The organism is Akkermansiaceae bacterium, assembly GCA_019634595.1.
Taxonomy (GTDB): Bacteria; Verrucomicrobiota; Verrucomicrobiia; order Verrucomicrobiales; family Akkermansiaceae; genus Luteolibacter.
The window spans coordinates 287,245-344,915 of sequence record JAHCBC010000001.1 but is presented as its reverse complement, the minus strand read 5'-3'; the positions used below and the strand labels follow the sequence as shown (position 1 = coordinate 344,915).

Below are 57,671 nucleotides of genomic sequence, written 5' to 3'. Positions count from 1 at the left end.
CATCTCATCTGAGTTCACCTGGACCAGCGGGTGCCGGGGATTCGACATCCTCCATGTCGCCACCGCCCTCCATCTGGGCAGCTCCGAGTTTCTGACGTTCGACAGGAACCAGAAGAAGCTCGCCTTGGCGAAAGGCCTCACCGTTCCCTTTTGAACCTCCGGATGCGCGTCCTCTCCATCGACCCTGCCGTCCGGAATACGGGATACGCCGTACTCGAGGGCGATCCGCGCAAGCCGGTGGTGCTCGCCTTCGATGTGATCTCGATCCCGAAAAGCCTCCCGCAATCCGCCGCGCTCGCCGCGGTGCGGACGCATCTGGTGAATGTCATCCGGAAGTTCCAGCCGGAGGAGGTGGCGGTGGAGGGCATCATCTACGTGCAGTCCCATCAGACGGCTATTTCGATGGGGGCGGCCCGCGCCTGCGCCATGATCGCCGCCGCGGACCACGGCCTGAAGATCTACGAATACTCGCCGAAGAAGGTGAAGATGGCCGTCGTGGGCAAGGGAACGGCGGACAAGCAGCAGGTCGCCTTCATGGTGCGCGCGCTGCTCGGTCTGGCGGAGAATCCCCCGTCGGACGCGGCGGACGCCCTTGCCATCGGCATGGCGCACCTGCAGGCTTCCGATCCGCTCAAGGCGAAGCTCCTCGACCGCAGGCAGATCTGACATGATGGACATCCGACATCTCTCCGGCCACATCCCCTATGAGGACGGTCTTCGCCTCCAGGAGGAAACCGTGACCGCGGTGCTGGCGAAGGAAGCACCGGACACGCTCTTTCTGCTGGAGCATGAGCCGGTCTATACCATCGGCCGGTTGAGGGACCAGTCGTCGCTGCGGGACGCCTCCATGCTCCCCCACCCGGTCCACGACACGAACCGCGGCGGCCAGGCGACCTACCATGGCCCCGGCCAGATCACCGGCTACCCCATCCTGGACCTGACCACCCGCGGCAAGGACCTGCACGAGCACCTGCGGAAGATCGAGGAGGCGCTCATCCTGGCCTGCGGCCGCTTCGGCGTGCAGGCCGGACGGCGGGATGGACTCACCGGCGTGTGGGTGGGGAACCGCAAGCTGGCGTCCATCGGTGTTGGCGTGCGTAAATGGATCTCCATGCACGGCTTCGCCATCAACATCACGAATGAAAGCCTGCCGCCGTTCTTCGCCATCACCCCGTGCGGGCTGGATGGCGTGAGCATGACCAGCCTGGAGATGGAAGCGGGGCGGCCTATCACTGTTGCTGAGGCGGCGGTGGTGATCGGTGAGGAGATGAGGCGCTTGCTGGAGTGAGCGGGCACTCTTTGTCCTCCGGTAAGGAGGGTGGACACTCTTGTCCTCCGGCGGTATTGGCGAATTATCTAAGATTCACCGCGAAGATCGCGACCCCATGGAGGGGCGCACGCCGTTGCACCCATGCGGAAAGGCAAGGCAACGGGCAAGACGCGAAGAAGTTACAACGGCGTGCGCCTCTCCTGGCATGCGAAGCAAAGCGGATGTGACCACCCTACTCCGAATGCTTTTGTTATGGGTTCCGGTTGCAGCCGGAGGACAGGAGTGTCCTCCCTCCTTACACCCCTTTACAGCGGCAAACTGTCGTAGCTGCGGCCGCCGACACCTTCGTACCAGCGCAGGTAGGCGGAGTTCACCATGGAGTAGCCGCCAGGGGTCGGGTAGTTGCCGGTGAAGTACCAGTCGCCGCACTCGCCTTTGATGGAGGCACGGAGGTTCTCGATGCTCTGGAAGATGACCTCGACCTCGCCCTGCCACTCGATCTCTTCCGGATAGACCATGCGGCTGATCTCGGCGGAAACTTCCTCGTCGGTGAAGGCGTCGTAGATTTGCTGGACGCGGTTGAGGCGTTCGCCGGCGGGCTTTTTCAGCTCCTCGCGGCACTCGTCATAGACGCGGTCGAGCAGGGACTGCCGTCCGGCTCGCCGGTGCAGCGCGATGGCCGCCTGGAAGGCGATGAACTTGCCCAGTTCCGACATATCGATGCCGTAGCAGTCCGGATAACGGATCTGCGGGGCGGTGGAGCAGATGACGATCTTAGACGGCTTCGTGCGGGCGAGGATCTTGAGGATGGATTTCTTCAGCGTGGTGCCGCGGACGATGGAGTCGTCCAGGGCGACGAGGTAGTCGCCTTCCTTCACCGCGCCGTAGGTGATGTCATAGACGTGGGAGACGAGCTGGTCGCGGCTTTTCTCCTGGGAAATGAAGGTCCGCATCTTGATGTCCTTGTGCGCGATCTTCTCCCCGCGCGGCCAGTTGCGGAGGATGAGGTCGTCGACGAGGTCGGCGGTCAGGTTGCCGCTTTCCGCGGCTTTCAGGATGGAGGAGCGGACTTCCTGGCGGCGGTAGAGCCGCAGGCCGTCCATCAGGCCGTGGTAGGCGGTTTCCGCCGTGTTCGGGATGAAGGAGAAGACGGTCTTTTCGAAGGCGCTGCCGATGGATTTCACCACCTGGTCCACCAGCGCGGCGCCCATGGCCTTCCGCTCGCGGTAGATCTGCGGATCATTGCCGCGGGAGAAGTAGATCTTCTCAAAGGAACACGGGGAGTATTTCTGCGGGGTGGCGAACTGCTGGTCGGTGATGGTGCCGTCCGACTTGATGGTGATGATGGAGCCCGGATCGACCGCCTTGACATCATCCACATCCGCCTCGAACACGGTCATGAGCGGCACGCGCTCCGATGCGAAGGCGATGACCTCATCCGTGATGAGCATGTGGCACGGGCGGATGCCGCGCGGGTCGCGCATGACGAACATGTCGCCGTTGCCGATGGCACCGCAGATGGCGTAGCCGCCGTCCCACTCGCGGGCGGAGTCGGAGACGAGCTGCGGCACATCCAGCGCGGAGGAAATCATGGCCGGCATCTCATTGCCCGGCACGCCCTTGTCGCGGAGGTCGCGGTAGAGGTCGGTGTGGTGCTCGTCCAGATGGTAGCCGATCTCTTCCAGCACGGTCTGCGTGTCCGTTCCGAAGACCGGGTGCTGGCCGCGCTCCAGGAGGACCTGGTTTAGCTCGGCCGCGTTGGTCATGTTGAAATTCCCCATCACCATGAGGGTGCGGGTCGGCCAGTTGCTGCGGCGCAGGTACGGATGGCAGCTTCCTTCGTCGAACTCGCCGGAGGTGCCGTAGCGGAGGTGGCCCACGAGGATCTCACCGCCGAAGTCGAAGTTGCGTTTCACGCTTTCCGGCTTCTTCGGGTCGAGCTGGCCCTTGCGCGCCATTTTCGAGAAATTCTTGATCTCCTTGCGGAATATCTGGGCGAGCGCGTCCTGCTCGATGCCCCGGCGGCGGAACACGTAGGGCTGGCCGATGGGCATGTTCAGCTTCACGCAGCCAATGCCGGTGCCGTCCTGCCCGCGGTTGTGCTGCTTCTCCATCAGGAGGAACAGCTTGTTCAGACCCCACAGGCAGGTGCCGTAACGGTCGTAGTAATACGCCAGAGGTTTGCGGAGCCGCACCGCAGCGATCCCGCATTCGTGTTTCAGGAAATCGCTCATCGTGGATGGATTCGAAGCATCATCACTCTCCGGAGACCCGCACTCGGACACCCTCCTGCGGAACCATGCGCCCGAGTATCACGCCGCCATTGCCCGCCGTCAAACTGGCTTCCACGTCTTTTTCATCGACGATGGCGACCCAGCCGATGCCCATGTTGAAGGTGTGGAAACGGTCTTCCGCGTCCACGTGGGCAAGCAGCTTGTCGATGCCCGGAAGCTCCCATTTCGGGATCTCCAGATCAGCGCCCATTCCGCGGAACAGACGCTCGAGATTTTCAGGAAGGCCACCACCGGTGATGTGGGACATGGCCTTCGGCTTCACGCCCTTCGCCTTCAGGTCGCGGGTGACGTCGTGGTAGAGGCGCGTCGGCTTCAGCCAGGCGGCCAGTTCCTCATCGGAAATCTCGCCCGGGTGCTCCTTCAGCACGCGGCGGACGAGCGACCAGCCGTTGGCGTGGATGCTGTCGGACGCGTAGCCCACCAGCACGTCGCCGACGGCGACGGTGGTCGGGTCGATGAGGTCGCCCTTTTCGGCGCAGCCAATGCAGAAGCCGGCCAGCTCGATGACATCCGTCGGGACGATGCCGGGCATCTCCGCGGTCTCACCGCCGGCCAAGATGCAGTCGCAGGCCTCCAGGTAGTCGGCCATGCCCTTGATCAGGCTGGTGATCTTTTCCTCATCCAGCGCGGCGATGCCGATGTAGTCCAGGAACAACAGAGCATCCCCGCCGGTGGTGAGGATGTCGTTCACGCTCATGGCGACCAGATCCTTGCCCGCTGTCTCCAGCAGGCCGTGTTCCAGCAGCAGCTCCAGCTTGGTGCCGACGCCGTCACAGCCGGTCACGATCACCGGCTCCTTATAGGAACTGAGGTCGTAGCAGGCGGCGAACAACCCGAAGGCTCCCCACAGTTTGCGCGTTTGCTGGGTCCGGCGCACATGCGCCCCGATGTCTCCTACCAGAGCGGCCGCCTTGCGCGTGTCCACCCCGGCCTGTTGGTAAGTTAGCTTGCCCGCCATTTCGGTGCGGTGGTTCTACCAATCCCCCCCCTCCCGTCACGCAGAAAAACGGATCAATTCCTCCGGCACCTTCCCGGCCATCCAAATGCCCCCGGAGCGAAACGGATTTTCAAACACCCGCAGATCCCGCAGCCACCGTCACCAGAGGATCCTTGCGGCCACTTTGCAAAAAAACTCCGCACGATTCAGACACCCTATCCTGCACCCACCCGGCGAGAATCGAGCGACCTTGCGACCCCAGTGCGCCCTGCGTCCGGGAGCTGCGCACATCTAATTGTTAGATAAATCAGCCAGTTCCGCATTTTCCGCCACGGACCACCGGATGATTCCGACAGCGAGGGCAATCACCGAATCCAGCGGGAAAAGGCCCGCCATTTATCACAGATATCCTGATATTCATGATATCCTGATATTCAATAAAACTTGACCTTTAAACAAGATTACATAATTTCCCCTTTCATCAACTCGGTGAGTTCCGCGCCCCCAGCACCCCGACCCAGCCTCCATCTCGATTCAGGATTGAAAATCGGGTATGGCTCCCCCATCGCCGCCTTGGAGAAATCCATCGAACTCGGCGGTGGCACCCATTTCATCCTGGCGCGGAACGGCCGAGGGAAAACCACCTTGCTGCGGACGATCGCCCGGACGCTTCGTCCGGTGGCAGGCAGCCTGAAAACGGAGGGAGCGCTCCAGTACCTGCCGGAGGACCTGCGGTTCGACCCCGAAATGACGGCGGGCATGATCCTGCGCTCCTTGGTTCCGAAGAACCGCCTGAAGGAAGCACTGGACCTGGCGGAGCGGATCGAACTGAACCTGACGCGCCCTTACAGCCGCCTCTCCACCGGCAACCGGCGGAAGACGAACCTGATCATGGCGGAGTTTTCCATCCGCCCGGACGCCGGCAACATCCTGTTGCTGGATGAGCCGTTCAGCGGCCTCGACGCGTTCGCCCGGCAGGCGTTCGAGGAAATCTGGCGCGCCTCGTCAGACAGCGTGCTGCGCCTGGTGAGCTGCCATCCGGACTATGACTCCATGACGCTTTCCAGCGCCCTGCTCATCGACCGGTCCACCATCCGCCACCTGACAGGTGACGATCAGACCTGGAGCGAACTGAAGAACCTCCTGCACTGAAAACGATGAGACTCTTCCGGCTCACCCTCTCAACGATCTTCCTGCGCAAGGCGTGGGTGATCTGCGCGCTCTGCGTGCTGGTCACCCCCTTCGTCCTGCCATGGATCTCGAGCGCCTCGGAAAAGCCGGTTCTCATCCAGCCCGCGCGCATCCAGGCGGCATGGAGCACACTCTGGATCATCACCATGCTCTGGGGTTACTTCACCGCCGCGAAGCAGGGCGAGATCAACGCCACCTCCGGCACCGGCGAATACTTCCTCACCACCGGCCTCGGTGCGACGCGCCAGTTGTCCGAGATCTGGCTGGCGGTGTTCATCTTCATCCTGCCGATGGCGGTCGCCACCGCCGCCATCACCCAGTTCGCCGCGGCTCCGGCGGATCCCGCGGAGCAGGCCATGTGGTGGACGCTCAACACCCAGTATCTGGTGCTGTTCCTGCTGGTCACCGCGCCGTTGCTCTGTCTCGCCGTCGCGCTGGCCTCCCGCTTCGGTAGCGTGGCCGGTTATGTGGTGACGCTGGGACTGACGGTCTATGGCCTCTATGGCGTCGGCTACCTGAACAACCTGCTGAAGCTGGAAGAAAGCCCCATGCTCCAGAGCATCTGGCTGCTCTCCCCACATTACCACTTCGCGGACCTGACGCAGCGCCTCTACTTCAAGTCCGGCGCCCTCCCCTCCGCCGCATTCTGGAAAATGACCGGCTATTTCCTGGGCATCCTCGCCCTGCACACCGGCATCTCCCGCCTTGCCTTCCGCACGAAGCTTTCCTCCTGATCCCCTTGAAACCGCCCGGCTCCACCACCGCGTACATCCTGAGCCTCTGCCTCATCACAGGGGGTGGCTCGGTCTGCGCGTCCATGGGCAGATCCCTCATGGCGGACAAGGATCTGCGGGTTCCGGTCAACCCGTTCGGCATCAATTCCAGCCCCTACGGCGAAGTCCTCGCCATGGCGATGCAAGGCTCGATCGACACCTACTGGCACAGCGGCATCGAGCAGACTGGAAGCCATGATTCCGGACAACCCCACGTGCACACGGCGGACTGCGGGCATGATGTCTCTCCATCCGCCAAAGGCACCGGCCTGCGCGGCCGCCTGACGGCCGTTCTCGATGAACTGGGGGAAGCCTCCACCGCACGGACGAATCCGAAGCCGGCCAGCCGCGCCCAGGTCTTCCACACCCGGCGCGAGATCGAGGACAAGCTCCGCTTCGCCTACCAGCTCGACCCGGCGCACTACGCGAACTACAACACCTACCATTTCTTCCTGACCGAGCCGGAACTGGGCACCCGCCCGAAGCTCACCCCCCAGGCCGCCGGACTGGCCGACAAGACCATCCGCTACTGTCTGGCCAGGAATGACGATCCACGCCCGGCCCTGACCGCCGCCGCAGCCGCGGGAAACCTGCTGGAGCTCATGTTCAACGACCGGGCGGCGGGCCACGCCCGCTACAGCACCTCCGTCATGCGGGAGTATCTCCAACTGATGGACCAGTGCATCGCCCGCCACCAACTGATCTCCGGCCAGTGGACGGCCAACGGCCAGTGGGAGGAACTCTCCCCCATGCGCAGGCTGGAAGCGCAGGACCGGCTGTCCTTCACGCTGAAGATCCGGGAAGTCGCCGAAAGGACCATCCTCCGCCTGGAGCGGCAGGAGCAGCCGGGCACTCCGCCAGCACCACCCTCCCCCCCCGCCAACTGACCTGATGTCTTCCTCCTCCCCACCACGGCCTCCCTTCCCGGAAGGAAACCCCGCCATCCAGGCGGCGCGTTTCCAGCCGGGCATGAACGGCCGCCAGCTTCTCGGGATCATCTTCCGGGTATGCAGGGAGCTGCGCGTCTCCGACATCCAGATGCGCTCCGCACGCCCGGTCTATATCCATACCAACAAGGGCATGGAGATGCTGGACTTCCTCGGCATCCTTTCCGCGACCCACATGGATGAGATCCTGAAGGAACTCATCCGCAACCGGGAGAACGCCGGCCACGGCTTCGGCGTCACGGATACCGGCACCCACATCGAGGAACAGATCGCGCATGCCATGCACGGGTTCTCCTCCACCAAAGTCGCGGACTTCTCCTGCGACGGCATCCCGATGGGAGATGCGGGTGAACGCTCCGGTCGCCTACGGATCCAGGCCCACCTCAGCTCCTCCGGCCTCGGCGTCACCTGCCGGATCCTGAATGATTTCATCCCGGAGCTGGAGCAGCTCGGCATCGATCCGGACACCATCGCCACGCTCCGCCATGCGTCACTGAAACGCGCGGGCCTCTGCCTGGTCACCGGCCCCACCGGCTCCGGAAAGTCCACCACCCTGGCGTCCCTCATCGACTGGGTGCGCAGGCACCATCCGAAGCACATCGTCACCGTCGAGGATCCCATCGAATACCAGTACCCGGACGACATGCCGGACCCGGTCTATCCCGGCCACCGCACGCCCTCCCCCAGCATCGTCACCCAGCAGGAAGTGGGGCGGGACGTCCACTCCTACCGGCAGGGACTGAAGGATGTGCTGCGGAAAGCGCCGCACATCATCCTGCTCGGGGAGATCCGCGACCGGGAGGCGATGGAGACCTGCATGGAGGCCGCGCAGACCGGACACCTGGTCCTCTCCACGCTGCATACTACGGGCGCAGTAAAAACCCTGGGCCGGATCCTGGAGCTCTACCCGAAGGAGAACCACACCGCGGTGCTGAGCCGGCTTTCGGAAATCCTCATCTTCATCCACTCCCAGGGCCTGCTCAACGGCGTCAACCGCCGGGTGCTGACCTATGAGTTCCTCCACAACAGCGAGGACGCCATCTCCAGCGCCATCGCCAACTATGACGGCGGGGCACGCTCCCTGGAGGATGTCATCCACCGCGCCGGGAACGTCCAGTGGGACAACAACCTCAAGCGGCTGCTCCAGCAGGGACTCATCTCCTACGACACGTTCGAGAACGCCCGCATGAACCGCGCGGACAACGAAGTTTTCTAGATACCACACCACATAAATTTTCAAACGAACCGAAGTCCAACCTGATATTACACGATCACGTAATAGTGGTTTCAAAAATGTGAGGCATCATTCGGTTCGTTCGAAGGACACGAGAACAAAACAACACCACACATAATACACACCGTATGAAACTGACCCCCACCACCAAGCGCAAGGCCGGCATGACGCTGCTCGAACTGACCGTCGTCATCCTCGTCCTGCTCTCCCTCATCTCGATCCTCTTCATCGGCGCCCGCGCCTGGAAGAAGGGTTCGGACCGTGCAGCCTCCATCCTCCAGATCCGGAATGTCCAGCAAGCCGTCCGCTCCTATGCCAACATGAATGGCAAGAACCCGGGCGACACCGGAGCAATCGCACTGAGCGATATCTTCGGCGACGACAAGTTCATCAAGAACAACCCGGCGGCCGACGGTGCGAAACACCCGGGCGGCGGTGATCTCAAGTATAGCATCGGTGCTCCCACCACCATCCCGAACATCGGCAGCCTTTACATGACGGTCACCGGCACCGGCCACGCCGACTACATCCCGACCGAAACCGGCGACTGGTAAGCATCCTCCTCCCCCCTTCACCGGGGGGACAGAACGATCATCCACGGCTTGCCCGCACATGCGGGCGAGCCGTTCCCTCATTTCAAGCGTATCCCTTCCCAAGCCCGCAGCCACGAACTCCCTTGAGTGCGCTCCAACATCCCTCGGGACTCAATTCCCTCCAGCAATACCGCCAGGCCAGCCAGATCCTCCGCAAGACCAGCCGTGCGAAGAACCCGGCCTGGTACCTGCACCCGCTGGAGCTGGATTTCCAACTCCACATCCGGAGCGACGGAGCCGGGATCACCGCCTTTCTACATGACCGCCGGGAGAATCTGTGGGCACCCGGACCTCCGCTGGAGGAGCAGCACCTCCTCGATCCGGACGCCATCACCGCCTACACCACCGCCGCGCTGGAGCACGTCCGCTCCGCGGGAGGGACAGCCCTGGGCGTGGTGCTCCATGTGGTGGATGAATTTTCCCTGACCGAAATCAAGCCGGAGCTGCATGACCGGGAGATGCTCGGCCAACTGCGGCAGCAAGCCATCGACGATCCCGCCTCGGTCCTCGCGGACTTCATCCAGGCGGACCAGTCGTCATGGCGGCTCCTGCCCTACTTCTCCCCTGCCAGCCATTCCATCGCCACGGCGGTGACGGTTTCCCGGCGTCACGCCCCCGCTCTCGATGCCCTGCGCGCGTTGGGGGAAAAGGAGGATTTCCCCGTTGTCACCTGCGCGCTCAGCTCCCCGCTCATCGCACTGCTGGGGATCCACGGAAACGTGAAAAGGACGCCGGAGCGCCCTGCCGTAGCGATCCTGCAATACACCTCCTTCACGGTCATCGCCTTCCTGGACGGGAACTCGGACCTCATGTTGCTGCGCACACAGCTCCACCGCGGCCTCCACCGTCCGCCGAATTTCCGCCACACCATCGCCACCGCGCTGGCCTCCCTGGAGATCGATGCTCCGGACATCTTCGTGTTTCCGCTGGGCCGGGAGGTGGACCGGACGCTGCCAGCGGACCTCGGTCCCGTCTTCCCCACCAGCCACATCGAGGAAGTGGCCGTGCCCGGTGCGGGGGTGGTCCCCGCATGGTGCGCGGAATGCCTCATCTCCACGCAGGCGCTTGACCCCGTGGAGGATCTCCCCGGGAGCACCTTCCGGGTCTTCCGGGAAGACCGCTGGGCGCTCCAGGACTTTCTCCCCGCTCCCAAGGAGGTCGCGCAAATCTTCCCTACCAAACAGGAAATCTCGCTCTTGCGGTTCTTGCGCATCGCCCGCGCGGTGGCCGCCGTGGTCGCACTCGCAGCCATCGGCTGGCTTGTCTTTGGCATGTTCCAGATCATCAACACCCCGGAGTGGACTTTCGAGCCCACGGAGGCGGATGCCACCAAGATGCGCCTCATGACCCTCAACGCGGAGCGGACGAAGATTGAGCACTGGGACGCAATGCTGGAGGACCGCTCAAAGGGCTGGACCGCCATGGAGTCCCTGGTGCGGCTTTTTCCCGAGAACTCGGGCATCCTGATCCGCAGTTTCGACTACAACGCGCGGCCGGACAACACGCCCGGCCAGGCGAGGGTGGGCATGACGCGGGAGTGGAAGATCGACGGCATGACCCAGGAGCAGGGCCGCCAGTTGCTCAATTCCCTGAACTCCCGCGAGGGCATTTCCGCACGTTTCAACGAAATCGCCGCCGTCACCGGCAATCCGACATTCCGCACCGACATCGGCACCCGCAGCCTGATGGTCAGCGTCCGCACCTCCGAAAACAGCGCTTACCGGCAGGGAACCGTGCTCGCCGGGCCGAATGCAGACGCCACCTACCCCTTCACCTTCACTTTGGAGATCACCCAGCGTTTCGAGGCGACCGATCCGACCGCTGTCCTTACCGCCAAGGCCCCGTAGTCCGCATTTATAAAAATTTACGACCGCTGATTGATAATTTAGACTTTCAAATTATCAATGAAGCGCATTGAATTCCCCTGAACGATGTACAAGCAGTCGATCATCTTATTCGGCATCGTCCTACCGATCCTGGGCCTCATCGCCCTGATCGGCGGCTGCTTTTTCATCAAATCGGAGATGGAGGACAGCTTTGCGACGAAGATGTCCCAATACCGCACTGACTCCCAAGGACGCACCGCCGCGATGGAGACGGAAACCCGGATCCGGACCCGGCGGGAACACCTCGCGCGGTGGAAGAAGGAACTGGCGATGGAAACAACCAGCACGGTCCGGACCCACCTGAAAGCAATCAGCGACAAGCTGCCATCGAGGGAATTCCAGGAAACCGGCTTCGATCCCATCAACTCCAGATCCGGCTTCGCCGCCGTCAGCCAGCAGAAGTCCTCACAGTTCCGCATGGGCTTCCGCGGCACGTTCCGCTCCGCCCAGAAGGCCATGCTGGAGTTGGAGACCCGCATGCCGCAACTCACTCTCCAGGAACTGAAGGCGACTCCCAGCGACCAATCCATCCTCCTCAATTTCCAAGTCACCTACACCGCATGGGAAAACTGAAGAACATCCTTCCCATACTTGTATGCGGCTGGCTGCCGGTGTCGGCGGCTCCAACCACTGCGCCGGCACCGGCCGGAGGTGATCCGTTTCCGGCAAAGCCGTTGCGGCAGGTGGGGGAAGGCGTGGAGGAGTTCGTCAGCGCCATGGTGGCGACCCTCGCCATCGCCAATCGGGAGTTCGACCCCTTCGGCCTGCCACAGGATCCGGACTACCAACCGCCGGCTCCTCCTCCCTCCCCGACCGCTCCGGGGAATGTCCAGCAGGCCACGCCCTTTTCCGACATCGTCCGCCGGATCCATATCACCACGGTGATGACCGGGGATAAGAAATTCCTCGTCGGCTCGCGGAGTTTCGCCGCCGGTGACCGCTTCCCGGTGAACTTCGAAGGCCAGAACATCTGGATCGAGGTGGTCGAAGTGAGCGCCCGGCAGGTGCTGTTCAAGAACAGCCAGACGGGGGAAACCGCCGCGCAGGCGCTCAACCTGCTGCCTCCCGGGATGACGCCCGGGAGCGGCGGCATCACCGCTCCCGGCATGGTCCCCAGCAACCAGCAGGCGCCTCTCGACCTCAACTCATCCGGCTCCGCACCGGTCCCTCCCTCCCGCTGACCCTCCTTCTCCTCCGCCATGAAACCACCCGCCCTGCTGCTGTTGCCCATCGCCCTCTTCACGGCCGGACTTTCTTCCGCACAAGATGCGCCCCCGCCTCTGACCTCCGCCCCTCCCGCCGCGGATCCCGGCCCGCTGGCCACTCCCCCCGCCCCGCGGGATACCCCGCTGGTGGGTGACAGCTCCGTACCGACCATCGATGGCGCTCCTCCGAGAATCGTGGCTCCGGAAACCGAACCGTTGCCCGCCATCGAGCCGGTGCCGGTCCCTCCTCCATCCCCGCCGGAGATGCAGGGCGCACCCGGCGCACCGCCTCCCGCACCCGGCACGGCGTTCGGCCCGCTGGAACAACAGAAGCTCGAAGCCCAGCAGACCTCCGACGGCTACATCATCAAGGACGCGCCGCTCAATGAGATCTTCCAGTTCCTGGCGAAGTCCGCGGGCAAGCAGTATTTCCACAACGTCAAGATCACCGGCCAGGAGTACCTCGTGACGGGCCACCTCAATGACGGGGATCCCCAGCAGCAGATGGAGGAGCTGGCGTTCATGTACGGCCTCTCCCTCCATGTGAAGGGGAACACCATCTACGCGCTGACCCAGGCGCAGCTCAGCCAGCTCCCCGCGGCCGAGTACCACTACCAGCTCAAATACCTGCGTCCTTCCGACATCGACCAGATCAAGGAACTGATCCGGCCGGTCCTCAGCCCCGGCACGGGCATCGTCAACTTCGAGCCGAAGACCAACACCGTCATCATCATCGACTCCGCGCACCGCATCGAGCAGGCGCGGCAGTTTCTCCGCACCATCGACCAGGCAAAGGGCCAGGTCGTGGTGGAAACCAAAATTTTCCGTGTGAACTCACGTGTCGGTGAAAAAACCGGCATTGATTGGTCCTCCAGTCTGGGGCCGAACGGCACTCCGCTGGCGGTCACCCGGGATCTCAACAGCATCTTCGGCCTTGATCCGGTGACCTCATCCTCGGGAAATCTCGTGCTTTCCCCGATCCAGCTCAGCGGGGTCCTGCGTGCTCTGGCCGATGGCAATCTCGCCCGCCAGGTTTCCAACCCGACGCTCATCACCGAGGACAATGAAATGGCCTCGATCTTCATCATCGACCGGATCCCGATCCTCACCACCACCACCACCCAGGCCACGACCGGCGGCAATCCGACCGTCACCGAGGAAGTGCGCTACAAGATCGGTGAGGAGGACCCATCCATTTCGGATGATCCCGAGAAGCACCGTGAGATCGGGATTTCGCTGGTGGTCACGCCGACGGTCCTGAATGACGGCACCATCCGCATGCGCATGCGTCCGCGCTCCGCACAAATCTCCGAATATGTCCGCAGCACGGTCACCGGCAACGACTATCCAAAAGTGACCGAAGCCATGATTGAATCGATCGCCCGTGTTCCGGACGGCCACTCGCTGGTGGTCGGCGGTTTTTACGGAGAGATCCAGAACAAGGGCCGCAACAAGGTGCCGATCCTCGGGGATATTCCGGTGATCAATTTCTTCTTCAAGAGCAAGGACACCTCGAAGGAGCAATCGAGCCTCGTCTTCGTGATCACCCCGAAGGCATATGATCCTTCCAACCTGGCGCAGAACAACAGCGTAAGCCGCACCATCCGCGGCAACACCCTCCTTGAACGCGACCACGACTGGGCCGATCCCTACAACCCGGGCCCGGCGCACGAACCGAACCTCCGCCGTGCGGTGAGGAGCCTGCAGCCTGCGGAAGCACCTTACTACCCGCGCGCTGAAGAACTGGCGCCGCCGAAGCCCAAAACCCGGAGGACCACCCCTCCCGGCCGGCCATGAGTTCCGCCCCGAAGACACAGACGGTCCGCCAGATCATCCTGCCACCGCAGCGGGAGAGTCTGGCCGCCGCCGTGGAAGAGTGCCTCCAGCGCACGGCCACCGCGCTGTTCCAGACCGGAACCGCCGGAAAGGATGACCTCATCCACGCGATGCATCTCGTCCGCCAGTCGAACTCCCACGGGCAGCCAGCGGATCTCCTGGAGACGCTGGCGCGGCATTTCCACAAGGATGAGGGCCAGGTGGTGGCAGCCGTCTCCAGCTATGGGGAGCGGATCTCAGCCACCCTCAGCCCGAATCTCCACGTGGTTCCTTTCGCGGGCAAATTCATCGCCCCATCCACCTTTTACGAGAACCACCCGGACCTGCAGCGCTTGGGCGCCGCGCTCATGGCGGCCGTCATCTATGCGGAGGATGCGGACGCCATCGGCACCGCCTCCATCAACCCCATCGCCGCGATCATTTTCGGTGAGGAAATCGCCGCGGCGGTCGCCCGGCGGGTCAACGTGCGGCCCATCATCACCTCCGTGCTGCTGGACCACCAGAGCTGGACACAGATCATCCGCAAGCATTTCCAACGATGATCGACTTCGATGGCATCTCGTTCAACGACCTGATCAGCCGGCGCATCATGTCCGAGCTGGCCGCGCATGATCCATCCTACCTCGACCTCGCCCACGACCAGGTGCCGAACCGGGTCACCCGTTACAGCTTCATGGCCTCCCTGGCCAGGATCAACGGCCTGCCGTTCATGCCGAAGGTGGCGGACTTCTGCGAAAGCGACCTGCATGCGCAGTGTGACGCCACGGTGATGACGCGCGGCTTCTTCGCCCCCATCTGCCGTTCCGGCACGGACAAGATCATCGTCGCCATCGCCAACCCCTGGAACCCGCTGGCGGAGGAATACCTGGCCCCGCGCTTCCCCGACCACCAGATCGTCAAGGTGGTCACACTGGCCTCGGAGATCAGCCGTGCGATCGAGTCCGTCGCGACCAACAGCGGCCCCAGCCGGTCCGAACTGGAAGCCATCGATGTCGAGGACATGGACGATGGCCTCCATGACTTCAACGTCACGACGGATTACACGGAGCCGATGGCGCAGCTCATCGCCACCATCATGGCGGATGCGGTGCGGACGCGTGCTTCCGACGTCCATTTCAAGGTGGAGAAGGAAATTTTCTACTACTCGTTCCGGGTCGATGGCGACCTGGGCCAGCGGGTGGAGATCCCGATGAAGCTGAAGGACCGGCTGGATGCCTTCCTCCTCAACCTGATGAAGCTGCCCACGGAGATCCGCAACACGGCTCCGGGCATCTCGGGACGTTTCACGATCTCCTATTTCCAACGCCCCATCGACATCCGCTACGAGCGCCACCGCACCTACCGCGGCTACCACGTGACCATGCGTCTGCTGGACAAGAGCAACATCAACGTGACGCTCGGCAAGGGCACGCTGGCCTTCGACGACGAAACGATGTTCGCGCTGCACCGGGTGATGAAGATCCCCGCCGGCATCATCGTCATGTCCGGACCGACGGGTTCGGGGAAATCGACCACGCTCAACGCCATCCTGCGGGAACTCAACCGGCCGGAGGTGAACATCCTCACGCTGGAGAACCCGGTGGAGGACGAGGTGCCGGGCATCACCCACTGCGACCTGAAAAGCCCGCGCGAGTTCAAGCCGATGATCGCCTCCTTCATGCGGTCGGACCCGGACATCATCCTTATGGGTGAGGTGCGGGACCTGGAGTCCGCGGAGCTGGCCATCGAGGCGGCGGTGACGGGCCACAAGGTGTTGACCACCATCCACACCCCGCGCGCGTCCCAGATCATCGAGCGGTTCGAGCAGCTCGGCATCGAGCGGTGGAAGATCGCGCAGACACTGAAGGCCGCCTGCGCGCAGCGTCTGGTGAAGATGCTCTGCCTCTACTGCAAGGAGCCGATCAACGGCATCTCCGAGCTGGAGCGGAAGACCTTCAGCCTGGATGACTCCTGGGCGTCCATCCCGCTGTTCCGCGGGAAGCCGGGCGGATGTCCGGAGTGCCGCTATTCCGGATACGCCGGCCGGACCGCGATCCTTGAGATCATCCCCATCACGCCGAAGGTTTCCGACCTCCTGTCAAAAGGTGAAATGACCCCCTACGAACTGGAAGTGAAAGTGGCGGAGGAAGGCAAACTGCCCAACCTGCGGCGCAGCGGGCTGCGCCTGCTCCGCGAAGGGAAGACAGACCTCCACGCCGTCAGCCAGGTCATCGACATGACATACACCGATGAGTAGTCTTCCCTCCACAAAAGCCACCGCGATGGGACGCCCCGCCGCGGCCCGGGGCAAGCCAGCTCCGAAGTCTCTTTTCGCCTCTTTCACGAACCCTCCGCCGAAGCTGTTCACGCGGAAGGAACTGATCGGCCTGTTCCGCGGACTCAGCTCCATGCTGCGGGCGCAGATCAACACCGCGGACGCTCTGAAATACTACGCCCACGGCCTGCCGGACAAGGGGATGGTGGACGCGCTGAACAAGATCTGCGTGGACATCACCGCCGGCGTGAGCATCCATGAGGCTTTCCGCCGCACGGGACGTTTCTCCGACACCATCATCGGCCTGGTCCAGGCGGGTTCTGACGCGGGCCAGCTCCACGAGGCGTTCCGCGCGCTGGCGGTCCGCCTGACCAGTGAGGCGCATTTCAAGAAGCAGGTCCGGAAGGCGACCCTGGTCCCCGGCATCATCATCTCGGTCCTCATCGGCGCGTTCATGATCTCCCAGATCAAGATCGTCCCGCAGGTGGAGGAAATGCTCTCCGGCGTCGGCCAGAAGGCGGACGGCCTCACCGCCATTTCCTTCACCGTGAGCCATTTCATCCAGAAGACATGGTTCCTGATCATCGGTGGCCTGATCGGCTTCGGCGTGACGGTGGGGGTTTCCGCAAAGGTGAGGAACTTCATCCTCGGGCTGGGCATGTCCCGCTGGCGGCTGATGCGGAACCTGGTCCTGGGCCTGCGCCAGATGACGTTCCTTTCGACGATGCGTCTGCTCCACTCGAACGGCATCAACCTCGCCAAATCCATCCGCGTCTCCGCCAACAGTGTGAAGAACACCCCGTTCTACAACGAACTGAGGAATGCGGCGGACAAGTACGAGCACTCCGGCGTCCCCCTTTCCACCGCCTTCGCCAAGTACACCTCCGTCGATCCACAGGTCACGCACATGCTCGCCATCGGTGAGAAATCCGCGTCGATCGACAACCAGCTCGAAATGCTGTGCGAGATGTACGAGGAGGACGCTCAGAACAACATGGTGGCCTTCGCCGCTACGGTGAACTTCCTCGTCCTGCTCATCGCCGTCGGCCTCATCGCCGCGGTGTTCGTGGGCACGTTCCTTCCGATCTTCCTGATGGGTCCGAAGATGATGAACAGCGCCCTGTGATCCTCCCCCCGTCACCATGCAACTCACCCGCTTCGACCGCTGGCTGCTGGAATCCTTCGTCCAGGAGACGCACATCTATACGCTGAGTCCTCCCGAAAACGTCCCGCGGGGGATCCGGGAGGTACCCATGGCGGACACACCGGGCCGCCGCTTCCAGCACCACTACGTGGCCCGCAGGGAGAGCGCCGTGAACCGGCTCATCACCACGCTCCGGGAAAACGGGCAGATGTTCTCCACCCAGGTGGTGGACCGGCAGCGCTGGTACACCCCTTTCATCGCTCCGAAGGGGAAATCCGTCACCTGGCGCGTGGTATGGATCCTCCTGACCTGCATCGGACTGTTCTACGCCACCATGTTCTTCCGCTACCTGCTGACGCACCCCGATTTCGTCGAAAACCTGAAGGACGCCATCAAAATCCTGAAAGAATGACCGGCAAAAAAAGCTGTTTCACCAGACACTACGGATATGTTAAGAATCCGTCCGTGTCCGTTTCCAGACATCGCCGCACGCCGCTTCCGCGGGGACTCACGTTGATCGAGATCACCATCGTGCTATGCGTGCTGATGGCCCTGATCGGTACGGGGCTGTATGTGGGCGGGTCCATCAAGACATGGCGTGCGGGCCGTGATGCGGCGGAGGCGTTGCGCTCGGTCCATTCCGCACAGCGGATGTTCCTGGCGGACAACCCGACGGTGGAGGTGGCGAACATCACCGCCGCCCAGATCATCCCCTACCTGCCCGACAAGGCCACCGCCTTGCCGGTGGTGAAGCCGCTGAAAGGCTCCGCCCTGACCATCAGGATCAGCAGCATGCCCCCCGTGCTGCTCCAGGGCAGCACGGTGTACGATCCATCCGGCAGTTCCACTGACAATCTCTGGGATGTGGGACCATGACGCGCCACCTCATGCCGCTCATCCTGCTGGCCGCGGCCCCCTTCGCCGCGGCGCTGGAGTTCCGCCATGTGGGGGATTTCCTCCTGCAGTCCCATTTCAAGATCACTGGCGGTCGCGTGACAGACATCCCCATGAAGCCGATGGCGCTCCATGTTTATACCGACGGGGTGCAGATCCGCATCTCCGCGGAGGATGAACCGGAATCCTACTCCACCTATGAGATCTACCGCTCGGACGGCATCGGCCGCCAGCGTGAGGAATCCGGCGCGCTGGAGATCGTCCCCGGCCTGCAGGCGATGAGCCGGACGGACGGGGTGATGCGCCACCTGCGCCTGTCAGCGGAGGCGCTCACGATCACGACCTTCCCCGGAGTTTCCGACCAGACCATCGTCAGCCACGCCGTGGCCGCCGTCCGCAAACCCGCCGCCAGCCAGCCAACCGTTCCGGCCAAGCCATGAAACCGCTTCCCACCGACCCATCCGCCAACCGGAACCGCCGCGTACTGGATGACCTGCCCGTCCTCCAGACCTCCTCCGGCTCCCCGTCGAACTACCGGCGGGCGGGAAATCCCATCCACCGCGCGTATCCATGGCTGCTGCTCATGAGCACCACCCTTTCCGCGGCGTTCTGTGTCCTCTACCTGACAAAGCCGGTCATCCAGACCGGCCCGCGTGCCGAAGCCCTGCCGCAGCCTGAACCCGCGCCGCAACCGGAACCGGTGCCCGCCGCCCCCGCGCCAAAGACGAATGCGGAGGAACCAAAGCTGGCGGGGCAACCACAGCAGCCTCCCTCCCTGCTCCCCGGCAACCGCCTGCCGGGCGAATCCACCGCTCCGAAGATCACCCGTGCCACGCGCCCGGCCGCCGCCGCCACGGAGCAGACCAACCTTTCCGTCCAGCACGTGCTCACCGCACAGATCCCGCAGGGAGACCTCTCCCGCATCATCCTGGACGTCCCGGTGCTATACAACAGCCGCCAGCTCCGCTGGACCCAGGCGGATGTCGAGGAAGCCCGCGGCCTGCTGGCCCGCCTGGCCGTCCACCAGGAACAGACCACGATGCTCCGTGAAGAAGCGGGCGAACTGCTGGATGACTGGAACCGCCTGGTCGCCCGCTCCATCCCCACCTCCGAACTGCGGGCTGACAGCCCCAGCCTGCCTGCCAACCAAGGAGGAACGCCCCTCCTGAACGTGCCCGCCAGCCTGGACACCAGCGAATCCATCCAACTGAAACCCGCCGGCCAATGAAGAAGCCTTTTTTCCTCATCATCGCCATGGCTGCCTGCGGACCCGTGTCCGCCCAGCAAGACCGGTTCCCCTCCGGCCTACGCCCCCTCGCCCCGAAGGAGCCGAAGAAGGCGAACGAAGTGACGGTGGTCCTGGACCCACCCGCCCCTTCCCCTGCCAGGGAAGTGGAAGCGCCATCCGCCCCCGCCCTCATTGAGAACGCCAGCTCCCTCCCCGCTCCGGAAGCGGACGAGCCGACGCCCGCACCCGCGGAAAAGAAGCCAAGCGTGAAGGTGCGCGTGGAAAAGCTGCAGGGTGCCGACGGCCCCGTGGAACCCGGTGATGTGAAGCTGCTTTTCCCCTTCCCCGCGAAGCCGCTCTCCTCCATCCCGAAAGGCTGGAAGCTGGACTCCTCCGAGTCCGCGCCGCCATTCACGCGGGACGTGGAGGTTTCCCCCGGATCCGTGATCCCCCTGAGCATCCGCCCCCACGTGCTGGTGCCGGACACCAACGGAGCCACCACCTTCACCGTCAGCGAGCCGGGCTATCAGGCAGCGCTGGGCTACCAGCAGAAGGACACCGTGGGTGCCATCCTTTCCAACTCCATCCGCCAGCTCGAGGAGGACTCCCTGCAAATGGGGCATGCCATCGAGCGGCTGCAGCAGCTCCTGGTGTCCCTGCCCCGGACACCTGAACCGGAGGCGGTGGAAAAACCACCCGTCGCCAAACCCGTCCAAAGGAAATGAAGCCGGCCATCATCCCGATCTTCTGTTCACTGGTGCTCGTCTCCCTTGCCACGGCGGCTGCCGGCCATTGGTGGTCCGTCCGCCAGATCGTGGCGGCATCCTCCCGGGGACTGCCATCGATCCAGGCACCGGCTCCGGCAAAACCGGCGCCACCCGCCCCGCAGGAGCCGAAAGCCCCCGCAGGCCTGACCGTGGCCGCACCACCAGCCGTCCCGGCATCTGCCCCGGCCGCGGCCCCCGCTCCTGACATGGCCCTCCAGAAAATGCTGGAGCTCAACCAGAAGACGCTGGAAGAGGTGAAACGCCTCAGCAAGGAGAACCGCGACCTGCGCGACCAGATGGCGGAAACCAACCGCGACCTGATGAAACTGGAGTTCCGCGTGGACACGCACTCCCAGTCCTTCCGCCCGCTGCCCACCAGCGACGACCGACCGGAGACCACCCTGGATGTGAACCGGCTGGACTCCAACCTTTCATCCGGAGGCGTGCTGCCTTCACTCGATGAAATGATCCCGCTGCCGGATTGAACTTTCCGCAAGGATGAATGGCGCGAACCTGACCGGCTTCATCGCTGCTGCGGCAGCCCTCGCGGTCTTCGTGACAGCATACGGTAGGCTCCGCCATGTGGGGATACCCATCCGTGCATGGTCACTCGCGGGATTCCTGATCCTCTCGATACCCTCCGCTCTGGTCGCCGCCTACTATGCGGGCATACCGCTTGAACATGCGTGGTATTACGAAATGAGGTCATGGAGGGGCAGCGAATTTTTCATCCTGCCTGCCGGTGCCGCCGCCGGGGTGATGGCCACCTTTTTGCCAAAGCTATTGGTGGCGTTACCCGTGTTCGGGTTGTTGTCCGCCGCCATCGGCCCCTACCTCAAGCCGGTCGTGATGCCGCTGGCGGAAGAGGACTTCGCTAAAGAGTGGCGGACCGGTTATTGCCTGCAGAGCACCGCATCCACCTGTGGACCTGCGAGCGCCTGCACCATTGCGAAATTCCTGGGGGTGAACCTCACAGAGCGGGAAACCGCGCGGGCCGCACACACCTATCAGAACGGGACGGAGGCCTGGTATCTGGCCCGCGTCCTGAGAAAGCGCGGCTTCAAGGTTCGCTTCGACTTTCGGGACGGTTTCTTGCCGGATGTGGTGTTCCCTGCCGTGGTGGGGGTGAAGCTGGGCAGCATCGGCCATTTCATCCCCGTCCTGGAGGTAAGAGGAAGCCAGGTGCACATCGCGGACCCGCTTCGCGGTGGAGAGTGGATCTCTATGGACACGTTCCACTCCCGCTATGGTTTCACCGGCTTTCACATGACGGTTTCGCGCTGATTTCCGATCGCTTCCGATTCCGCGCAACAGCGGCGTTGGCGAACCAAAGAGAAGAAAGTTGACCGCGAATCCTGCGAATAAAGCGAATCTCGAAGGTACGCGTTTCTTCTCTTCCTTGGCGATCTTGGCGTCTTGGCGGTGAACTTCATGTGTTCCTTCCCCATTGCCAGGCGGGCGGATCGCATCCAGATTCCGGGCCATGAAGCGACTGCTGTTCTCCGCCCTGCTGCTGCCCCTTTCCGCGTCCGCCCATGATCCGTGGGTGCAGGTGAACGTGGTGAGGCAGGAGCCGAAGCAGCCGGTGTACGCGGACCTGATGCTGGGCAACCACGGCAACAACCACCGCGATTTCCTGCTGGCGAGCAAGATCCCGCTCGCGGCTTCCACGCTGTCGCTGGTCGGCGCGAAGGGTGCGGTCACGGACCTGAAGCCGGACATCGTAGATGCGGGGTCCGAAGAAAAGGAAGGCTACTGGAGCGTGAGGATCCCGTCCCCGGCCGCAGGGCTGCAATGCGTGGCGCACACGTATGACGCGGTAGTCAGCTACGCGCCGAAGCGGGTGGTCAAAAGCGCGAAGACCTATTTCATCTCCGCGGCTGGCAATGAGGGCGGTGTTTCCTTTTCCGAGCCGCTGGGCCACGCGCTGGAACTCATCCCGCTGGACGATCCCACCAAGACAACCGCCGGGACGAAGCTGAAGGTGCGCGTGCTTTTCAAGGGCCAGCCGCTGGCGGACACCGTGGTGTCCTGCATCCCGCGCGGCGTGGAGCTGGACACGGGCTTCGACCCCAACCATGAGGCGAAGACGGACGCGAAGGGTGAGGCGGAACTGCCGCTGCCGGAGGCGAACCGCTATCTGGTGGTCGCGCACCGCAAGGCACCGGAGGAAACCGGCGAAAAGCACTCCGCGGGTACGGACTATGCAGCGACGCTGACGCTGCTGGTGGGGGAGAAATGAAAAAGCCACGGACCGTTTGCAGTCCGTGGCTTTGCTGGATCCGGTTGGATCGCAACGGAGCGCGGACTTCAGTCCGCTTGGATTCGCATCGTCTTGATTCTCCGGGGCGGACTGAAGTCCGCGCTCCGTTGAAACCGTGACGATGGGATCCGCCGTCCTGCGAACGGCTTATTGCCCGTCAGGCTTGTCGCCCTTGTCCTTTTTGCCACCACGGTCCGGGCGGGCGGGGATGGCTTTCTTCTCCTCATCGGAGAGCTTGCCGTCGCCGTCCTTGTCGAAGCGGGCGATGAGTTTCTTTTCGCGGTCCTCACGGAGGGCCTTGCGCTCCTCGTCGTTCAGCTTGCCGTCGCCGTCCTTGTCGAATTCCTTCTCATGGGCCACGCGGGCGGCCTCACGCTCCTCCTTGGAGAGCTTGCCGTCCTTGTCGGTGTCGAACTTTTCGATGATCTCCGGAGGGAAACCGCCGCCGCGCTTTGGCTTGTCCTGCGCTCCGGCCAGGGCGGTGGCTCCGAGCAATGCGCCGAGGATCATCAGTTGTGTCGTCTTCATTTGGTTGGGTATCGGTTGTGGTGAATCGGGGGAAGCACGGTGGCTTCCCGCATGATCATGTAACCGGAAGGGCCGCGAAAGGTTGCGGAGATCCGTAAAAGTTCCGGAGCCGCTGTTTGAAATGCGCCGGAATGAGTTGCCACGGACCGGGCCGCCGTCTTGGATTTCACCCACCCATGGCAGACTCCTCCACGCCAGCCCCAGCCCCGTCAAAGGGGACCGTCTTCATCCGCCGGACCACCAGCACGGTGCTTCTGTGGGCCATCGTCGCCGGGACCTGCTATTCGATGAATGCGGCCGCATACCTGGGCCTTTTGGCCGCGCTCACACTGCTGGCCGCGATGGAGTATTTCCGCATGGTGCAGGAGGACGGCGTCCACTGCTACCCGCGCCTGGGGATGCTGACGACGGCGGCCTACTGCGGGGTGGTGTTCCACACGTTCAACAGCGGCGGCAAGATGCTCCCGGCGGAGATCGATCTGTTCGCCATCGCTTTCATCACCATGGCGGCCTTCGCGCTGCAACTGCGCTACCCGGTCCATGGAAATGACGTGCTGCTGTCCGTGGCCTCCACGGTGCTGGGCTTCATCTACATTCCGTTCCTTTTCAACTTCGCCACGCGCATCGTGTTCCTCGTTCCCGGGCCGTCGGAGGTGCCGGGCGCATTCCTGCTGCTGTGGCTGCTGGCGGTGACGAAGTTCACGGACATGGGCGCCTACATCGTCGGCTCCATGATCGGGAAGAACAAGATGATCCCGCACATCAGCCCCGGGAAAACGTGGGAAGGGTTCGCCGGAGCGGTGTTTTTCTCCCAACTGGCGGCGTGCGGCCTCTACGCGCTCATGCCGGTGAAGCTGGCCGTCCTTTCCGGCTGGCCGCATGTCATCGCGCTGGGCTTCATCCTGTGCCTGCTGGCGGTCGTGGGTGACCTGGCGGAGAGCGTGGTGAAGCGTGCGCTGGGCGCGAAGGACTCCGGGAAGATGCTGCCGGGCATCGGCGGTTCGCTGGACCTCATCGACAGCATCTGCTTCACCGCCCCGGCGCTGTATTTCTATCTGATCTGGGTTCTGAAAGTCGCATGAGTTCCACCGCACGAAAACGCCGCGTCGTCCTGCTCGGCTCCACCGGCTCGATCGGGACGTCCACGCTGAAGGTGGCGGCGATGCTGCGGGATCGCATCGAGATCATCGCCCTGGCTGCCTCCACCAGCGTGGAGAAACTGGCGGAGCAGGTGCGGGAGACAGGCGTGAGGGATGTGGCGATCCATGACGCGGCGAAGGAGGCCGAGCTGCGCGCGCTGGTGCCGGAGGGCACGCGCATTTACACCGGGACGGAGGGACTGGTCCACCTGGCCACGCTAGCGGAAGCGGACATCGTGCTGGTCTCCATCATCGGCACGGCGGGTCTGCATCCCGCGCTGGCCGCCATCGAGGAGGGCAAGGATCTGGCGGTGGCGTCGAAGGAAATTCTGGTGATGGCGGGCGAGGTCATCACCGCAGCGGCGGAGAAGCATGGTGTGAGAATCCTGCCGGTGGACAGCGAGCACAACGCCATCTTCCAGTGCCTGGACGGCCACCGTGGTGGCGAGGCGGAGGTTTCCCGGCTGATCCTGACGGCGTCCGGCGGACCGTTCCGCAGGATGCCCGCGGACCAACTGGCGCAGGTGACGCCGGAGCAGGCGCTGAAACACCCGACCTGGAACATGGGGCCGAAGATCACCATCGACTCCGCGACGCTTTTCAACAAGGGGCTGGAAATGATCGAGGCCCGCTGGCTGTTCGGCATCGGCATGGAGCGCATCGACGTCGTCGTGCATCCGCAGAGCATCATCCACTCCATGGTGGAGTTCCGGGATGGCTCGGTGCTGGCGCAACTGAGCCGGACGGACATGTGCTTCCCCATCCAGTACGCGCTGACCTGGCCGGACCGGGTGAAGGGAAACCTGCAGCCGCTGGATTTCCCGACACTGGCGAAGCTGGAGTTCGAGGCCCCGCGCGACGATGACTTCCCCGCGCTGCACCTGGCCCGCCGGGCCGGCCTGACCGGCGGCACGCTGCCCGCCGTGCTGAATGCGGCGAACGAGGTGGCGGTCGATGCCTTCCGCGCCGGGCACCTCCCCTTCCCCGGCATCTGGGAATGCGTGGCCGCCACCATGGACGCGCACACCGTCCGCACCTCGCCGGATCTCTCCGCGGTGGTCGCGGCGGACGCGTGGGCACGGGAAACGGCCCGCGATTTCTGCCAGCATCTCGCCTGATCTTTGCTATCCTTTCCTCCGTCCCGTCCCAGCCATGCATCGCTTTCCCCGCATCCCGCTCCTGATTTCCCTGCTGTCCCTGCCGCTCGCCGGTCTGACCCATGCACAACCCGCCGCCGCGGAGTTGGTGGAGAAGGACTACCAGGCATCCATGGAAAAATGGGCGCTGGAACTCCGGCTGGCGGAAACGCCGGACGCCCGCGCCGCCGCCATGGCGAAGCGGCCCGACCCACACGCGGCCGCGAAGCGGATGTGGACCGCCATCGGTGGGTCCCTGAAGGACGGGTGGACGCTGGAGCCCGCATCCTGGTTCCTGAGCCTGGCTTCCAACCTCATCATCCGGAAGGAAGACGGCATGCCCGCCCCGGCCTATGCGGAACAAACCAAGGCCATCCGCGAGGCGGTGGAGCAACACCATCTCAAGAGCCCGGATCTGACGGCCATGTGCTTCGCGCTGACAGCGGGGAATGATCCGGGCACGCTCGCATTGCTGGAAAAGATCATTTCCACCAACCCGGACAAGAAGATCCAGGGTGTGGCCTCCCTGGCCACCGCCATGGTGCTGAAGAACTCCGGTGACACGCCGGAACTGATGGCCCGCCGCCTGACCGCGATCAAGAAGGCCATCATCGATTCCGCCGATGTGGAGATCGGCGGCACCAGCGTTTCCAGGATCGCCGCGGACGAGCTTTACATCATCCGCTACCTGACGAAGGGCCGGGTGGCACCCGACCTCCAGGGAACGGACTCCGCCGGACGGGCGCTGACCCTTGCGGAGCACAAAGGGAAGATCGTCGTACTGATGTTCTGGAACAGCAACATCGCGGAGGCGAACCGCGTGGTGGAGTTCGCGAACACGCTGCAGGAAAAGTTCCAGGGCCAGCCGGTCACGGTGCTGGGCGTGAACAACGACCCGCTCGAACAACTGCGCGGCTTCCAGGCGGACGGAACCGTGCGCTTCCCGAATTTCAGCGATCCGGAAAACAAGCTTTCAGCCGAATACCGCATCGGCCACTGGCCGCTCATCTACGTGCTGGACGCGGAGCGGAAGGTGAGCTTCGCGGGTGCGCCCGGCTCCTTCGTGGAGCTGGCGGTGGACGCCCTGCTGAACCCCGCGCCAGCCACCCCGGCCAAATAACCGCAACGCGCACCCTAACCCATGCAACTGCTACGCAACCTCTCCGGCGCCCTACTGGTCTTCATCCTCTTCCCGGTCACGCTGTGGACCGTGGGTGCCATCTGGTTCGACGGACCGCTGCCCGGTGTGGGCAACGGCCTGCTGGCATTGTTCTGGGTGATCCTGCTGGCATTCGCCGTCACGCGCTCGAGGAAGCTGCGGCTGCGCTTCGCCGGGTGGCTGCTCATGTTCCTGGCCGTGCTCATTCCGTGGCTGCTCAAGAAGCCGTCGAACGACCGCGATTGGGAGGTGGAGTCCGCGAACGTTCCCGGCGTGACCATCGAGGGGGATGTGGTGACTTTCACGAACTTCCGCAACTTCGACTACCAGCCGGACGGCACGCCGATCGAGAAGTGGGAGACGAAGCAATTCCACCTTTCCAAGCTGAAGCACATGGACTTCTTCATGACCTACTGGGGTGGCCGTACCCTGGTGGGACATCCCATCTTCAGCTTCGACTTCGGGGATGAAGGCCACGTGGCCTTTTCCATCGAAAGCCGCCGCGAAAAGGGCGAGACGTATGACGTCCTCACCAGCCTCTACAAGCAGTACGAGCTGGTCTACATCGTCGGCGCGGAGAGCGATGTCATCCGCGTGCGCACGAACTTCCGCAAGGGCGAGGATGTCTTCCTCTACCGACTGAAGATCAAGGAAACGACGACGCGCATGCGCTTCGCGGAGTATCTGGACTCAATCAACCGCTTCCAGGCCCGCCCGGCGTGGTACAACGCCATCACCGCGAACTGCACCACCGCCGTGCGCGGCCAGATCACCACGGAGGAACGGCACTCGCTGGACTGGCGCATCCTCGCCAACGGCAGGCTGGACGAGGCGCTCAACGAGCTGGGCATCTTCGACAAGTCCCTCCCCTTCCCAGAGCTGAAGCAGCGCAGCCACATCAACCCCGCCGCACTGGCGAACCCGGACCCCGCGACGTTTTCCGAGACCATCCGCAAGGGGATGCCGGGGTTCGAGTGAGAAGTAGCGAAGGTCGGGAGACCTTCGGCTGGGAGGAAGGCCATGAAGGACTGAAGTGGAATCGTTCGCAGACATGCACCCCGCCGAATTTCTCACGAAATTCGCTACGGGAAGAATTCGCGGCGGCGACACGAAGATCTCCCTTCATTCCCGCGCGACACACGCTATGGTGGGAGGATGAAAGCCGGATTTCCAGCACGCGCCGTCATTTCCGCCGCCCTCGTTCTCGCCGCATTCGTTCTGCCTGCCTCCGCGCAGCCGGACGATGACGGACCGGAAGTATGGCTCACCACGGACAAGGACGGCTGGCAGACCTACCGCAACGCCCGCTTTGGCATGGTGCTGCCGGTACCACCCGGGATGACGGCCCAGCGCCCGCCGGACAACGGCGGAGGACAGGCGTTCCGCTCCGCCGATGGAAAGGCGGAGCTGCTCACCTGGGGATCCTTCAACATCGACGGACTCGGCGACGTGGCGAAGCGCTTCGAGGCCGCGCTCATCGAGCCGGGCCGCACCATCACCTACCAGCGGAAGACGGAGAAATGGTTCGTCATTTCCGGCACCCGCAAGGATGGCTCCGCCTTCTACGAACGCTATGACGCGGACGCGAAATACTGCGCCGGATGGCTGGTCAGCCATCCGCAGGACGAAGAGAAGAAATGGTCCGCGCTGATCGAGCGGATCGCCAAGGGATATGCCGCGAACCTCGGAAAAGGGGTGGACACACTGGAGTGACCGGGGCGCGGGCAGGGACGCCATTCCATGGCGTCCGGCGGGGGCGACGTCTGACTTGGTCCCCAAGATCCGCCCCGAGAGGTAGCGAAGGTCGTGAGACCTTCGGCTGGGGGAACGTCCCTGGAGCAAGGGAATCCCATCGCCCGGGAACTGGAGATAGGTTGGTGATGGTGGATCCACCCCGCCGAATCTCTTACGAGATTCGCTACACCTCCGAATCGGAACTTCGGGATGAGGGGGCATCCACACCGCTTGACGGTTTCGAAAACCGTCCCTGCCAAAAATTGCCCTTGCTGAAAAATGTGGCGTTCGTGGAAGGAAAATTCATGCACCATCCGTATGAATTGCATGCAAACCCAGCATTCCGTCGTGCTTTCTGTTCTTCTGGCAGGTTCCGCGCTCGCCGGGGATTTCCATGTCTCCCCCACCGGATCCGGCACCAATGATGGTAGCAGCGCTGCGAACGCAGCTCCCGCGGCCTCCGCATCATCCCTTTTCAATGACACGCTGCAACCGGGGGACCGGCTCCTTTTCGCCACAGGCGACTACAAGGGCCTGTCGCTGAACCTGGCGAAAGGGGGAACGAAGGAGAAGCCGAAGGTCGTGCTGGGCGCGGCGGGTGCCGTGTTCTCCTCGGACTGGGACATCGGGAAGCCGGACAAGGGCGCGACGGCCATCTCCCTGTCACCGGGGCTTTCCCATGTGATCTTCAAGGACCTGTCGATCCGGAACTACCGCTTCGCGGTGCTGGCGAATCCCGCGAAAGAATCCCCGCGTTCCGGGTTGGTGTTCGACAACGTGGACATGGAGCAGATGCGGCACGGTTTCTACCTTTCCGACTGCGACGACCTCGTCATCGTCGGCTGCGACATGAAGCGGTACAGCAAGCACGGCTTCCGCTTCGACCGGGGATGCGACCGCGTGCAGGTCAGCCAATGCACCGCCGACTGCTCCGAGGGCGACGCCGTCTGGGAGACCAAGACGGAGGTCTTCACCTTCGGCTTCCTGCTGAATGACGGCGGCGAGCCGAACACCGCCTTTGTCTTCGAGGACTGCGTGGCGAAGAACAACATCAAGTCCAACCAGACCGTGAAATACACCAACGGCGACGGCTTCGTGGCGGAGGGCAATTCGCAGGATGTATCCTACATCCGCTGCCGCGCGCTGCGGAACCAGGACGGCGGGTTCGATCTGAAGGTGAAGGATGTGAAACTCACCGACTGCATCGCCATCGGCCACCGCCGGGACTTCCGGATCTGGGACACCGCCATCCTGAAGAACTGCTTCGGCGGCTGGTCGCAGACCGGGCTGTGGACGAAAGGCGGGCCGGTGATCCTCGATCACTGCACGTTCATCCACCATTGGAAATCATCCGTGGAGATCGAGAGCAACGCTCCCGGTCCCCTGACCCTCAACAATTGCCTGCTGGTGACGGGATACACCAAGGTCGGCGCATCCATCGGCAAGTATGACGGCACCGGCACCGTGGTGGTGAAAACCGCGGAGGAGGCGGGCCTTTCCAAGGCGGATCCGGCGTGGGACGGGCTGGGCGCCGCCATGAACAGCACGACGCACGCGGACAAGGGCTACCGTTGGAAAGAGTAGCCGGACGGGCATCCCCGGTAGGATCGCGACCGCCGGGCGCGCCGATGTTTTGGGACTGGGACCGCGGAATTCATTCCGCTTGGTTTCGCTGGATTCTCCTGGGCGGGATGAATCCCGCGGTCCCAGTCCGGGCCAGCGCTACCGTTTTGGCCGGCAAGGCCGGTGACGGCGGAAGTTTTTTCTCGTCGTTCCCCCCGCGCCCGCCCAACCTCCCGCCGCCATGCTCAAGGCCGGAATCGTAGGACTGCCAAACGTCGGGAAATCGACCCTTTTCAATGCCGTGACCCGCACCCGCAAGGCGGAGGCGGCGAACTATCCTTTCTGCACCATCGATCCCAACGTGGGCATCGTCAGCGTGCCGGACCCACGCCTCGCCGTGCTGTCGAAGATTTCCGGCTCCCACAAGCTGGTGCCGACCGCCATCGAGTTCGTTGACATCGCCGGTCTGGTGAAGGGCGCTTCCGAGGGCGCGGGCCTGGGCAACCAGTTCCTCGCCAACATCCGCGAGACGGACGCCATCGTCCAGGTGGTGCGTTGCTTCGAAAATGACGACATCATCCATGAACTCGGCTCCGTCGATCCGGTCCGCGACATCGAGATCATCAACGCCGAGCTGATCCTCGCTGACATCGCTTCGCTCGAAAAGCGCCGCCACTCCCGTGAAAAGAAGGCCAAGGGCGGCGATAAGGAGTCCAAGAAGGAAGTCGAACTCATCGACATCCTCATGCCCCACCTCAACGAGGGCAAACCGGCCCTCACGCTGGAGTTCAGCGAGGATGACCGCGAGATCATCAAGGATTTCTTCCTGCTTTCCTCAAAGAAGACCATCTACGCCTGCAACGTGATGGAAGACGAGCTGGCCACCGCCACCGCTGACCCGGACTCCAATCCGCTGGTCGCAAAGGTCCGTCAGTTCGCCGCGGAGCACAGCGGCTCGGAAGCCGTCGTCATTTCCGCCCGCATCGAGGAAGAACTCAGCGAAATGCCCGTGGAGGAAGCCGCCGAGTTCCTCGCCGAAATGGGCGTGACGGACTCCGGTGTCTCCAACCTCATCCGCGGTGTCTATCACCTGCTGGGCCTGCGCACCTACCTGACTACCGGTGTCCAGGAAACGCGCGCGTGGACGATCATCGCCGGTGACAAGGCCCCCGCCGCAGCAGGCGTCATCCACTCCGACTTCGAGCGTGGCTTCATCGCTGCGGAAGTCGTGCATTATGATGACCTCGTGGCCGCAGGCAGCAAGAGCGTCGCCAAGACAAACGGCAAGGTCCGCATCGAGGGCAAGGAATACGTGGTCAAGGACGGCGACGTGATCGAGTTCCGGTTCAACGTGTGAATTTCCCGGACCAGGGCATTTTGCTTTTGGGGGAGCCGCCGCCTCAGATAACGGAACGGCTCCTCAGTTAGGTTTCGGAAAACCCTCCTCCCTCCCAGCGGATCTGCATGGAGTGAAACGCCATCCAAGGAAGGCAGGGATGCCATTCCATGGCATCCCTCCAAAACAGCCCAATCTCGTTGCTTGAACCGCGGCGTCGGAACGGCGAGAATGAAACATGGATCTTACGAATTTCCTTCTCCTCGATCACGACGGCGATCAGGCGGAGGCGGACGCAGCGGGTCCGCATGTCGCGTTCAACTGCGCGGATTGCGGGCATGCGGTATTGGCTGCCGCCATCGAAAACAAGCGTGGCTTCGATAGAGATCATCCGGCCGAATGCCGGGGATGCGGGGAAAAATACTTCCTCGATGTGCGCGACCACGCTGAGAAACTCTATATTCTCAAAGTCATGGACTACTGAGAAAATCTGACCTGCATGATGCAGATGCCACCACACCCTCAACCCATGCAAAAGGTCCCCCCGTTCCTCTCCTTCGACGGCTGTGCCGAAGAAGCCGCCCGGTTTTACGTTTCCCTGCTGCCAGATTCATGGATCGACCGGATCACGCATTCGCCGATGGAGACGGAGGAAGGGACAGCCGGCGAAACGTAAATCGCCCGCAAGAAGAAAGCAACCGGCTGACTTCTTGCCTTGGTGGGAGGTTATGCACAACATGGACATGGATCATGAAGGCCCGGACTAAAAATAGCCTTACGTTTTCCGACACACTCTTCGTCAGCGGACTGTCCGCCGTGGGAATTCTGATTCCCTGCTTGGTGGTGAGGTTGCATTTTTTCCAGAGCGCCGCGGTTGATCTTTCGCCACTCAGGTGGCTCATCGCCCTCCCTGCGACGTTGCTGGCATTGCTTTTTGTCGGGTTCAATCTCCATACCACATTCCTCCGACCCTGGCTGTATCGTCGCTCCCACGGCGACCACAACGGCTACCGGCATGTTTCCGGCGCTCCCGGCGGTGGCAGCCTGATGATTGCCATCGCCGCACTCTTTCTTCCAAATGCACCCTTGATCGGAGGAGCGCTTCTGGCTCTTTATCTCTTGGATCCAGGAGGTATCCACATCGCAGCTTGCATGATGCTCAGGGAGTGTCTCACCGACATGCGGAAGAGGTCATTTCAAGATGGCTGAGACGCCGCCCCGGAAAGACGCCAGAGGAAAAGACATGAACGCGATTTCGGAAACAGGATGGTGGATCGGCAATCTCCTTTTCGCGGGCCTGGGTCTGGAGGAGTCCGGTCCGGATTCCAGAGTCCTGGCCGTGCGGCAGATGATGGTCACGGTCCGGTGCGAACATTGGAGGGAAGCCTTTTGGAAAGCGCGGAGAGTGGGATTGGATGGCGAGCGGAAAGAAGCCATCACCATCGAAACCGATATGGGTGAATCAATCCGGGATGGCCGATGGCAGTTTGTGGGCATCACGAGTTTGGCGCCATTGCCATCGATCATGGAAGATGCCGCTGCCCTCGCTTCGATCCAGGTATCGCGCATATGGCTGTCCCTTCGTGATCTCCGTGAATGCTGCATTGAGGATTATTATCTGGAACAGCAAGTGGACGAAGCGAGATCCGGGCATTGGCACCGGACCATTTCTGATTCAAAAAAAGCAGGATTTTGAAACCCGCCATCACCATGCAAAAGGTCACCCCATTCCTCTCCTTCGACGGCTGCGCCGAGGAAGCCGCCCGGTATTACGTCTCGCTGCTGCCAGATTCGCGGATCGACCGGATCACGCATTCGCCGATGGAGACGGAGGGAGGGACAACCGGCACCGTGCTCATGGTCGAGTTCACGCTCGCAGGAACGAAATACCTCGCACTCAATACTCCGGGGTTCCAGTTCACGGAGGCCGTTTCCTTCCTGATCGCCTGTGAAACGCAGGAAGAAACCGACCGACTGTGGGCGGCGCTGACCGCCGATGGAGGGAAGGAAATCGCCTGCGGTTGGCTCAAGGATCGCTGGGGCGTCTTCTGGCAGGTGACGCCCACCCGCCTGATGGAACTCATCAGCGATCCGGACCGTGACCGCGCCCGTCGGGCGATGGAGGCGATGTGCGAGATGGTGAAAATCGACATCGCCGGGGTGGAGCAGGCTGCGGGAGGCAGGTGAGATGCAGTGACTCCGCCATCATACTCCATGTTAAACCGCATCAAAAAAACCGACTTTGGCGACGGCGACATTGCATTCACCGTTCTCCTCCCTGTCCCACCGTTTGGAGATGCTGATTTCGCCGCACCAGACACCAGCCGATCTTCCCGCGATCTGCTTTCCGATCTGATCACCCGATGGGAACAACTCTGGCCCGACATCCTTGAAAGGATGCAAAAAGGGATCGAAGACTATGGCACCGATCAGCGGCTTGGATCTGACGAATTCATGGTTTCGGTTTCACCCATGGAGAAGGATGTATATATGGGTGACCGGAGTGATGTCCATCTGCGTATCGAATTTGATGAAGTCCCCCTATGGGACTACTTCCTGAAGGGTTCGGAAATCGTTCACCATCAAGCCGTGTTTTGACCGCTGTATGGACGGCACAAGGCTGAGCGGGCCGTTATCCTGATCTACGCATCTTCCAAGAATACCCACTCAGATGCAAGTCAGCTTGGAACCCAAAGAGAATCATCCGGAACATGGCCCTTGCTTTCTCCGCTCCATCCCTCTTTCCGATTCCCTGCCTATCGGCTCCTCCTGCGATCTTCGGGATCAGACGGCGGAGGCAACTGCCGGCCCCTTTTTCTTCAAATACCGAACCAACACATGAGCGCAACGCTTCAACGGGACCAGGCATGCGCCCTTGCGAAGACCAGTCCCAAGCTGGCCCTGGCCAAGGCACTCACCATTCCGGATCCGTGGTTCCGGGCACAGGCTTTGTCATGGGTGGCCAGATTCACGGATGACGATCCCCGTCCCATCGCCAGGCAGGCGGCGAAGGTTGCCACTGAGTGCGATGATGACTACAAGCGTTCCGCTGCCAAGGCCTGGGAGATCGCGGCTTTGGCGGAACGGGACTTCAAGCAGGAGGCACGGAAGTGCCTTCAGGAAGCGATTCAGGTGGCCAGGACTGTCCAGCCATCTTCATCCAGAAGTGAAGCACTGCTCATGCTTTATCAATCCGCATTCGCCATCAGCAGCGCAGAGGCCGATAAAGTTGGGGACATCCTGATTTCCACTTGCTCCGCGGAGGAACACTGGAGGTGTGCCCGGGCGGTCCGTGATGTGGGGAAGATCCGGAATGGCGAACTTGCTCCGAGATCGTTCTTCTGGTAGCAGCTGGTCCAGAATGGACGAATGCGACTCACCGGCTTTCTGCACCTCCACCGGGTGAAACAGGTCCGAACTCCACGCCTTGGCGGGACAGGTGAAATTTCCCGCTTGCGGGGCGGGTATTTCTCCCGTATTTACATCGTTCAAGATGCGCTTCCGGGTCACTGATTTACGGAGATGCGCGTCAAAACGGCCTCACGCCGCCCCATGATTTTCCAGGAACGCCCCATCATCAACCTGAACACCGGTTCCAGCAACCGGCATGTTTCCGTCGCGCGTCATCTATGACCGGACATCAGGACCGTTCCCTGCCACTCTTCGTCCCGGCCCCGTGCATCGGCCACGCCAAGGCGCGCTCCGGAACGTCGCATCTACCCACCGGAGGACAAAACCATCGCTAAGCCACAAAGAGACCAAAACAGGGGTCGTTACCGCGATATGACGCGGGTCAACGACCGAATCCGCGCCCCGAAAGTCCGCGTCGTGCTCGCCAATGGCGACCAACTCGGCGTGATGAGTTCGCGCGACGCCCTCTACAAAGCCCAGTCGCTGGGTCTCGACTTGGTCGAGATCGCCGGCCAGGCGGACCCGCCGGTCTGCAAGATCATCGACTACGGCAAGTACAAGTACGAGCAGGCGAAGCTGAAGAAGCAGAAGTCAAAGGCCTCCACCCGGATGAAGGAAGTGAAATTCCGCGTCGGCACCGGCCAGCACGACTACAACATCAAGCTGGGCCGTGCCGAGGGCTTCCTGGACACGAACCACAAGTGCCGCTTCGTCCTCCAGTTCCGTGGCCGTGAGAACGCCCACAAGGACCTCGGGTTCGTGGTGCTCAACCGGATCATCGAAGACCTGAAGACGATGGCCCAGGTGGACCAGCCGCCGAAGCTCAACGGCCGCGCGGTCGCCATGATCCTCTCCCCTCTCCCGCAACACCAACGGAAGCGGAAGTTCCACCTCTTCCACGGCGAGCTGATGGAAGAAGATGACTTCGAGGATGAAGAAGGTGGCCACGCCGAAGATGACTTCGATGATGTTCCGGACGAAACTCCGGACGAGGCACCTGCGGCGGAGGAAACCGAGGAAGCGAAGAACTGAGTCCGGAAACGGGCCTGATGCTCTACCTTTTCGACATTGACGGCACCCTTGTGGATACAAGCGGTGCCGGCATGAAGTCGCTCCAGGACGCGAGCGTACTGCTGTTCGGCCACGAAGGTCCATCACTGGATCTGGCGGGCAGCACGGACCTGGGGGTCGTCGCCCTCATCCACGCCCACTTCGGCGTGGAATCAACCGTTGAACGGGTGGAAAGCTATTTCAGCACCTATCTGGAATGCCTGGAGCGGAACCTGGCCGGCGGGGAGTTCCCCGGAAAGGTGCTGGATGGGGTGCCGGAAATCCTTGCCGAACTTTCCATTCTGCCGGGAAGCAGCATCGGGCTGCTGACGGGAAACATCTCCGGAGGAGCGGCCTCAAAGATGCGCCACTTCGGGCTGGACCACTACTTTCCCTTCGGGGCCTATGGCTGCGACCACGCCGACCGCAACCTCCTCGGCCCCATCGCCGTTGAAAGGGCGTTCCAGCATACGTCGCGGACGTTCCGCCCGGAGGATATCTGGGTCATCGGCGACACTCCGAAGGACATCGCCTGCGCCCATGCCATCGGCGCACGCTGTCTGGCCGTTGCCACGGGCCGCTATTCCGTCACGGAACTATCCTCAGCCGGAGCGGATGTGGCCGTGTCCTCGATGAGGGAGGCGCTGGAGCACCTGCTCTGAGTGTCCTCCAGCCCAAAAAGGCCGGAAATCCCCGGAGGGATTCCCAGCCGTAACTTTCTCAAGGCGCGGCGGCGGCGGCGGGCCGCTCGCGGGGAGGCTCGATGTTCATGCTCATGATACCGATCCCCTCACCCTTGTGCTTGCCATCAAAGAGGAACATGACGCAACGCTTGGTGTTGAAATGCTCCCATAGCGTCTGCTTCACCGGAGTCGGGTTACGTACAGCACCGTCATACCTATGGACAACCAGCTCCATCCCCTTATTTTTCGGGTCCTGATAACTGCCATCTGACATGATCTCGTTCTGGGCAGGCCTCAGAGTCAGCGTTTTCTTCCCCAACCTCATCTCAATGGCGGAGCGTGAAAAGTTGAAGACCTTGTAATCCCCTCCTTTGAGAGCATTGGCTGACACATCATAGGCCAGCAAGCGGATCTTCCCCTGCCCCGCATCCGCGGCGATGAGCAGAACGTTGTCCACCCCCTGAGGAAGATCGACGAGCGCCAGCGGAGGTGGCGCCTGTTGTCCGGCCGGAGGAGGGGCGAATGCATCCTCCGTCGCCCTGATTTCAAATCTACGCGCGCCGGAATATTTGATGGGAGCGCTCAATCCGGAGCCGTTGGCCCCGAACGGCTGGATCTCCTCCCCGTTTTTGAAGAACGCTTTGAAACCTCCAGGAGGCGCACCCAGCGCATAGGTGATGAGGGTCGTCTGGAATTTCTCCTGGGCGGCTGCGGTGCAGGCCAGGAGACCCAGCAGGATCATGAAGTTACGGATCATGGAGTTTCTGTTAAATTTCGTTCGGGTTCAGCCAGCGGAACGAGATCAGTTTCATCCTACGGCCGAATTCCTTATTGATGTCACTGCGGAGATCATCCTTGGCAAAGGGATTGGAGGGGGTCGGCTTGTCGAAGGGAGCTTCGGGAGCATCCGCCGGATCCACGTAGTCCGGCATCCGCTGGATGAACGCCTCACACCACACGCGGGCGATCACTTTGCCAGTCTTGTCCAGAGCCTCACCGCAAGTGCGTATCCGGAAGTAGTCGGAACGCACCTGCATGACCGGGGCAAGACATTGGAGGATGTCCCCCTGCATCAGATAGGCGGCATGACCTGCGGTCTGGTTCTCTCCGGAAACCACGTTGGCAGCGAAGTTCGAACCCTTCGGGTTGGCAGCCGTCAGGCCGACCGAGCCGTCGATGGACTTGTTGACCGAGCTGTCGATGGCAGCCTGCAGGGCTCCTTTGAGCTGGTGGTCCCTGTTGGAGGAATACGGGTTGCGGTTGACGAACTCCGCCATGCTGCGGAACGGGCCGCGGCTCTTGACTTCCTTCACGATCTCTTCGGCAAGCAGATCGAGTTCATCATCCGTGATTTCCCTCCAACCCTGCCAGAATGCGGTCTTGCGCGCTCCACCGGCATATCCGCTCGGATCGACCACGTGGTTGAAGCGGCTGAACCGGATGCCCTGGGGATTCACATAGTTCGGATCCTGCGGGGATGTCAGGTTGATGACCGGGATCTCAGAGCCGTCCATGGTGGAGAGGATCGCCTTCCATGCCAGTTTTGAGGTCGAGTTCACGTTGAACGCGCCTTCGATCATGATGCGTGTGGAAATGGTCTGCGGGGCATTGTTCCCTGCTTCCGAGATGACTCTGTCGATGGAGTCATCCCCCGGCAGTTCGGTGTAGACCATCCGCGGGTTCGGCAGGGATTTCGTGCGCAGGAGAAGGGCATTCCTGTCGAAAGCACGATCAAAGGAACTCCCTCCCCCCTTGTAGTCGGGGGCAAGCGTCGAGAAGAAGACCGTATCCCACAGCTTGTTGTTCGCCTCATAGGAAATATCGACCACATTGAAGCCCATGTTCCCGAAGTTGGTCTTGACGATGTTATTGAGCGGGATGCGGGTGTTGGCATAGGAGTTGCCAACCACGAAGCCGGGTTCAAAGCCATAGCGGGAGAGGTTCGCATGCTGGAATTGGCCGATCGAGGTCAGCGGTGCCTGAGGCACGTCATAGACCACCACGTTCGTCAGGCCCCCCTCGATCGAGGTGGACGCCGGGCCGGTCAGCCCGCGCCATCTTTTTCCGTCCCTTCCGCCTTCGGAATCCGGCATCTGGGAACTCCTGTCGTCAAACTGGGCGACAAGGCCGCGGCTGCCGCCCTGGCCATCTCCCATCGAGGAGGTGCTGCGTCCACCCAGCAGGTTGGAGGAGAAGTGCCATCCCTGCATGTTGCCCTGTTCATTCTTGGAGCCGTCGAACCTGAAGTTGTTCGACATCACGCGGGGGTTCGCGTCGATCCAACCACGCAGGCCCTGGTCACCAGTCGCCTCGGTCGAGTTCCGGGTGTAGAATCTCCAGGTTGCGAGGTGCTGTGGATTGGTCAACGCATCCACCGAGAAGCCCGGAAGATCATCCACCAGCTTGGTCACCGGCTCCGGAATGGTGATCTGAGCCGATCCATTCTTACCACCGTTCCAGATATCCGTGTAGCGGTTAAGGTGGGTTTCAATCTTCGGGCCAGCCTTGAGGGTGTACCATGTACTGGCCGCTCTCGTATCAATGTTGGGGAAGCGTGCCTCTGTCATCACCAGCACCTCGGGATGGGTGTCCTGGAGGGTCATGTATTCGATCGACAGGCGTACCCCGGAAAAATATTGCATCCGCTTGCTGGAATGGATCCGGACGGGATTCGAACCCGGAGCGTCGATGCGCAGAGGGATGGAGTAAGCACCCTCCGGATCCCACTGGTCGCTCATCACGCTGGCATCCTGGATGGGAGGGTTCCCCGCAACGGAAAACAGGCGGAACTCACCGGGCTGGAAATTCGCCGAAGGGGTGCGGATCCGGAAGTAGGAACCGCCGCTACCCCCATCGACCGGGAACATCCCGTCGCTTGTGACATGCCAGTATTCACGGAGACAGATGGTGATCTCCTTGGGTGAGACATCGACTTTATCCGGATCGATGTAGGGGGAGACGACATCAGACTTGATCCTGATGAATGGACCGCTCGCCCACTCCAACTGGTAGGTCGAAGCCTGGATGTGGACGTTATAGGGGTTCCACAATCCGACCAGCGGCTTGTAGAGCAGGGTCACACCGTAGATCGGAGTCCGGGCAGGCGGCGGAAGGGATCCGACGATGTCAGTCTTGAGGGAGAATCCCAGCTGGGACATGGCCATTACAGGACTCAGTCCGCTGTTCGTATGCTGGATGTCTTCCTGATAGCCCGTGCCCTTGTAGAATTCACGGTATGGCAGCCAGGTCGGCTGGCGGAGGTTGGAGTCAACCCGCGGGTTGAGGCCGATCATCGGAGAAGTGCTGCCCTGGACGGTTTCCCACAGACGGGCGTAGTTGTAAAGGATGCCCCAGTTCGGTCCGACGAATCCGTTGGAGTAGCTGTTGGTGATGGTAGGGCTGAGGGTGAACTTGGTCCGGTTGGGATTCTGACCAAATTCGTAAACCACGGTTCCCGGCACGTGGCCCGAAGTTCCATTCGACACCTGGGTCGGCTTGCCTCCGAAGAAATCCGCGACGAAGTTCTGGTTCTGCTGGGATCGATCCAGAAGCAGGGAGAGATCCTTTTTCATCCCGCCATCCCGGACGTTCACCGGCAGGCCGAACCCCCCGGTGGTCAGGTCGTTGAAATAGTATTTCGGGATCTCATCACGATCGAGGTCTCCGGAATCCTTCGCCGCCAAGGCGACCGTCCCCATGGAGACCAAGGTCCGGCGGTCCACCGAATCATTGTAGTCCGAATCAAAACCCGCCCACATGTTGCGGTGCTTTTTGTCGAAAGCGGCGAACCCGGGTTCCCGCGGGGACTGCGAGCGACCCACCCGCTCATAACCCGAAACCTTCTCCGGATTTCCGATATCGACCCTCACCTTGGTTCCTTCGTCCCCCACCCAGTAGGCATACCGGCCATCCAGTTGTTTCCCTTGGACGGACACATACTCTGCGCGCAATTCCTTACGGGTCCGCTCACTGGACGGAGGCCTCGCCAGAACAGCGGAGTTCGCATCATCCAGCGTAACGTCCGGGTCCGGGTTCGGTCCGCTGACCAGCCAGGTCGGCTGGGAATTGGCGTTGTCGACCCCAGCTTTCCAAGCCCCGGTCCAGTAGGGATTGGCAGTCGAACCTACGATTTCAGCAGTGCCGGTCACCCGTTGGTCGGGACCGGCTTCCTTCTGGAGATGGCCGATCGCGAGCATAAGGGCCATGCGGGCATTCGCGCGGGCGATCGCCTGTGCGGAGTCCCGGTCAACACTGCGCAGGGTGACGGTGCTCAGCGACAGCGTGGCAACCACAACGATGACCAAAAGGACCATCATCGAGATCGTCACCACAAGCGCGAAACCATCGCGTCTCTGGGGGTTTGAAGTGGGTTTCATAGGGGTTTTTCGGGTTCGGTGGAAAACCAGTAGCACAATCTACATGGTATTTACAATATAAAAGATCGGATCAGCCGAAGAAATTTCGGAGGGAACACCCCCTCCTCGTCCGTATGGTGGCACACGATGGGTTGCGCATGATTGTGAATGGGCTTGGTGATAGCTCCGTATCCGGCAGGTTGTATCAAACCGCCGCCGGTGGACAGGTTCCGAAATTTAGTTGCTTCGCTGGCCACGGCAATTTCCAAATGAAAATTCCCGCTGATTTTTAACGGAAAAATCACCTGTTCCGTCTTGTCTCCCTGTCAAACCCATGAGCCATTTTCTCCGTCCCGCCCGCGCGCTTGCCGCCCTGTCCCTTCTGGCCGCCGTTCCTTGCCCGGCGTCGTCCCCTATTTATAACAGCGAGCCGGGCAACCCGGAACCGATCCCCGCTGATGAAGCCCTGCGGCAAATCAAGCTTCCGGAGGGCTTCAGCGCCACCTTGTTCGCGGCGGAGCCGGAGATCCAGAACCCCATCGCAGCGGCATGGGATCACCGGGGACGCCTGTGGGTGGCGGAGAACTACACCTACGCGGAGCGGCAGAAGCGCTTCGACATGGAATTGAACGACCGGTTGGTCGTTTTCGAGGACAAGGACAACGACGGCCGGGCGGAGTCGCGGAAGGTTTTCACGGACCAGGTGAAGATGCTGACCAGCGTGGAGACGGGCCTGGGCGGGGTGTGGCTCATGTGCCCGCCACAGCTTCTGTTCATTCCGGATGCGGATGGTGACGCGGTGCCGGACGGACCGCCCCAGGTGGTGCTGGACGGCTTTGACGTGGCGAAGGACAACTACCACAACCTCGCCAACGGCCTGCGCTGGGGGCCGGACGGCTGGCTCTATGGCCGCTGCGGGCACTCCTGCCCGGCGAAGCCCGGCATTCCGGGCACGCCGGAAAAGGACCGCCCGCAGATGAAGGGCGGGATCTGGAGGTATCACCCGGTGCGGAAGACCGTCGAGGTGCTGACCACCGGCGCGGTCAACTCCTGGGGCCACGACTGGGACCGGCATGGCGAGGGATTTTTCATCAACACCGTCATCGGCCACCTCTGGCACATCATCCCTGGGGCGGACTTCAAGGAAAGCGGCACCGCCGTCAGCCCGCATCCGGACGTTTACGAGCGGATGGACATGATCGCGGATCACTACCATTTCGACACGAACGGAAAATGGCAGGACTCCCGTGACGGCGCGGCCAATGATTTCGGCGGCGGGCACGCCCACATCGGCACCATGATCTACCAGGGTGACGGGTGGCCGGAGAAATACCGCGACCGGCTTTTCACCCTCAACATGCATGGCCGCCGGGCGAATGTGGAGCGGCTGGAACGCACCGGCTCCGGCTATGTCGGGAAGCACGAACCGGACGTGTTCTTCTGGGGGGATCCATGGTTCCGCGGGATTGAAATCACGCAGGGTCCCGACGGCTCCGCCTTTGTCCTCGACTGGAGCGACACCGGGGAATGCCATGACCACACCGGTGTCCACCGCACCAGCGGCCGCATTTACAAGATCCGCCACGGTCGGCCGGAGGCACCGGATCTTTCCGATCTCGGGGCGATCACGCCGGACGGCGCGGAACGCCTGATCCGGAACCCCAACGTCTGGTATGAGCGGCAACTGCGCGTCCGCCTGATGACGCAGCCCCCTTCCCCGGAGGTCCTGGACCGCCTTCTGAAACTGGCGGCGGACCCGGCCAACAGCACGGTCACCCGCCTGCGGGCGCTGTGGACCTCCCATGCCATCGGTGCGTTGAAAGAGGACACCATGCTGGGATTGCTCGGCGAAAAGGATGAACACCTCAGGGTGTGGGGTATCCGCTTTCTCACGGACGCTGTTCCAGTCGACTACATGGGCATGCCACGGCTTCCGGACTCCCCTCAAACACTCCTCTCTGGCACCTTCGAAAAATTCAAGGAACTCGCCCGCACGGACTCCTCCGGGCTGGTGAAGCTGACCCTTGCTTCAGCCCTGCAACGCCTCGGAAAAGAACAGCGTTCGGAACTGGCGGTCCTGCTGGCGGCGGATGCCACCTACGCGGAGGACGCGCAGATGCCATTCATGATCTGGTATGGCATCCTGCCCCTCGCCGGAGGATTCGATCCGGGTGTGCTCGAGAAGATCGCCGCGGTGACCTCCTCCCGGAAACTGGCCAGATGGACTGGCCGCTTCCTGGCGAATCCCGCACCGAATCCGTTCAGGGTCCGGCAGCTCCAGAACCTGCTGGCGGCCCCAATTCCGGCGGAGGTCAGGCCTGCCCTGGTGGCTGGTATTTCCGAAGCGCTCGATGGCGTCAGCAAGGCGGAAGGCCCGGCGAACTGGCGGGATTTCTCCGCAACAGTCACGGACCCGGGGTCCCAAGCCACCATCAAGCGCATCAGCCTTCTTTACGGCGACCGGCAGATCGCGGAATCCCTGCAGGCCACCGTCCGGGATGCGGGTGCGCCGATGGGCGAGCGTCAGGCCGCGCTCGACATCCTGATCGACGCGAAGATCCCGGGGCTGCGCGAACTCTGCGAGTCCGTGCTGGCCACCCCGAAACTCAATGGCAACGCCATCCGCGGCCTCGCCCTGTCCGGAGAAACGGAGGTGGCGAAGCTGCTGGCGGCGAACTTCGGGAAATTCGAACCGGTTTCCCAAGGCCACCTCATCGACGTGCTGACCGGCAGGCCGGACTGGGCGGCGGTGCTTCTGGAGGAAATCGCCGCGGGGCGGATCCCGAAGACGGCCCTCCCCGCGTTCTCCGCACGCCGCATCGTCGCCCTCAAGAATGAATCCCTGACGAAGAAGCTCAATGAAGTGTGGGGCAGCCTGGGCAGTTCGGCGGCGGACAAGACCAAGGAGATCGCCGCGCTGAAAAAGAAACTCACCCCGGAGACACTCGCCGCTGCCGACCTGAAGAACGGACGCCAGCTCTACGCGGGCATCTGCGGTGCCTGCCATACGCTCTATGGAGAGGGCGGAAAGATCGGCCCGGACCTGACCGGCTCCGGCCGCTCGAACCTGGACTACCTCCTGGAGAACATCATCGATCCCAGCGCGGTGGTGAGCGCGGACCACCGCATCACCACGGTGACCCTGGATGACGGGCGGGTCATCAGCGGCACCATCGGCGCGAAGACCGACCGGACCCTCACCCTGAAGTCGCCGGCCGGGGATACCACGCTCGAAATTTCCAGCATCACCAAACAGGAAAGCACCGCAACCTCCCTGATGCCGGAGGGTCTGCTCACCGCCTTCCAGCCGGACCAGGTGCGGGATCTCATCGCCTACCTGATGCACCCGCGGCAGGTGGAGTGAATGGCTGGAGGGCAGGGACGCCATTCCATGGCGTCAGGCGGGGAGTATCCACGATGATCCCATGACTCCGATCTGACATGGAGCCGGTCCTGCGTTTCCATGGCTGTCGCTTTCCGGTTACCCACTATCGGAAGGTTCTGCCAGCCTTCCCCCACCGGGCGCCATGGAATGGCATCCCTGCCAGCACGCCGGACTTCCAGGAAGTCCCTGCCACGCCCGGATATTTTCACGGAAATCCCATCGTGTTTTCATGAAGGGCCGCTATGATATCCCCAACCGCATGGACACACCCTCCAAGGAAAGCAACCGCCAGTGGTGGCACGGGCAGGCGAAACGGACCGCCCGCCGCATCAACCTGGCGTGGTGGCTGGAAACACTGGCCACCCCTCTGATCGTTGCGGGGCTGGCCGGTGCCGCCGCCCTTCTGGTCATCCGCAACCGGGCGGTGGAGCTTCCGCCCGCCATGCTGGCCGGCGTGCTCGGCGGGTTGGTCGTGCTGATGGGGCTGGTCTGCTGGGCCATCGCCGCCCGGAGGTTTGAAAAGCCGGACCGCTCGCTGGTGCGCATCGAGGCGACCATGGAGATGAAGAACGCCCTTTCCGCTGCGGGGGCCGGGGTTGCCCCATGGCCGGAGCCGGTGTCACAGGTGGATGCGGGCGTGCGCTGGCACTGGCCGCGGCTGGTCGTCCCGCCACTGGCCGCGCTGGCTCTCCTGGCCGCCGGTCTGTTCATCCCCATTTCCTCCGCCAAATCCCCCATCACCCCTCCGGAACAGCCGCAGGCGTGGAAGCAGCTCGACTCCTCCCTGGAACATCTTTCGAAGGAAGAACTGGTGGATGAGAAATACCTGGAGGAAACCCGGAAGAAGCTGGAGGAACTGAAGGCCCAGAAAGAGGAGCAGTGGTTCAGCCATTCCTCCCTGGAAGCGACGGACGCCTTGAAAAAGGAACACCGCTCCGAAATGGACCGTGTGGAGCAGGAACTCGAACGGGCGGAGAAAGCCCTCGAGTCCCTGGAAAAGAACGGAGGCGCCAACCAGGCGGAGAAGGAGCGCCAGCTCAACGAATTCCAGCAGGCCATGCAGGGCCTCCAGAATGGTGCCATGAAGCCGAATCCGGAGTTGCTGGAGCAACTGAAACAACTGGACCCCAACAAGCTCGGCCAGCTCAGCAAGGAGCAGATGCAGCAGCTCCGCGAGAACCTCAAAAAGAACGCCCAGGGCATGAAAAAGGGCCAGGGTGACGGGCAGGGGGACGATTGGTCGGACGAGTTGCTCGCTGACGAGAATGGAGAAGGCAACGGCAAGGGCGACAAGCCCGGCAACGGACGCGGCAAGGGCGGCGTGAACCGCGGCCCGGGCCACGATCCAGGAGTGCTGGGAAATGAGAAGGACGCCCTCGAAACCGGCGACCTGACCTCCGTGGAGTCCAGGGACCTGTCGAACGCCCTGCCCGGTGATCTCCTCCAGTTGCAGGACGGCGAGCATGATGTGGACAAGAGCGGCTCGAAGATCACCCAAGGAGGAAACACCGATGCCACGGGAGCCGGTGGTGACCGCGTCTGGAGGGACAGCCTGGATCCCGGCGAGCAGAAGACATTGAAAAAATTCTTCGAGTGAGGGCAGCCGAGTCCCGTCGGGGCGTAGCGAAGCTCGTGAGAGCTTCGGTGGGGTGCATGTCTGCTGAGAAACCGGCTCCGGCTTCCCCTTCGCCGTCCCCACAGCCGGATCTCTCACGAGATCCGCTACCCCTGCGGTCCTCCATAGCCGGATGACTGCAAACAAACCGACGTCGGCTCCCGATGGAATTCCACCACCACAGGAAAAATGCGGAGTAGGTCGGCATTTCGGTCGATCCACGGCATCGCATGGAACGGGAAATCGTTTTTTTCGTGCCATCCCCGGTCGTCATGCCAGATTTTCCCGTCCCCACGATGCCCGAAGGCCCCACCGAAGAAACCCTGCTCCTTGTCGATCCCGATCATGACTTCCTCGATTGGGCCACCAAACACTTGACCGCCCAGAACCTGCGGATTCTCCGCTGTGACAATGCGGCGAACGCTCTGAAAGTGGTGGAGAAGACCGAGGTCAGCGTCGTGGTCGCGGCCCTTTCCCTGCAACCTTTCGACGGTCTGGACCTCCTCGGCCGGATCATCCAGCACAGTCCGCAGACACTGGTCATCCTGACCGCAGGCTTTCCCACCACCAGCCAGATCATCGAGGCGACCCAGCATGGAGCGCATGATGTGCTGAGAAAGGAATCCCTGCCTTTCGAGCTGCGGCAGGTGGTGGAGTCCGCCCTCCAGATCCATGAGGACCGCCGGTCCGTGACTCCCCACGAAACGGAAAGCCCGACGGTGGACGGACGGGTGAAGATCATCGGGGTTTCACGCGCCCTGCAGGATGTTTTCAAACTGGTGGGCCGCGTGGCGCGCTCGGACGCGCCGGTCCTCATCGCCGGAGAAAGCGGCACCGGCAAGGAACTGGTCGCAAAGTCCGTGCATGAATACAGCCCGCGCCGCCAGAAAGAGATGATCACCATCAACTGCGGCGCGATCCCTGAAAACCTTCTGGAGAGCGAGTTGTTCGGCCACGAGAAGGGTTCCTTCACGGGAGCCATCGCCCGCCGTGCGGGCCGTTTCGAGCAGGCGGACGGTGGCACGCTCTTTCTGGATGAGATCGGCGACATGCCGCTTTCCATCCAGGTGAAGCTGCTGCGGGTGCTCCAGGACGGCTCGTTTTCGCGGGTGGGCGCGAATGAAACGATCACCACGGATGTGAGGATCGTGGCGGCGACGCACAAGAACCTGGCAGCGGAAGTGGCGGCCGGGAGATTCCGCGAGGATCTCTATTACCGGCTGAACGTCGTCGAACTGCGGATCCCGCCGCTGCGTGAACGGCCCGAGGACATCCCCCTGCTGGCGGAGTTTTTCCTCCAGCGGATCACCAGGAAGAACGGCATGGCCCGCATCCGGATTTCCCCCGAGGCGGTCGCCACCCTCCAGACCCATCTCTGGCCGGGGAATGTCCGGGAACTGGAGAACACGATGGCCCGCGCCTGCGCCCTGGCCTCATCGAACGTCCTCCTGCCGGCGGACATCCCGCTGGCGTCCTCTCCCGGACGGTCCATCGCCAAGCTGGGGGAGACGCTGGACCAACTGATCAACACCGCTCCCGGAGGCGGGAATGTCATTGAGTGGATCTCACGGGAACTGGCGGGCCGCTCGATCGAGCGTGCGAACGGAGACCTGAAGCAGGCCTCCATCTCGCTGGGCGTCGAACCCGCGGAGCTGAAAAAACTGCTGGCCGGAAGAGAGTGAGATACTCCCTTCTCCATCCAGAGACGCCCCCTTCCGGAGCTTCCGGAGAATCCCTCCGGAAATGCCATGTGGGAGCAGCACCCACCGGAAGACCCGGAGCAGGACGCCCCGGCAACGGTCCGGGCCAAGATGACCCAGGCACTTTCCCCGGACGTTCCGTGCTGGCGTTCACCACGGGCAGGCCTTACTTTGATCACGCCGCATGAAGCTGCCGCTGTTTCTCCTGCTGTTGATCTCCCCCCTGTCCCGCGCCGCGGGAGAGGACGGGGATGAGTTCCGGCACGGGGAAAGCGCCCTGGCGGACGGCCTGTGGGATGTCGCGGCACTCCATTTCGAGCGGCTCCTGGCAACCACCACCCTGGAGCCTGAGGCAAAGTCCCGCGTGGCATTCCGTCTGGCGGAGGCCTGGATCCGCAATGGCGAGCCAGGAAAGGCGCTGGATCTTCTCAGCCAATCGTTCCTGGCCGGAGATCCCGCCATCCATTTCTGGAAAGGTCACGCCCTCGCCGGATTGGGACGGCTGAATGACGCCGCGGATGAACTCGCCGAAGCCGCCATCCCGGGCCGGCCTTTCGCCGTGGAAGCCACGCTCACGCGCGCGGCGTTGATGCTGTCGCTGCACCAACCCGAGGAGGCCCTCTCCGGGCTGCGGGGACTCGCCGCCGGCACGGACCCCGCGATTTCGCTCAAGGCGAGGATCCGCCAGACTGGGATCCTGCTGGACCTCCAGCGGGTGGAGGAAGCCCGGCGGACCATGCCCCCCCTGGACGGCATCCCGGCGGACAAGGCACAGGAAGCCAGCTATCTGGAGGCCCGCATCCTGTTGGCGGAAAACAAACCCGCGGAGGCCGCCGAACGTTTCTTCACGCTGATGAGCCAGCGATCCGGCCAGAGCCTGGTCCATCATCATGCCGCGATATTGGGCTACGCGGACTCCCTCGCCGCACAGGAAAAGAAGACGGATGCCACGGACGTGCTGCTCGCATTCATCCAGGCGAACCCCACCACCCCCCTGCTGTCGGAAGCATTTTCCCGCCTGATCGCGTGGCTTCCGTCCGAACCGGTCGTCACCCATCCGGTGCTGGTCCGCCTTGCGGAATGGGCGGTCCCCGCCAACGCCCTGTCATCAGCCTCCCAATCCGGCCTCATCGAAGGTCTCATCAACCCGGACCGGCTGGGATCCTCCGGGGTGTGGCCCACGGCGGCGGTGGCGGCTCCATTGAGGATCGAGGCGACTTTCGCCCTGGCGGAAGGCTTGCACCGCATCCCGGCCCCCGCGCAGAAAGCGCAGGCCGCCCGGTTGATGCGTTGGATTGGCCTGAACCATCCGCTCCATCCGCTGGCCGCAAAGGCATGGCTCCGGTCGGCGGAATGGCTTCTGGAGGAAGGCAAAGGGGATCGTGCCTTCGCCATACTGGGCTACCTCCGCGCAAGCACCCCCACCACCCCGGAAGGAGCGGAAGCCGCCTTCATCCAGGCGGAAAAAGCCTATCAACAGGGGGATTTCACAGAGGCCGGCCGCTTGTTCGAAGAAGCCGCGGCGGAGATGACGAAAAAACAGGACGCGGACAGAGCCCGGCTCAATGCCACGCTGGCCCGTTTCCGCGAAACCGGGATCATGACCACGGCCTTCACCGCTCCGGATGGAACACCCGCATCCGCCGGGAACCCCGCCCTGGAGGCGGATCTGGAACTGGAACAGGCGCTCGCGGTGAAGCCCGCCGAGGAAGCGCAGGCCGCCATCGAAACCTTCATCCGGAAGCATCCCAACCATCCCCGGGTGGCGGAGGCCAGGCTCGCCGCCGCGGAGTCCGCCCTCACCGTCCGGAGGGATGAAACCTACGCCAAGGCCCAGCTTGATACCATCGCGGAGGATCCCGCTGCGCTCGCCTCCATCCCGCCCGAGCGGTATTCCCTCGCCCGGCTCAAACTCACGGAGCTGTCCGGAGACACCGCGGAGACCATCCGGGCAGCAAAGGCATTCATCGTCGCATTCCCCGGACATCCCGCCGCGGCGGAGGCCGCGCTGACGCTCGGCCGGACGCTCTACGACACCGGCAGCTACAACGACGCCCAGCTTGTCCTGCAACAACTGGCGAAGGATGATACGGACCCCGTCCGCACCCAGGCCGCCCTGCTCCTGGCCGCCAGTTCCGCGGCACGGGTGGGCACCCCGCAGTCCCGCGAGGAAGCCCTCGCCCTCTTCGACAGGGCGGGTGCCGTGAAAGGCCCCCTCAACGCGCTGGTCATGATGAAAAAGGCCCAGCTCATGATCGAGCTGAACCGCCTGGACGAAGCCACCGATTTCCTCCGCAAGTGGTACCAGTCCCTGCCTGCGGAGGATTCCCTGCGCCTGCCCGCCGGGTTCCTTTTCGGGGACGCGGCCTACGCCCAGGGCAACAAGAACCCGGCCGTGCTCGCGGAATCCCTTGCGATCTACGACGAACTGCTGAAGCACCCGGAAACGAAACCCGCGGACGTCCACCGCATCCAATACCTGCGCGGCAAGACACTCGAGCAATTGCCCCGCACCGACGATCCCACCCAGAAGCGGGAAAGCGAGGCCCTCGCCGCCTACTACTCCGTTCTGAAAAACGCGGAAAATCCTCCCGCGGAGTGGCATTTCCTGGAAAGCAGCGGCTTCCGGGCGCTGGAGATCCTGGAACGTGCCGGCGAGAAAAAAGCCCGCCCCGCCCTGAGCATCGCCCGTGAGATCGCCGCACTGAAAGGCCCCCGGTCAAAGGAAGCGGCGGACCGCGCCATGGACATCCAGCTCAAGAACCAGATCTGGGAGGACTGACGATCCCCCGGAAAGAATTCCGATGTTCCGGTTGGACGTCCGGCATCCCGCGTTCATTATTCCGCCCGCATGCTCAACCTTCTCGTCACCGGAAAATCAGGCCGCATGGGCCAGGCGATCCTGCAGGCCGCCGCCGATGTCCATTCCCAACGCACGGATGTCTCCGTCACCGCCACCCATGATGCGGGCGAGGACCTGGATGCGGCGATGGCCAGGGCAAACTGCGTGATCGATTTCACCGTCCACTCTTTCACCAAGGATGTCGTCGCCGCGGCATTGAAGCATGGCACCAGCCTCGTCATCGGCACCACCGGCCATTCGGAGGAGGAGCGGGACGTCATCCGCGAAGCGGCGAAGACCCTGCCCATCGTCTATGCGCCGAACTACTCCGTGGGCGTGAACACCCTCTTCTGGCTCACCAGGAAGGCCGCGCAGATCCTGACGCAGGACCGCTTCGACATCGAGGTGACCGAGATGCACCACAAGCACAAGATCGACTCCCCCTCCGGCACCGCGCGGCGGCTGCTGGAGATCCTCAACGAGGAAACGGGAACCTCCTACAACGACGACATCGCCCACGGCAGGTTCGGCAACATCGGCCCGCGCAAACCGCGCGAGATCGGCATGCACACCCTGCGCGGCGGGGACGTCGTGGGCGACCACACCGTCCTCTTCGCGGCGGACGGCGAGCGGGTGGAACTCACCCACAAGGCCTCCTCCCGCCTGACCTTCGCCGCCGGAGCGGTGAGGGCCGCCATCTGGCTCCAGGGCCAGCCCGCCGGTCTGTATGACATGCAGGACGTGCTCGGACTCCAATGATCACCCTCCCCTTCCCACCCATGCGCCCGCTCTATCTTTTGCTCCCGTTCGTGTTTCTGGCCGCGTGCAAACCGCCGCAACCGGCGGCGATCGAGAAAAAGGAAGCGACTCCGGAGATCTCCGTCTCCGCCGGTGATACGCGTCCGGCGCCGGTCGACTTCAAATCCTCCGTCGTCCGGGTGAACTCCACGCAGCAGTCGTGGAACCCCAGCCAGCCATGGGAGAAAAACAATCCGTCGCAGCGCCGCGCGCTCGCCGCCATCGTCGCGGACGGCCAGGTGCTGACGACCGCGGAAATGGTCGCTGACGCGACCTATCTGGAACTGGAATCCACCGACGGCACGCGTTTCGCCCAGGCGAAGGTGATCGCCGTGGACTATGAGGTGAACCTCGCCCTGCTGGGCGCCGCTTCCGATGAGGAAGGAAAGGCGCTTTTCGAGGGCACCACGGCCCTCGCCCTCGCTGAGCCACCCACCATCGGCCAGGCGCTGGAGATCTTCCAGGTGGAGGACAACGGCTCCCCCCTGCTGACGGCCGGCCTGCTCCAGAGCATCGACATCACCTCCCACTTCCTGCCGAACCAGGCGTTCCTCACCTACATGGTGAAGGCATCCATGCAGAGCGCAGCCAGCAGCTACTCCCTGCCGGTCCTCCAGAACGGGAAGCTGGTGGGCATCCTCATCAGCTATGATGCGGAGGACCAGATCTCCGATGTCGCCTCCTCGGACATCGTCGGGCGTTTCCTGGAACAGGCGCAGGCCGGTGACTACAAGGGCTTCCCCAGCCTCGGCGTCTCGATCGCCCGCACGGAGGACGCCTCCCTCCGCGCATGGCTGAAGATCCCGGAAAATGAGGGGGGCATCTACGTCAGCAGCGTCCGCAAGAAGGGTGCGGCCCAAGCCGCGGGCATCCAGAAGGGCGATGTGATCCTCGCGGTGGACGGCAAGAAGATCGACCGCCGCGGCTACTATGAGCACTCGACCTACGGCAACCTGTCATGGGGACACCTCGTGCGGGGGGAGAAATCCATCGGTGATACGATGACCCTTTCCATCCTCCGCAAGGGCGAGCCGGTGGAAATCAAGGCCACCCTCGCGCGCGAGGAAGAGGAATCGAAGCTGATCCCGGGATACTCGTTCGGCAAGGCCCCCAACTTCCTCGTCAAAGGCGGCTTCGTGTTCCAGGAACTTTCCCGGCCGCTGCTCGAAGCGTTCGGCGAGGAATGGACCTCCCGCGCCCCGCTCAACCTGCTGGACGCCTACGAAAATCCGGAAAAGTTCGAGGACAAGGCGGACCGCGTGATTTTCCTCAGCGGCTCCATCCCCACCCCCGCCACCATCGGCTACGAGCGCCTGCGCAACCTCATCGTCAAGAAGGTGAACGGCAAGGAGATCCGGAACATGAAGGCGCTCATCGAGGCCTTTGACTCGAAGCTCGGTGAACTCCACTCCATCGAGTTCATGGAGGAGGACTTCACCGTCTATCTGGATGACGCCATCGCAACCTCCGTGGACAGCCAGTTGCTCAAGCGGGGTATCTCGAAGCTTTCGCGGGCGGAGTAACCGGAACCGTGGCTGCGGCGTCCCGCCGCAGACCGTTGCCGGGGTATCCTGCCCCGGTTTTTCCAAGGCAAATGCCAGGCGGATTCCTTGATAATGTCCGGGGCGGGACGCCCCGGCAACGGCCTGGGGCAGGATGCCCCAGCCACGTACCCCACTACGGCACTTCCAGTACCGCCCCCGTGCTCGCGCTTCCCACCATAGCGGCGTATCTTGCCAGGTAGCCGGAGCGGGCTTTCGGGATGGGCGGGCCCCAGCGCTTCCGCCGCTCCTCCAGTGTGGCGTCATCCACCAGCAGGATGATGGAACGTGCGGGGATATCGATTTCGATCCGGTCCCCCTGCTCCACCAAGGCGATGGGTCCGCCGGCCGCAGCCTCCGGGGACACGTGGCCGATGGCACCGCCGCGGGTGGCCCCGGAAAAGCGGCCATCGGTGATGAGCGCCACGCAGTCGCCCAGCCCGCGACCTGCGATGGCGGCGGTGGGGGCCAGCATCTCCCGCATGCCCGGTCCTCCACGTGGACCTTCATAGCGGATGACCACCACATCCCCCGCCTTCACGTTTCCCAACAAAATTCCGCGCTGGGCTTCCTCCTCGGATTCGAAAACCACGGCTGTGCCGGTGAAGTGGTGCATGGCCGGACTCACGCCCGCCGCCTTCACCACGCAGCCTTCCGGCGCCAGATTTCCGAACAGCACCGCCAGCCCGCCTTTCTCCGAATAGGCGTTGTCCAGCGGACGGATCACGTCCGCGTCCTTCACCTTCGCCACGCTGATCCGTTCCCCCAGCGTCAGGCCACTCACGGTCATGGCGTCCTCATGGAGGATTCCCGGCTTGCCGGTGAGCGTCTTCAGGATCGCGGAAATGCCTCCAGCCCGGTCGATGTCCTCCATGTAGTGCTTTCCGGAGGGAGCCACCTTGCAGAGGTGCGGCACGCGTCCGGAGATCGCGTTGAAATCCGCCATCGTCAGATCCACCCCGGCCTCCTTCGCCACGGCGATGGTGTGGAGGATGGTGTTCGATGAACCGCCCATGGCCATGTCCAGCGCGAGGGCATTTTCAAAGGCCTCCCGCGTGAGGATGGAGGACGGCTTCACCTGGTCCCGCACCAGCCGGATGATCGCCCTGCCTGCCTTTCGGAATAGTTCATCGCGGGCGGGATCCGTGGCGAGGATGGAGCCGTTGCCGGGCAGCGCCAGGCCCAGTGCCTCGCACAAGCAGTTCATCGAGTTCGCTGTGAACATGCCGGAGCAGGAACCGCAGGTGGGGCAGGCGTTTTTCTCGATCTCCTCCAACTGGCGGTCGTCGATCTTGCCCGAAGATAGGCTGCCCACCGCCTCGAACACGGAGGCAAGGTCGAGCGACTCGCCCGTGGTGGGGTTGCGCCCGGATTTCATGGGACCGCCGGAAACGAAGACGGTCGGGATGTCCACACGCGCCGCCCCCATCATCATGCCGGGCACGATCTTGTCACAGTTCGGGATGCACACCACGCCGTCGAAGCAGTGGGCGCGGAGCATGATCTCGATGCTGTCGGCGATGATCTCACGCGATGCGAGCGAGTAGCGCATGCCGCCATGGCCCATGGCGATGCCGTCATCCACTCCGATGCAGTTGAACTCGAACGGAACGCCGCCCGCCTCCCGCACGGCCTCGCGGACTTTCCGCCCCACCACATCGAGGTGGGCATGCCCGGGGATGATCTGGACGAACGAGTTCGCGATGGCGATGAAGGGCTTCCCCCAGTCGTCTTCGGACCGGATCATGCCCGTCGCGCGGAGGAGGCTGCGGTGCGGTGCGCGGATGGCACCTTGTTTGATGGTGTCGCTGATGGCCATGCGTCTATGATCCATTTTCCATAACATGATAAAAATACCGCCTTTGTCGCGTTATCATACCATATCGGTATGGATTACTCACTGAGGGAACTGGAATGCTTCATCGCCGTGGCGGAGGAACGCTCGTTCACGCGGGCGGCCCGCAGGCTCCATCTGGCCCAGCCCCCTCTCTCCCGCCACGTCAAGGCGCTGGAGGAGAAGATCGGCGCCGTGCTTTTCATCCGCGAGCCGCGCGGGGTCTCCCTCACGGAAGCGGCGAACGTCTTCTATGAGGAAACACGGAACATCCCCCGCCGGCTGCTGCGTGCCGGGGAGGCGGCGCGGAGATGCGCCTCCGGGGAGATCTCCAGGCTCCGGCTGGGATTCGTGAGCGCGGTGATGAGCGACGAACTGGCGGGCGTGTTCCGTTCGTTCCGCGCGAAGCATCCGCGGGTCCACATCACGCTGCACGACCTGCCGCCGCAGGACCAACTGGATGCCATCGCCGACGGGCGGCTGGACGGCGGCTTCGTAGGGATCGAGCCGGACGACTCGCCCGCGGGGATCCGTTTCATCCCCTGGCGGTCGGAGCCGCTGGTCTGCCTGGTACCCTCCGGCCATCCGCTGGCCGGGAACAGGACCGTGGCGCTCCCCGCGCTCGCGGAGGAATCTTTCGTCGCCATCTCCCGTGCCTCCGCCCCCGCCTTCGCGGACAAGGTGCGCGACCTGTGCGCGGCGGCGGGCTTCCGGCCGCGCATCGTCCTGGAGTCCACGCGCGCGCAGGCCGTGGCGCTGATGGTCTCCGCCGGCTCCGGCATCGCGCTGCTTCCGGACACCCCGGCGGCGCTGGTGAAGCCCTCCGCCCGGGCCGTCCCGCTCCGCCCCGGTGTGAAGATCCGCCACGTTTTCGCCTGCCGGGAGCGCCGCCAGGACGGGACCATCCTGGACTTCATCCGCCTGCTCCGCTGAAAGAGAAGGCCCCGCAGCGACGTTACACTGAACGCTTTTCCCATGCCATTCCACCTTCCAGGCAAATCCCTGTTGTTCCTTCCCGCGGTCATCGCCCCCGCCTGGATCCTCTCCTCCTGCTCCACGGACAACTACGTCCGGTCCGCCGACGCGGAGGTGCGCGGCATCATCGACCAGAACCAGAACCTGGTGCTGGATACCCCCTCCGCGCCGGTCGTGATCGACACCGCCTACTCGGAGTTGAACCCGGACTACATCCAACCGGAGATCATCGTCCGCGAGCGGCAGAAGGGGGAGCCGATGAGGATCACCCTGACAGAGGCCATCGACCTCTCCATCCGCAGCCGCCGGGAATACCAGAACCAGCGGGAGACCCTGTATCTGGCTGCGCTCGATCTCACCCGCGCGCGGCACGACTACACGCCGAGGATCACCTCCCTGGGCAGCAGGGCCAGCCTGCAGTCCGCCCGCCTGAAGAACGCGAACGGCAACTATGATGAAACCTCGCGGGATCTCGCCGTCGGAACCCGCGCGGGCTTTGACCAAGCCTTCATCACCGGCGGCGCGCTGGCGGTCGATCTGGCGCAGGACGTCTTCAAGTTCTACCTCGGCGGAAGCGGGAACAACGGCTCCACCCGCTTCCTCTCCGCCCGGCTGACGCAGCCGCTGCTGCGGGGCAGCGGCGCCATCGCCACCGAGAACCTCACCCAGCGCGAACGGAACGTCGCCTACGCCGTGCGCACCTATTCCCGGTTCCAGCAGCGCAACGTGATCGACATCACCAGCGCCTACTTCCGGATCCTCCAGGAAAAGGACCGGGTGAGGAACGAATACTCCAGCTACCAGAATCTGGTCATCTTCGCGGACCGCGCCCGCGCCCTCGCGGAGGACCGCCTGCCGAGGTTCCAGCTCGACCAGGCAAAGCAGAGCGAACTCCGCGCCCGCGCCCGCTACATCAGCGCGATCAATTCCTACAAGAATCTGGTCGATAACTTCAAGATCACGCTTGGCCTGCCGCTGGGCGGGGAGTTGCTGCTGGATGACTCCGCGCTCAGGTCGCTGGCGGAAGCAGGCCTGCCGTTCATCCCCTTCGAATCGGATCCCGCCTTCCACGTCGCGGTCAACCACCGGCTCGACCTCTTCAATGAAATCGACCGCTTCGAGGATGCGAAGCGGAAGGTCACGGTGGCTGCGGACGCGTTCAAACCCGGCGTGAATCTCTTCGCCGGGGTCGATGTCGATACCAACAACGGCTCCCGCACTTACTCGAATTTCAACGCGGACGCCTACTACAGCCGCATCGGCCTGGATATCGACCTGCCCATCGACAACCTCGCCGCGCGGAATGAATTCCGCCGGACCAAGATCGACTTCGAGCGGCAGCTCCGCCAGCTCGCGCAGGCGCTCGACATCATCCACGGCGACCTGCGGAGCGGACTGAGAGGGCTGGATCTTTCCCGCCAGACCTACGCCATCCAGCAGAACGCGCTGAAGCTGGCGAACCAGCGGGTGGACGGCGCGAACATGCTTCTGGACGCCGGCCGGGCCTCCACCCGGGACCTGCTGGACTCCCAGAACGACCAGCTCACCGCCCAGAACGCCGTCACCTCCGCCTTGGTGGACTACCACCTCACCCGCCTCAACCTCCTCTACAATATGGGGATCTTCGATCCTTCCCTGCCGCAATTTTGGGTGAAAAATCCTCCATTTCCCCAAATTAAAAGTAAGGAGGCGCAAATTGTCCCCGTAAATACCGCCGGATCCGACAGGCTCATCACGCCCGAGGAACTCTTTCTGGAAACGCGACCCCGTTCCTGATGAAATTCCCAAACACCCTCCTCCACACGCTCAAACGTCCGAAATTCATCATTCCGGTCGCAGTGCTGGCGGCTGGAACGGGGATCTGGTCGGTGGTGCCGCGGAAGCAGTCACATGAGGCCGCCGCAGCTTCGTTTTACAAAGCCGAGCGCGGTTCCTTCACCATCTCCCTGCCCACCGGCGGAGCCCTGGAAGCCGTGGACCGGGTGACCGTCCGCAACCTGGTGCCCGGCCGCACCGAGATCATTTCCCTCATCAAGGAAGGCACGGTCGTCAAAAAGGGCGACCTCCTCATCGAACTGGATGCCAATGGCATCGAGGACCAACTCTCTCTGGCGGAGATCGCCTACCAACAGGCGGTTTTCGCCTTTTCCGAACAGGAAGAACGGGTGGAA

General features: G+C 62.9%; 54 protein-coding genes (2 of these 54 only partly in view). 47 read left to right on the top strand and 7 right to left on the bottom strand.

Annotated elements, in window-relative coordinates; all coding sequences use genetic code 11:
- The 3 genes in view from KF712_01475 to lipB are tightly spaced (at most 8 nt apart) and all read left to right on the top strand, a layout consistent with a single transcriptional unit that may run on beyond the window.
- Positions 1 to 154, top strand: partial view of a type II toxin-antitoxin system VapC family toxin gene (locus KF712_01475; GenBank protein ID MBX3739633.1) — the 3' portion only. Its footprint begins 299 nt before the window's first position; only the last 154 of its 453 coding nucleotides appear in the window; its start codon lies off the left edge, out of view; the stop codon is at positions 152 to 154.
- 8 nt (positions 155 to 162) lie between these two features.
- Positions 163 to 666, top strand: a complete 504-nt coding sequence (ruvC, locus tag KF712_01470) for a crossover junction endodeoxyribonuclease RuvC (GenBank protein ID MBX3739632.1) — start codon at positions 163 to 165, stop codon at positions 664 to 666.
- A 1-nt stretch (position 667) separates the two neighbouring features.
- Entirely contained in the window at positions 668 to 1,288 is a 621-nt protein-coding gene (gene lipB, locus KF712_01465; protein ID MBX3739631.1) for a lipoyl(octanoyl) transferase LipB, read from the top strand.
- 287 nt (positions 1,289 to 1,575) lie between these two features.
- On the opposite strand, the gene KF712_01460 is transcribed toward lipB, so the two are convergent.
- Positions 1,576 to 3,504, bottom strand: a complete 1,929-nt coding sequence (locus tag KF712_01460; GenBank protein MBX3739630.1) for an amidophosphoribosyltransferase — start codon at positions 3,502 to 3,504, stop codon at positions 1,576 to 1,578.
- Positions 3,505 to 3,526: 22 nt separating this feature from the next.
- Positions 3,527 to 4,522 carry a phosphoribosylformylglycinamidine cyclo-ligase gene (gene purM / locus KF712_01455; GenBank protein ID MBX3739629.1) on the bottom strand — a complete coding sequence of 332 codons (996 nt, stop codon included), beginning with the start codon at positions 4,520 to 4,522 and terminating at the stop codon, positions 3,527 to 3,529.
- 519 nt (positions 4,523 to 5,041) lie between these two features.
- Here purM and KF712_01450 point away from each other — a divergent pair.
- The 20 genes from KF712_01450 (at position 5,042) to KF712_01355 (ending at position 22,695) form a co-directional block, all read left to right on the top strand.
- Complete coding sequence (locus tag KF712_01450; GenBank protein MBX3739628.1) at positions 5,042 to 5,653, top strand: ATP-binding cassette domain-containing protein; 612 nt, start codon at positions 5,042 to 5,044, stop codon at positions 5,651 to 5,653.
- A 5-nt stretch (positions 5,654 to 5,658) separates the two neighbouring features.
- On the top strand, positions 5,659 to 6,426 hold the full coding sequence (locus KF712_01445) for a hypothetical protein (protein MBX3739627.1): 768 nt from the start codon (positions 5,659 to 5,661) through the stop codon (positions 6,424 to 6,426).
- 5 nt (positions 6,427 to 6,431) lie between these two features.
- On the top strand, positions 6,432 to 7,352 hold the full coding sequence (locus KF712_01440; protein MBX3739626.1) for a hypothetical protein: 921 nt from the start codon (positions 6,432 to 6,434) through the stop codon (positions 7,350 to 7,352).
- A gap of 4 nt (positions 7,353 to 7,356) precedes the next feature.
- Entirely contained in the window at positions 7,357 to 8,628 is a 1,272-nt protein-coding gene (gene tadA / locus KF712_01435) for a Flp pilus assembly complex ATPase component TadA (protein MBX3739625.1), read from the top strand.
- A gap of 146 nt (positions 8,629 to 8,774) precedes the next feature.
- Positions 8,775 to 9,200, top strand: coding sequence for a hypothetical protein (locus tag KF712_01430; protein ID MBX3739624.1), 426 nt, complete (start codon positions 8,775 to 8,777; stop codon positions 9,198 to 9,200).
- Positions 9,201 to 9,322: 122 nt separating this feature from the next.
- Positions 9,323 to 11,086, top strand: a complete 1,764-nt coding sequence (locus KF712_01425) for a hypothetical protein (GenBank protein ID MBX3739623.1) — start codon at positions 9,323 to 9,325, stop codon at positions 11,084 to 11,086.
- An 84-nt stretch (positions 11,087 to 11,170) separates the two neighbouring features.
- Positions 11,171 to 11,698: a hypothetical protein gene (locus tag KF712_01420; GenBank protein ID MBX3739622.1), complete on the top strand. Its 528-nt coding sequence runs from the start codon at positions 11,171 to 11,173 to the stop codon at positions 11,696 to 11,698.
- Positions 11,686 to 12,306, top strand: a complete 621-nt coding sequence (locus tag KF712_01415; GenBank protein MBX3739621.1) for a hypothetical protein — start codon at positions 11,686 to 11,688, stop codon at positions 12,304 to 12,306. The genes KF712_01420 and KF712_01415 overlap by 13 nt, the downstream gene beginning before the upstream one ends.
- Before the next feature lie 18 nt (positions 12,307 to 12,324).
- Positions 12,325 to 14,127 carry a type II secretion system protein GspD gene (locus KF712_01410; GenBank protein ID MBX3739620.1) on the top strand — a complete coding sequence of 601 codons (1,803 nt, stop codon included), beginning with the start codon at positions 12,325 to 12,327 and terminating at the stop codon, positions 14,125 to 14,127.
- Entirely contained in the window at positions 14,124 to 14,708 is a 585-nt protein-coding gene (locus tag KF712_01405; GenBank protein ID MBX3739619.1) for a hypothetical protein, read from the top strand. Before KF712_01410 ends, KF712_01405 begins: the two co-directional genes overlap by 4 nt.
- A complete protein-coding gene (gene tadA, locus KF712_01400) occupies positions 14,705 to 16,402 on the top strand; it encodes a Flp pilus assembly complex ATPase component TadA (protein MBX3739618.1) in 1,698 nt (565 codons plus the stop codon). Before KF712_01405 ends, tadA (KF712_01400) begins: the two co-directional genes overlap by 4 nt.
- Positions 16,395 to 17,546 carry a type II secretion system F family protein gene (locus KF712_01395; GenBank protein ID MBX3739617.1) on the top strand — a complete coding sequence of 384 codons (1,152 nt, stop codon included), beginning with the start codon at positions 16,395 to 16,397 and terminating at the stop codon, positions 17,544 to 17,546. Before tadA (KF712_01400) ends, KF712_01395 begins: the two co-directional genes overlap by 8 nt.
- A gap of 16 nt (positions 17,547 to 17,562) precedes the next feature.
- Positions 17,563 to 17,976, top strand: a complete 414-nt coding sequence (locus KF712_01390; GenBank protein ID MBX3739616.1) for a hypothetical protein — start codon at positions 17,563 to 17,565, stop codon at positions 17,974 to 17,976.
- A 53-nt stretch (positions 17,977 to 18,029) separates the two neighbouring features.
- A complete protein-coding gene (locus KF712_01385; GenBank protein MBX3739615.1) occupies positions 18,030 to 18,440 on the top strand; it encodes a type II secretion system protein in 411 nt (136 codons plus the stop codon).
- The gene (locus KF712_01380) at positions 18,437 to 18,898 is read left to right on the top strand and encodes a hypothetical protein (protein MBX3739614.1); all 462 of its coding nucleotides are present in this window, start codon (positions 18,437 to 18,439) and stop codon (positions 18,896 to 18,898) included. Before KF712_01385 ends, KF712_01380 begins: the two co-directional genes overlap by 4 nt.
- Entirely contained in the window at positions 18,895 to 19,686 is a 792-nt protein-coding gene (locus tag KF712_01375; GenBank protein ID MBX3739613.1) for a hypothetical protein, read from the top strand. The genes KF712_01380 and KF712_01375 overlap by 4 nt, the downstream gene beginning before the upstream one ends.
- On the top strand, positions 19,683 to 20,411 hold the full coding sequence (locus tag KF712_01370) for a hypothetical protein (GenBank protein ID MBX3739612.1): 729 nt from the start codon (positions 19,683 to 19,685) through the stop codon (positions 20,409 to 20,411). Before KF712_01375 ends, KF712_01370 begins: the two co-directional genes overlap by 4 nt.
- Positions 20,408 to 20,938: a hypothetical protein gene (locus KF712_01365; GenBank protein MBX3739611.1), complete on the top strand. Its 531-nt coding sequence runs from the start codon at positions 20,408 to 20,410 to the stop codon at positions 20,936 to 20,938. Before KF712_01370 ends, KF712_01365 begins: the two co-directional genes overlap by 4 nt.
- Before the next feature lie 13 nt (positions 20,939 to 20,951).
- A complete protein-coding gene (locus tag KF712_01360; GenBank protein MBX3739610.1) occupies positions 20,952 to 21,737 on the top strand; it encodes a hypothetical protein in 786 nt (261 codons plus the stop codon).
- Between the two features lie 199 nt (positions 21,738 to 21,936).
- Positions 21,937 to 22,695 (top strand): DUF4198 domain-containing protein, encoded by a 759-nt coding sequence (locus KF712_01355; GenBank protein MBX3739609.1) that lies wholly within the window; start codon positions 21,937 to 21,939, stop codon positions 22,693 to 22,695.
- A 168-nt stretch (positions 22,696 to 22,863) separates the two neighbouring features.
- Here the strand turns inward: KF712_01355 and KF712_01350 are convergent, their stop codons facing one another.
- Complete coding sequence (locus KF712_01350; protein ID MBX3739608.1) at positions 22,864 to 23,244, bottom strand: EF-hand domain-containing protein; 381 nt, start codon at positions 23,242 to 23,244, stop codon at positions 22,864 to 22,866.
- A 176-nt stretch (positions 23,245 to 23,420) separates the two neighbouring features.
- Here KF712_01350 and KF712_01345 point away from each other — a divergent pair, with 176 nt between their 5' ends.
- The 7 genes from KF712_01345 to ychF all read left to right on the top strand — a co-directional run bounded on the left by KF712_01345 (position 23,421) and on the right by ychF (position 31,332).
- A complete protein-coding gene (locus KF712_01345) occupies positions 23,421 to 24,326 on the top strand; it encodes a CDP-archaeol synthase (protein MBX3739607.1) in 906 nt (301 codons plus the stop codon).
- On the top strand, positions 24,323 to 25,501 hold the full coding sequence (locus KF712_01340) for a 1-deoxy-D-xylulose-5-phosphate reductoisomerase (protein MBX3739606.1): 1,179 nt from the start codon (positions 24,323 to 24,325) through the stop codon (positions 25,499 to 25,501). Before KF712_01345 ends, KF712_01340 begins: the two co-directional genes overlap by 4 nt.
- Positions 25,502 to 25,535: 34 nt before the next feature.
- The gene (locus KF712_01335; GenBank protein ID MBX3739605.1) at positions 25,536 to 26,639 is read left to right on the top strand and encodes a TlpA family protein disulfide reductase; all 1,104 of its coding nucleotides are present in this window, start codon (positions 25,536 to 25,538) and stop codon (positions 26,637 to 26,639) included.
- 21 nt (positions 26,640 to 26,660) lie between these two features.
- Positions 26,661 to 27,656 (top strand): DUF4105 domain-containing protein, encoded by a 996-nt coding sequence (locus KF712_01330; protein ID MBX3739604.1) that lies wholly within the window; start codon positions 26,661 to 26,663, stop codon positions 27,654 to 27,656.
- A gap of 177 nt (positions 27,657 to 27,833) precedes the next feature.
- Positions 27,834 to 28,391: a hypothetical protein gene (locus KF712_01325; protein MBX3739603.1), complete on the top strand. Its 558-nt coding sequence runs from the start codon at positions 27,834 to 27,836 to the stop codon at positions 28,389 to 28,391.
- Between the two features lie 369 nt (positions 28,392 to 28,760).
- Positions 28,761 to 29,996 (top strand): hypothetical protein, encoded by a 1,236-nt coding sequence (locus tag KF712_01320; protein ID MBX3739602.1) that lies wholly within the window; start codon positions 28,761 to 28,763, stop codon positions 29,994 to 29,996.
- A gap of 220 nt (positions 29,997 to 30,216) precedes the next feature.
- Positions 30,217 to 31,332 carry a redox-regulated ATPase YchF gene (gene ychF / locus KF712_01315; GenBank protein MBX3739601.1) on the top strand — a complete coding sequence of 372 codons (1,116 nt, stop codon included), beginning with the start codon at positions 30,217 to 30,219 and terminating at the stop codon, positions 31,330 to 31,332.
- Between the two features lie 67 nt (positions 31,333 to 31,399).
- On the opposite strand, the gene KF712_01310 is transcribed toward ychF, so the two are convergent.
- Positions 31,400 to 31,831, bottom strand: a complete 432-nt coding sequence (locus tag KF712_01310) for a hypothetical protein (protein ID MBX3739600.1) — start codon at positions 31,829 to 31,831, stop codon at positions 31,400 to 31,402.
- Between the two features lie 9 nt (positions 31,832 to 31,840).
- Between KF712_01310 and KF712_01305 the strand changes: the two genes are divergently transcribed.
- From KF712_01305 to KF712_01270, 8 genes are all read left to right on the top strand, one after another.
- Positions 31,841 to 31,987, top strand: coding sequence for a VOC family protein (locus KF712_01305; GenBank protein ID MBX3739599.1), 147 nt, complete (start codon positions 31,841 to 31,843; stop codon positions 31,985 to 31,987).
- Positions 31,988 to 32,061: 74 nt separating this feature from the next.
- Complete coding sequence (locus tag KF712_01300) at positions 32,062 to 32,520, top strand: hypothetical protein (GenBank protein MBX3739598.1); 459 nt, start codon at positions 32,062 to 32,064, stop codon at positions 32,518 to 32,520.
- Positions 32,513 to 33,007 (top strand): hypothetical protein, encoded by a 495-nt coding sequence (locus KF712_01295; GenBank protein MBX3739597.1) that lies wholly within the window; start codon positions 32,513 to 32,515, stop codon positions 33,005 to 33,007. The genes KF712_01300 and KF712_01295 overlap by 8 nt, the downstream gene beginning before the upstream one ends.
- A 14-nt stretch (positions 33,008 to 33,021) precedes the next feature.
- On the top strand, positions 33,022 to 33,498 hold the full coding sequence (locus KF712_01290) for a VOC family protein (protein ID MBX3739596.1): 477 nt from the start codon (positions 33,022 to 33,024) through the stop codon (positions 33,496 to 33,498).
- Between the two features lie 27 nt (positions 33,499 to 33,525).
- Positions 33,526 to 33,909, top strand: a complete 384-nt coding sequence (locus KF712_01285) for a hypothetical protein (protein MBX3739595.1) — start codon at positions 33,526 to 33,528, stop codon at positions 33,907 to 33,909.
- 240 nt (positions 33,910 to 34,149) lie between these two features.
- Entirely contained in the window at positions 34,150 to 34,659 is a 510-nt protein-coding gene (locus KF712_01280; GenBank protein MBX3739594.1) for a hypothetical protein, read from the top strand.
- Between the two features lie 435 nt (positions 34,660 to 35,094).
- A complete protein-coding gene (infC, locus tag KF712_01275) occupies positions 35,095 to 35,754 on the top strand; it encodes a translation initiation factor IF-3 (protein MBX3739593.1) in 660 nt (219 codons plus the stop codon).
- A gap of 17 nt (positions 35,755 to 35,771) precedes the next feature.
- Positions 35,772 to 36,434 (top strand): HAD family hydrolase, encoded by a 663-nt coding sequence (locus tag KF712_01270; protein MBX3739592.1) that lies wholly within the window; start codon positions 35,772 to 35,774, stop codon positions 36,432 to 36,434.
- A gap of 58 nt (positions 36,435 to 36,492) precedes the next feature.
- Here the strand turns inward: KF712_01270 and KF712_01265 are convergent, their stop codons facing one another.
- Positions 36,493 to 37,212, bottom strand: coding sequence for a hypothetical protein (locus tag KF712_01265; protein ID MBX3739591.1), 720 nt, complete (start codon positions 37,210 to 37,212; stop codon positions 36,493 to 36,495).
- Between the two features lie 10 nt (positions 37,213 to 37,222).
- Positions 37,223 to 40,831, bottom strand: coding sequence for a hypothetical protein (locus tag KF712_01260; protein ID MBX3739590.1), 3,609 nt, complete (start codon positions 40,829 to 40,831; stop codon positions 37,223 to 37,225).
- 313 nt (positions 40,832 to 41,144) lie between these two features.
- Here KF712_01260 and KF712_01255 point away from each other — a divergent pair, with 313 nt between their 5' ends.
- The 6 genes from KF712_01255 (at position 41,145) to KF712_01230 (ending at position 52,673) form a co-directional block, all read left to right on the top strand.
- Complete coding sequence (locus tag KF712_01255) at positions 41,145 to 44,174, top strand: c-type cytochrome (protein ID MBX3739589.1); 3,030 nt, start codon at positions 41,145 to 41,147, stop codon at positions 44,172 to 44,174.
- A gap of 280 nt (positions 44,175 to 44,454) precedes the next feature.
- Positions 44,455 to 45,792, top strand: a complete 1,338-nt coding sequence (locus tag KF712_01250; protein ID MBX3739588.1) for a hypothetical protein — start codon at positions 44,455 to 44,457, stop codon at positions 45,790 to 45,792.
- Between the two features lie 314 nt (positions 45,793 to 46,106).
- Entirely contained in the window at positions 46,107 to 47,492 is a 1,386-nt protein-coding gene (locus KF712_01245) for a sigma-54-dependent Fis family transcriptional regulator (GenBank protein MBX3739587.1), read from the top strand.
- A gap of 202 nt (positions 47,493 to 47,694) precedes the next feature.
- Entirely contained in the window at positions 47,695 to 50,292 is a 2,598-nt protein-coding gene (locus KF712_01240) for a tetratricopeptide repeat protein (protein MBX3739586.1), read from the top strand.
- Between the two features lie 69 nt (positions 50,293 to 50,361).
- The gene (gene dapB, locus KF712_01235) at positions 50,362 to 51,111 is read left to right on the top strand and encodes a 4-hydroxy-tetrahydrodipicolinate reductase (GenBank protein MBX3739585.1); all 750 of its coding nucleotides are present in this window, start codon (positions 50,362 to 50,364) and stop codon (positions 51,109 to 51,111) included.
- Between the two features lie 20 nt (positions 51,112 to 51,131).
- Positions 51,132 to 52,673: a PDZ domain-containing protein gene (locus KF712_01230; protein ID MBX3739584.1), complete on the top strand. Its 1,542-nt coding sequence runs from the start codon at positions 51,132 to 51,134 to the stop codon at positions 52,671 to 52,673.
- 154 nt (positions 52,674 to 52,827) lie between these two features.
- Here KF712_01230 and ilvD read toward each other — a convergent pair whose 3' ends face one another.
- Positions 52,828 to 54,510, bottom strand: a complete 1,683-nt coding sequence (gene ilvD, locus KF712_01225) for a dihydroxy-acid dehydratase (protein MBX3739583.1) — start codon at positions 54,508 to 54,510, stop codon at positions 52,828 to 52,830.
- Between the two features lie 69 nt (positions 54,511 to 54,579).
- Here ilvD and KF712_01220 point away from each other — a divergent pair, with 69 nt between their 5' ends.
- The 3 genes in view from KF712_01220 to KF712_01210 are tightly spaced (at most 42 nt apart) and all read left to right on the top strand, a layout consistent with a single transcriptional unit that may run on beyond the window.
- Positions 54,580 to 55,458: a LysR family transcriptional regulator gene (locus tag KF712_01220; GenBank protein ID MBX3739582.1), complete on the top strand. Its 879-nt coding sequence runs from the start codon at positions 54,580 to 54,582 to the stop codon at positions 55,456 to 55,458.
- Between the two features lie 42 nt (positions 55,459 to 55,500).
- Positions 55,501 to 57,276 (top strand): TolC family protein, encoded by a 1,776-nt coding sequence (locus KF712_01215; protein ID MBX3739581.1) that lies wholly within the window; start codon positions 55,501 to 55,503, stop codon positions 57,274 to 57,276.
- Positions 57,276 to 57,671 carry the beginning of an efflux RND transporter periplasmic adaptor subunit gene (locus tag KF712_01210; GenBank protein MBX3739580.1) on the top strand. The gene runs 1,203 nt beyond the window's last position, so only the first 396 of its 1,599 coding nucleotides appear in the window; it begins with the start codon at positions 57,276 to 57,278; its stop codon lies beyond the right edge, outside the window. The genes KF712_01215 and KF712_01210 overlap by 1 nt, the downstream gene beginning before the upstream one ends.

Bases quoted from the DNA above. Each gene is read 5' to 3' on its own strand.
- KF712_01375 (MBX3739613.1), top strand. From the start codon at position 18,895: ATGAAACCGCTTCCCACCGACCCATCCGCCAACCGGAACCGCCGCGTA.
- KF712_01395 (MBX3739617.1), top strand. From the start codon at position 16,395: ATGAGTAGTCTTCCCTCCACAAAAGCCACCGCGATGGGACGCCCCGCC.
- KF712_01285 (MBX3739595.1), top strand. From the start codon at position 33,526: ATGTTAAACCGCATCAAAAAAACCGACTTTGGCGACGGCGACATTGCA.
- tadA (MBX3739618.1), top strand. From the start codon at position 14,705: ATGATCGACTTCGATGGCATCTCGTTCAACGACCTGATCAGCCGGCGC.
- KF712_01230 (MBX3739584.1), top strand. From the start codon at position 51,132: ATGCGCCCGCTCTATCTTTTGCTCCCGTTCGTGTTTCTGGCCGCGTGC.
- KF712_01365 (MBX3739611.1), top strand. From the start codon at position 20,408: ATGAAGCCGGCCATCATCCCGATCTTCTGTTCACTGGTGCTCGTCTCC.
- KF712_01415 (MBX3739621.1), top strand. From the start codon at position 11,686: ATGGGAAAACTGAAGAACATCCTTCCCATACTTGTATGCGGCTGGCTG.
- KF712_01370 (MBX3739612.1), top strand. From the start codon at position 19,683: ATGAAGAAGCCTTTTTTCCTCATCATCGCCATGGCTGCCTGCGGACCC.
- infC (MBX3739593.1), top strand. From the start codon at position 35,095: ATGACGCGGGTCAACGACCGAATCCGCGCCCCGAAAGTCCGCGTCGTG.
- ruvC (MBX3739632.1), top strand. From the start codon at position 163: ATGCGCGTCCTCTCCATCGACCCTGCCGTCCGGAATACGGGATACGCC.
- KF712_01350 (MBX3739608.1), bottom strand. From the start codon at position 23,244: ATGAAGACGACACAACTGATGATCCTCGGCGCATTGCTCGGAGCCACC.
- KF712_01245 (MBX3739587.1), top strand. From the start codon at position 46,107: ATGCCCGAAGGCCCCACCGAAGAAACCCTGCTCCTTGTCGATCCCGAT.
- purM (MBX3739629.1), bottom strand. From the start codon at position 4,522: ATGGCGGGCAAGCTAACTTACCAACAGGCCGGGGTGGACACGCGCAAG.
- KF712_01335 (MBX3739605.1), top strand. From the start codon at position 25,536: ATGCATCGCTTTCCCCGCATCCCGCTCCTGATTTCCCTGCTGTCCCTG.
- ychF (MBX3739601.1), top strand. From the start codon at position 30,217: ATGCTCAAGGCCGGAATCGTAGGACTGCCAAACGTCGGGAAATCGACC.
- KF712_01405 (MBX3739619.1), top strand. From the start codon at position 14,124: ATGAGTTCCGCCCCGAAGACACAGACGGTCCGCCAGATCATCCTGCCA.
- KF712_01460 (MBX3739630.1), bottom strand. From the start codon at position 3,504: ATGAGCGATTTCCTGAAACACGAATGCGGGATCGCTGCGGTGCGGCTC.
- ilvD (MBX3739583.1), bottom strand. From the start codon at position 54,510: ATGGCCATCAGCGACACCATCAAACAAGGTGCCATCCGCGCACCGCAC.
- KF712_01300 (MBX3739598.1), top strand. From the start codon at position 32,062: ATGAAGGCCCGGACTAAAAATAGCCTTACGTTTTCCGACACACTCTTC.
- KF712_01445 (MBX3739627.1), top strand. From the start codon at position 5,659: ATGAGACTCTTCCGGCTCACCCTCTCAACGATCTTCCTGCGCAAGGCG.
- KF712_01290 (MBX3739596.1), top strand. From the start codon at position 33,022: ATGCAAAAGGTCACCCCATTCCTCTCCTTCGACGGCTGCGCCGAGGAA.
- KF712_01260 (MBX3739590.1), bottom strand. From the start codon at position 40,831: ATGAAACCCACTTCAAACCCCCAGAGACGCGATGGTTTCGCGCTTGTG.
- KF712_01305 (MBX3739599.1), top strand. From the start codon at position 31,841: ATGCAAAAGGTCCCCCCGTTCCTCTCCTTCGACGGCTGTGCCGAAGAA.
- KF712_01420 (MBX3739622.1), top strand. From the start codon at position 11,171: ATGTACAAGCAGTCGATCATCTTATTCGGCATCGTCCTACCGATCCTG.
- KF712_01340 (MBX3739606.1), top strand. From the start codon at position 24,323: ATGAGTTCCACCGCACGAAAACGCCGCGTCGTCCTGCTCGGCTCCACC.
- KF712_01410 (MBX3739620.1), top strand. From the start codon at position 12,325: ATGAAACCACCCGCCCTGCTGCTGTTGCCCATCGCCCTCTTCACGGCC.
- KF712_01360 (MBX3739610.1), top strand. From the start codon at position 20,952: ATGAATGGCGCGAACCTGACCGGCTTCATCGCTGCTGCGGCAGCCCTC.
- KF712_01280 (MBX3739594.1), top strand. From the start codon at position 34,150: ATGAGCGCAACGCTTCAACGGGACCAGGCATGCGCCCTTGCGAAGACC.
- KF712_01390 (MBX3739616.1), top strand. From the start codon at position 17,563: ATGCAACTCACCCGCTTCGACCGCTGGCTGCTGGAATCCTTCGTCCAG.
- KF712_01345 (MBX3739607.1), top strand. From the start codon at position 23,421: ATGGCAGACTCCTCCACGCCAGCCCCAGCCCCGTCAAAGGGGACCGTC.
- KF712_01295 (MBX3739597.1), top strand. From the start codon at position 32,513: ATGGCTGAGACGCCGCCCCGGAAAGACGCCAGAGGAAAAGACATGAAC.
- KF712_01355 (MBX3739609.1), top strand. From the start codon at position 21,937: ATGAAGCGACTGCTGTTCTCCGCCCTGCTGCTGCCCCTTTCCGCGTCC.
- lipB (MBX3739631.1), top strand. From the start codon at position 668: ATGATGGACATCCGACATCTCTCCGGCCACATCCCCTATGAGGACGGT.
- KF712_01215 (MBX3739581.1), top strand. From the start codon at position 55,501: ATGCCATTCCACCTTCCAGGCAAATCCCTGTTGTTCCTTCCCGCGGTC.
- KF712_01265 (MBX3739591.1), bottom strand. From the start codon at position 37,212: ATGATCCGTAACTTCATGATCCTGCTGGGTCTCCTGGCCTGCACCGCA.
- KF712_01250 (MBX3739588.1), top strand. From the start codon at position 44,455: ATGGACACACCCTCCAAGGAAAGCAACCGCCAGTGGTGGCACGGGCAG.
- KF712_01220 (MBX3739582.1), top strand. From the start codon at position 54,580: ATGGATTACTCACTGAGGGAACTGGAATGCTTCATCGCCGTGGCGGAG.
- KF712_01240 (MBX3739586.1), top strand. From the start codon at position 47,695: ATGAAGCTGCCGCTGTTTCTCCTGCTGTTGATCTCCCCCCTGTCCCGC.
- KF712_01325 (MBX3739603.1), top strand. From the start codon at position 27,834: ATGAAAGCCGGATTTCCAGCACGCGCCGTCATTTCCGCCGCCCTCGTT.
- tadA (MBX3739625.1), top strand. From the start codon at position 7,357: ATGTCTTCCTCCTCCCCACCACGGCCTCCCTTCCCGGAAGGAAACCCC.
- KF712_01270 (MBX3739592.1), top strand. From the start codon at position 35,772: ATGCTCTACCTTTTCGACATTGACGGCACCCTTGTGGATACAAGCGGT.
- KF712_01255 (MBX3739589.1), top strand. From the start codon at position 41,145: ATGAGCCATTTTCTCCGTCCCGCCCGCGCGCTTGCCGCCCTGTCCCTT.
- KF712_01430 (MBX3739624.1), top strand. From the start codon at position 8,775: ATGAAACTGACCCCCACCACCAAGCGCAAGGCCGGCATGACGCTGCTC.
- KF712_01380 (MBX3739614.1), top strand. From the start codon at position 18,437: ATGACGCGCCACCTCATGCCGCTCATCCTGCTGGCCGCGGCCCCCTTC.
- KF712_01330 (MBX3739604.1), top strand. From the start codon at position 26,661: ATGCAACTGCTACGCAACCTCTCCGGCGCCCTACTGGTCTTCATCCTC.
- dapB (MBX3739585.1), top strand. From the start codon at position 50,362: ATGCTCAACCTTCTCGTCACCGGAAAATCAGGCCGCATGGGCCAGGCG.